Here is a 48134-nt window from a genome sequence, read left to right as displayed (position 1 = left end):
CGAGAAGCCGCCGAAGCCCTTCTTCTCGGCCAGCTCGCGCACCGCCGCGTAGGAGCCCGCGAATCCGATGGCCGCGATCAGCGCAGCCCCGGCGATGACCACACCGATCAGGATGCGGTGGGTACGAGTCAACTGCGCCGTCTGCGTCGCGGACACCCGCGGTCCCTCCCGGCCTCGGCGACATGACGCGCCTAGGGTGGCACACCTGTTCGCCGGCCGCCCCCGCAGGTGCCCCCGGCCGGGCCGGGGGCAGTCAGGGACGCGGTGCGGTCAGCGGGTTCGTCAGCTGTTCGCCTTGATGACGGCGGTGACCGCTTCCTTGGCGGCGGCCTGGGCCTTCTTCAGCAGGTCGTCGGACTTCGGGGTGTCGCCGCCGGCGAGGCCCGCGCCGTTGTAGTTGAGGGTCACCACGATGTTGGCCGTGCGGGCGATCACCGTCGTGTTCTTGAAGTCGTTGTCGTCCTTCTTCAGGTCGTAGGTGACCGAGGTCGCCTCGTCGCCGGTACCGGACGACTGGACCGTCTTGACCTTCTTGGCGCCCTCGGCCGTCTTCGCGCCGGCGACCTGCTTGCCGTAGAACTCCCGGGCGCGCTGCTCGCCGGAGCCGAGCGACGCCTCGGAGTCGTAGCGCTGGTAGCCGATGTCCAGCCAGCGGAACTGGGTGCCGTCGACGCCCTGGGCGTCCGAGCTGTTCCAGGCGCAGGTGCCGTGCGCGGAGTTGTCGTTGGACTTGCCCCGCTCCCCGGACTCGTCCTTCGCCTTGGGAAGCAGCTTCTTGACGGTGTCCTTGGAGAACGCCTCGCACGGGTTCGGCAGCTTCTTGTACTTCGCGGCCGCGACGGTCGGCGACGGGCTGCCCGCCTTGCCGGAGGTGTCGGAGGAGGCGGAGTCGCCGGAGCCCTCGGAGTCCGAGCCGGAGCAGCCGGCGACGAGCATCACCGGTACTGCGGCGCAGGCGAGAAGGCTGGCGAGTCGCTTGGCTGAACGGTGCATGGTTCCTTCGCTGTTCGTCGTCGTGAAGTCGGCGTGGCGCGACCGTGGGGGTCGCCCGTGGCGGCGAGTCCTGCCGCACACGCAGGGCAGGGCTAGACGGCACGGTACGCGGCGGAACGGGATGGGTGGCCGATTCGTGTCGTTTGCGACATCGGGCAAAGGCGATTCACCCGCCACTAAAGGGCAAATGGTCCTATTCGGACTTCAGGGACTATTCGTTGAACCGCTCGACCAGCTCGCCGGCCAGCGAACGGGCCCTGTCCTGCAATTCCTGGCTCTCGGGCAACATCGACTTGTCGGTGGACCACTGGTCGTACCCGATCGTCACAATCACATTCGACGTGCGGAAGACCACAGTCACATCTCGGTGCAGGCCGGAGTCCGCGGTGATCAGTTTGTCGTTGAGGAACGCCGCGTCGCCGAGGTCGTCCAGCACGCGCGGGGCGGTGGAGCTGTCCGGGGCCGTGCTCGCGTCGGAGGACGCCGAGGGGTCGGCGGACGACTTGCCGCCGTCGTCGGGGGTCTTGCCCGCCGCGCCCTTGCCTGCGCCGGTCCCCTTGGCCGTTCCGGCGCCCTTGTCCGTCCCGGCTCCCTTGCTGTTCGTCGCGGACGGGGACGCGGGCGGGGAGCTGGGGGCGTCCGGGCCGGTGTCGCCGGACGGGATGTCCGCGGCCAGCTCCTTGTCCGCGTAGATCTCCTGCGCCTTGTCCTCGTCGCTGACGGCGGCGTCGTAGGAGACCACCCGCTGGATGTCCAGGCTCAGATGACGGGTGCCCGCGGCGGTCTCGCGCTTCCAGCGGCAGCCGACACGGCGGTCGGTGTCATACGTGATGTCCGCCTCGCCGTCGTAGATCTTCTCCGCTTCGGTCTGCGAGGGCTGCCGGCCGTCGCCGGGCAGCATGCCCCGGAGCGTGCCGCGGGCGGGCAGCCCGCAGGCCTCCGGGAGGGTCTGATAGCGGCCGGGCTCCGCGGCCTGGCTCGACGAGCTGGCGCCGCCGGCCTTGGCGTCGGCGGCGTCGTCATCGGTGCTGGAGCCGCCGGTGCAGCCGGCGAGGCCGACGGTCAGGGCCGCTGCGGCCACCAGTGCGGCGCCGGGTACGAACGACTTGCGTGGCATCGTTCGCGGCTCCTTCCCTGCGAAATGCGGTTGCCGCCGGGCGGCGGGCGATGGACACAATGTGTACCGCACGTCTTGCCGCGCACGCCGGTCCACCGTCCCACATCGGATGAGTTGTCCGTCTTTTGCGTTTTCTGTTTTTTCGGGGGAATGAGGGAGTCATGTCGTACACCGAGGTGCCCGGTGCACAGGTGCCGATCCGGATGTGGGCGGACCCGTCCACGGTCGAGGGTGTCGCCATGCAGCAGCTGCGCAATGTCGCCACGCTGCCGTGGATCAAGGGCCTCGCCGTGATGCCGGACGTGCACTACGGCAAGGGGGCCACCGTCGGCTCGGTGATCGCGATGCACGGTGCGGTCTGCCCGGCGGCGGTCGGCGTCGACATCGGCTGCGGGATGAGCGCGGTGAAGACCTCCCTCACCGCCGAGGACCTCCCGGGAGATCTCTCCCGGCTCCGCTCCAAGATCGAGGAGGCCATCCCGGTCGGCCGCGCGATGCACGACAGCCCGGTCGAGCCGGGCCGGATGCACGGATTCCCTTCGGCCGGCTGGGACGACTTCTGGGCGCGGTTCGACGGAGTCGCCTCGGCGGTCAAGTTCCGTGAGGAGCGGGCCGTCAAGCAGATGGGCTCGCTGGGCGGCGGCAACCACTTCATCGAGTTCTGCCTGGACGAGGCGGGCGCGGTGTGGCTGATGCTGCACTCCGGCTCCCGGAACATCGGCAAGGAGCTGGCCGACTTCCACATCGGGCAGGCGCAGAAGCTGCCGCACAACCAGGGGCTCGTCGACCGCGACCTGGCCGTCTTCGTCTCGGACACCCCGCAGATGGCGGCGTACCGCAACGACCTGTTCTGGGCGCAGGAGTACGCCAAGAACAACCGCGCGATCATGATGGCGCTCTTCCAGGACGTCGTCCGCAAGGAGTTCAAGAAGGCGCGTCCGACGTTCGAGGCGGTGATCTCCTGCCATCACAACTACGTGGCGGAGGAGCGGTACGACGGGATGGACCTGCTGGTGACCCGTAAGGGCGCGATCCGGGCGGGCAGCGGTGAGTTCGGCATCATTCCGGGCTCCATGGGCACCGGTTCGTACATCGTGAAGGGTCTCGGCAACTCCGCGTCCTTCAACTCCGCCTCGCACGGCGCCGGTCGGAAGATGAGCCGGAACGCCGCGAAGAAGCGCTTCTCCACGCGGGATCTGGAGGAGCAGACGCAGGGCGTGGAGTGCCGTAAGGACGTCGGTGTGGTGGACGAGATCCCTGGTGCGTACAAGCCGATCGAGAAGGTCATCGATCAGCAGCGGGACCTGGTGGAGGTCGTCGCCAAGCTCAAGCAGCTGGTGTGTGTGAAGGGCTGAGCCGGTGGGCGGGGCCGTCCGTGGACGGTCGCGCTGCCGACGCGGCAAGGAGCCGGGACGCCCGAGGAGGGTGTCCCGGCTCCTTGCCGTGCGGGGGGCGGTGCGGGCGGGGCGCCGCACCGAGGTGTCATGTGGTGCGGTGCACCTTGGAGTTGGAAGCCTGGGCGCGCGGGCGGACCACCAGCAGGTCGATGTTGACGTGCGAGGGGCGGGTGATCGCCCAGGTGATGGTGTCGGCGACATCGTCGGCGCTGAGCGGTTCCGCGACGCCTTCGTAGACCTTGGCGGCCTTGGCCTCGTCGCCGCGGAAGCGGGTGGTGGCGAACTCGTCGGTCTTGACCATGCCGGGGGCGACCTCGATGACCCGTACGGGCTGTCCGCACAGCTCCAGGCGGAGCGTCTCGGCGAGGACGTGCGCGCCGTGCTTGGCGGCCACGTAGCCGCCGCCGCCCTCGTAGGTGGCGAGGCCGGCGGTGGACGACAGCACCACGACGGTGCCGTCGCCCGAGGCCGTCAGCGCGGGCAGCAGCGCCTGGGTGGTGTGGAGTACGCCGAGGACGTTGACCTCGTACATCGCGCGCCAGTCGGCGGGGTCGCCGGTGGCGACGGGCTCCGCGCCGAGGGCTCCGCCAGCGTTGTTGACCAGGACGTCGCAGCGGTCGAGGCCGGCCGCGAAGGCGTCGACCGCGGCGCGGTCGGTGACATCGAGGGCGTACGCCTCGGCGTGCGGCAGCTCGGCGGCGAGTGCCTCGATGCGGTCCTTGCGGCGGGCGGTCAGCACCACGCGGTAGCCGGCATCGGCCAGCGCTCGCGCGGTCGCGGCGCCGATGCCGCTGCTGGCTCCGGTGACGACGGCGGTACGGGCGTCAGCGGTACGGGCGTCGGCGGTCATGGCGCTCTCCTCGGGCCTGTGGCGTGTGGTGCGCGCCGCTTCGGGTGCAAAACGGCGGCTGCGGTCTGCCGGATCGCGGTCCGCGGGTGGTGGCCGCGGTGCCCGGCCAGGATATGCAGCCGTGGTCAGCGGCCTCGCGGGGCATACATGATCACGGCCATGCCCGCCAGGCAGATCAGGGCGCCGATGACGTCCCAGCGGTCGGGGCGGTAGCCGTCCGCGACCATGCCCCACGCCAGTGAGCCGGCCACGAACACGCCGCCGTACGCGGCGAGGATCCGGCCGAACTCGGCGTCCGGCTGGAGCGTGGCGGCAAAGCCGTACACGCCGAGGGCGATCACTCCGGCGCCGATCCAGAGCCAGCCCCTGTGCTCGCGGACTCCTTGCCAGACCAGCCAGGCACCGCCGATCTCGAAGAGGGCGGCCAGCACGAACAGCAGGACGGAGCGGGCGGTCAGCATGGGGACAGCGTAAGGACGCGTCAGGGACGTCGGGATACGTGTGCGGGGCGGGTGTCAGTGGGGTGTGAGAGCTTCGGGGCATGCTCATCGAACGTGCTTACGTGGACCTTCCGCAGGGGGAGGGGACGCCGGAGGACGGCTGGCCCTGGACGGTGCCGTGTGTGCGGCAGCTGGTCGAGGAGGGGCTGCCGTTCCGGGCGCCTGTGACGTTCCTCGTGGGGGAGAACGGCTCGGGGAAGTCGACGCTCGCGGAGGCGCTTGCGGAGGCGTTCGGAGTGGATTCCTACGGCGGTTCGGCCGGGTACAAGTACGCGAGCTCGCGGGAGCCGTCGGTGCTCGGCCGGGCTATGCGGTTCGACCCGACGGCGGTCGGGCGCCGGATGGTGCGTGGGCCGCGCACCCGTAGGCGCGGCTTCTTCCTTCGGGCGGAGACGGCTCTGGAGGCGCTGAGCCGGGAGCGGCTGTCGCAGGCCCCTGGCGACATGAGTCACGGCGAGGGCTTCCTGATGGCCTTCCGGGAGAAGTTCGCCCAGCCGGGGCTGTATGTGATGGACGAGCCGGAGGCCGCGCTGTCCTTCACCTCCTGCCTTGAACTGGTCGGGTTGATGAGCGACTTGGGGAGTGGTGGTGCGCAGATCATCTGCGCCACGCACTCCCCGCTGCTGACGGCGCTGCCCGGCGCCGCGATCGTCGAGGTCGGTGACCACGGCATGCGGCAGGCGCAGTGGGCGGAGCTGGGTCTCGTCGATCACTGGCGCCGCTACCTCAAGGACCCGCAGGCGTATCTACGGCATGTGCTCCCGCGGTGAGGCCGCCGGGCGCCTGGGTGGCTTCGGGAGCCGGGACGCCACCGGTCCAGTGGCTGAGGGCGTCACGGAGTGCTGAGGCGCGCTCGGCGGGGGCGGCGGAGTCGTCGGCCCAGGCGATATAGCCGTCGGGGCGGACCAGGAGCGCCGTGCGCCGAGCGCCCTCCCAGGAGGTGTGCAGGAAGCGGTCATCGGGCTGGCCGGTGGTTTCGCCGGCCGGGGTGATGAGGACGAACCTGCCCTGGCGCAGGAGTGCGTGGAGGCGGCGGCCGTCGGCCAGGCGGAGGTCGGGGGCGCGGCGGCCGGTGAGCGGGTGGGCGCCGGGCGGGGCAGCGTAGTGGATGCCGATGCCGGAGAGGTTGAGCATCGCGCGCCGGGAGAGCGGCCGAAGGCGGTTGAGGAGTTGGGCCACGAGGGCGCGGGCCGCGCGCCCCGGCGGGGTGTGCAGCAAAGCGAGCCGCACGATGGCGCCGCTGCTGCGCAGGACCTGCTTGCCCACCGGGTGACGCTCGGCGTGGTAGCTGTCCAGCAGGCTGTCGGGGGCGCGACCGCGCAGTACCGCGGCGAGCTTCCAGCCGAGGTTGGCGGCGTCCTGCAGCCCGGTGTTCATACCCTGGCCGCCGGCGGGGGAGTGCACATGGGCGGCGTCGCCTGCGAGGAAGACGCGGCCCACGCGGTAGTCCGGCACCTGGCGTTCGTCGCTGTGGAAGCGGGAGATCCAGCGGGCGTCGTGCATGCCGTAGTCGCTGCCGAGGGCGAGCCGGGTGACGGTGCGGACCTCGTCGAGGTCGGCCGGTACGGAGTCGTCGGCCTGGCGGTGGCGGTTCCAGCCGATGACGCGGTACCAGCCGTCGCCGAAGGAGCCGATCAGGGCCAGGGCGTCACTGGTGGCGTTGACGGTGAAGGGGGAGTCGGGCTCCTGCGCGAGGCGAACGTCGGCGAGGACGAGGGAGCGGATGGCGGACCGCCCGGGGAAGGGCAGGCCCAGGGCCTCACGGATGGTGCTGCGGACGCCGTCGGTGCCGACCAGATACGCGGCGCGGGTGCTGCGGACGCCCCGAGGGTCACGGACGCGGGCCGTCACGCCGCCGGCGTCCTGCTCCAGACCCAGCACCTCGCTGTCGTACCGGAAGGTGACGCCTGCCCGGCGGGCGCGCCGCTCCAGCAGCCGCTCCACCTCGAACTGCGGGGTGACCAGCACGAACGGGAAGCGGGACGGGAGCGCCGTCGGGTCGAGGGTGGCACCGCCGAAGAGGCGGAGCCCGGTGAGCGGGTGGCCGCCGGCGACCAGCTCGTCGGCGAGTCCGCGGGCGTCGAGCTGCTCCAGGGTGCGGGCGTGCACGACCAGGGCGCGGGTGAGGTTGCTGATCGTGTCGGCGCGCCGCTCCAGGAGGGTGACGCGCAGACCGGCCTCGGCGAGATCCCCGGCCAGCAGCAGGCCCGTCGGGCCTGCCCCCACGACGAGGACATCGGGGGCAGGGGCATCGGCCCCGCCACCGGGCGGGCGCACAGGGGAGATGCCCGGGCCGGTGACCGCGCCCGTGTCCTGACCGGTGTCCGGATCGGTGTCCGGATCAGTGCGCGTGACGCTGCTCGGGTCGGTGGTGCCGGGTTCGCGGTGGGTGTCCGACATGGCTGCCCCTCCTGTGCCAACAGGTGTTGGTCAACGCTTGTTGGCAAGCGTAGAGCGCCCGCTTCTGGCGTGTCAACGAGCGTTGGCCTACATTTGTGGGCATGGCCGAACCCGCACCGCCCGCCGAGGCCGCGCCCGCGCCCGCACCCGCGCCCGGGGAACCCACCTCAGGGGCCCCCGCCCGCCCCCGCCGCTCCGAGGTCACCCGCGCCGCGATCCTCGCCGCCGCGAAGGACCGCTTCGCCGCCGACGGCTACGAGCGCGCCACCATCCGCGCCATCGCGCGCGAGGCCGGCATCGACCCGTCGATGGTGATGCGCTACTACGGCAACAAGGAGGGCCTGTTCGCGGCCGCTTCGGAGATCGAGGTGCGCGCCCCCGACCTCACCGGAGTGCCGCATGACGAACTCGGCGCCCGGCTCGTACGCCACTTCCTGGAGCGCTGGGAGGGCGACGAGACGCTGACCGGCATGCTGCGCGTCGGTGTCACCAACGAGGCGGGCGCCGACCGGGTGCGCGGCGTGTTCGCCGGCCAGGTGCGCCCGGTGCTCGCCGCCGTGTGTCCGGTTCCCGAGGAGGCCCCGGCCCGTGCCGCGCTGATCGCCTCGCAGATCCTCGGGATGGCGCTGTGCCGCTATGTGCTGCACTTCCCGCCGGCCGTCGGTCTCAGCCACGACGAGGTCGTCGCCTGGCTGGCGCCCACGATCCAGCGCTATCTGACGGCCGAGAGCCCGGACGGGCCGGAGCCCTCCTGACGGTCGGGTGCGGTGTCCGAGGGGCGGGCGTCCGAGGGGCGGGCGTCAGCGGGCGTAGGCCGTGGGAGGGACGCCGACGGTCGCGGTGACATCGCGGACGAGATGCGCCTGGTCGCTGTAGCCCAGCTCGGCGGCGAGCGCGGGCCAGTCGACCTCCGCGTCGGACGCGGCGCGCTCCAGGGCCTCGTGGACGCGGTAGCGCAGCAGCACCCACTTGGGGCTGACCCCGACGTATCCGGCGAACAGCCGCTGCAAGGCCCGTACGGACATGCCCTCGGCCCGCGCGAAGTCCGCGACGCGGCGGATCGAGCGGTCCGCGCGGATCCGGCCGGCCAGCCCCATCGCGAGTTCGGTCTGTTCCAGGAGCCGCGGTTCGGTGTGCAGCAGCGAGGTCAGCACGGTGTCGAGCGCGGCCACCCGGTCGTCCTCCGCATCGGGTCCGAGCACTGCCCGCGCGGCTTCCGCCGCGGCGGTCCCGCGCCCGCCTTCCGTGGTCCCGTCGGCGGGGGAGGCGGCCGCAGCAGGGTCCTCCTCGGTCTCGAAGAGCACCTCGAGCGGCAGCCGGCGCCCGGTCCAGTCCGTGGCCGGCCGCGACGGGGCGAACGGGCGGAAGCCACCCGGCCGGAACTGCACCCCGCACACCCGGCCGCGCCCCGTCAGCTTCTTGGAGAACAGCTCCAGCCCGACGCCCGCGACCTCGCCGAATCCGGGGCGGTCCGCATAGCGCTGGAAGACGAGGTTCACGCACGGGTGCGGGACGACATGGGTGGCGTACGGCTCGGCCAGATCCCAGTCGATCAGCCAGTAGTGCTCCACGTACGGGCGCAGCGCGGCGGCGGGGGTGCGGCGGCGGAACTGCACCCGGGTGAAGAGTTCCGGGGCGTCGACGATGCCCCGGGTATCGCGCCGTGGAGCGGCCATGCAAGAAATCCTAGGCGCGACCCCGCGGGTGCGACGGCTGCCGCTGTCGCGTTTTTTCAAGCCGTCCCCTGCGCCCGGTCGTAGCGTCGACGGCATGACGGACATCACAGGCATGACGGACGAAGAGCGGCGCACCTCCGGGCGGGAAGAGCGTCCCGCCCCGATCAGCGAGCTGCTCGACGCGGCGGCGGAGGCGGCGCTTCCGGTGCTGCGCGCGGTCGCCGACGACCGGCTGGGGCAGCGGACACCCTGCACCGAGTACGACGTGCGCTCGCTGATCAACCACCTCTTCCAGGTGGTGGTCGCCTTCCAGACACTGGCAGGCAAGAAGGAGGTGGACTTCGGACACACGCCCGACCGGCTCGCCGAGTTCGGTGCGCGCTGGCCCGATCGCTTCGCCGAGGAGAGCGCCCGGCTGGTCGAGGCCTGGTCGGCACCGGGCGCGGAGGAGGGCCTCACCGGCGGGATGAACCTCCCCGCGCGGACGGTCGGCCGGATGGCGCTGCTGGATCTGACGGTGCACGCCTGGGACATCGCCCGGGCGATCGGCCGGCCGTACACGCCGGCGCCCGGATGTGTGCCCGAGCTGCGGGAACTGGCCGCAGAGATGGGGCCGACGGCCCGGAAGATGCAGGTCTTCGGTGAGCCGGTCGCGGTGCCGGCGGGTGCGTCCGAGTTCGACGAGCTGCTGGCGGCCACCGGCCGCGACCCGGGGTGGACCGGCTGAGGCGCGTCCTCGGGGAGGTGCGCCGACCGCTTCCGGCCCGGTGACGGCGTCGCCGTTTCCGGCCGAGCGGTGCAGGGGCCTTCCCGCCGTTTCCGGCCCTGCGACCTGCCGGCTTCCCCGCCGCCTCCGACGGCGTCCCGCCCCGGGCGCGTCGCGGTCCTTCGGGACGCCCCGCGGACACGGCAGGGACATGGCCCGATTGCACCCGTCCCGCCCACCACCGCTGCCTAGGGTGTGGACCGAGACGGGAGGCCCGCACATGCATCAGCCCGGCCCGAACGCCCGGCAGCCGAAGTCCGCGACACGGTCGAAGCCCGCGACCGCACCGGGACGCCAGCCCGGGGACCCGGCATCGGCGGGGCCGCCGCCCGGTCAGGACCCGCTCCCCCAAGCGCTGATCGACTTCTACGGGCTGGCGCCGCTGCCCCGCGAGGGCGGGCGGTTCCGGCGTACCTGGGCGGGGCCGGAGCGTGCCGACGGGCGGCCCGAGGGATCGGCGATCGTCATGCTGCTGACCTCGGAACCGGACGATTTCTCCGCTCTGCACCGGCTGCCGGCCGACGAGATCTGGCACTTCTACCGCGGCGATCCGCTCACCCTCCTCCTGCTGTCCGAGACGGGCCCGGACGGCGCGCGGGGCGACGGCCGGGGAGTCGGTGGCGGCGCCAGGTCAGTGGTGCTGGGCCCGGACGTACTCGGCGGGCAGCACGTCCAGTTCACGGTGCCGGCCGGCACCTGGATGGGCGCCGCGGTCGCCGAAGGAGGGGCCTGGACGCTCTTCGGCTGCACCATGGCGCCCGGCTTCACCTTCGCGGACTACGAGCACGGGGACGCCGCCGAACTGGCCGCGCGCTTTCCCCAGGAGGCAGCGCGGATCGCCGCGCTGAGCCGCCCATGACAGGACAGCCCGACACGCCCGACACTCCGCCCACCGGCACGCCCGGCCCCGCCGATGCCGCGGCCGCCCGCCGGACGCTCCCCGACCTCACGGGCCAGGTCGTCCTCGTCACGGGGGCGGGCGGTGGGATCGGCGGCGGCATCGCCTTTCGGTTCGCCGCCGCGGGTGCCGCGGTGGTGGCGCATTTCCGTACGCGGGGCGAGGCCGCGCGGGCGCTCGTGGCGCGCATCGTGGAGAGCGGCGGCAGCGCGCTGGCGCTGGGCGCCGACCTGGCGGAGGAGGCGGAGTGCCACCGCCTGGTGCGGTCGGCCGCCGACTGGCGTGGCCGGCTGACCGCGCTGGTGAACAACGCGGGGGTGCAGCCGGTCCAGGCGCTGGAGGGGATGTCCCTCGCGGACTGGCGGGCGGTGGCCGATACCAATGTGCACAGCGTCTTCGCCTGCACCCAGGCCGCTGCCGCCGTCATGCGGGAGGGCGGCGGCGGGTCGGTGACCCATGTCGCCTCCATCGAGGCGGACCGCCCGGCACCCTTGCACGCCCACTACAGCGCGTCGAAGGCCGCGGTGGTGATGCACGCGCGCTCCGCGGCGCTGGAGTACGGGGCGTACGGCATCCGCGTCAACAGCGTCTCGCCGGGCCTGATCGCGCGTCCCGGTATCGAGGCCGACTGGCCGGAGGGCGTGCGGCGCTGGCAGGACGCGGCACCGGCGCGCCGGTTGGGGCGGCCCGAGGACATCGGCGACGCCTGCGTCTTTCTCGCCTCGCCGATGGCTTCCTGGATCACCGGTCACGATCTTGTCGTCGACGGCGGTGTCTCGGCCCGCCCCACCTGGTGAGCGAAGGCCCGCCCGGGCCCCGGACGCGGCACCGTACGGCTCGCGCACGGGCTCGGGGGCCACGCCTCTCGGCCCGCCGCCGCACCGGGGCGGTGGCTCAGGGCCAGACCAGGCAGTACGCCTCGTGCCCCGCTTCGTGCAGCCGGTGGCTGAAGTCCTGCCACTCGTGGAGGAGCTGGTAGACGGTGAAGGCGTCCTGCGGGCCGCCGCGGTCGGGGACGGTGGACCAGATGAAGGCCGCCGCGCCGACGGACTCCTCGCCGACCCCGCGCAGCGGGTCGACGACCGTCATGGGGAGTTTGACGACGGCGTAGTCGGGGTGGAGGACGACGAGTTCGAGCGGCGGAACCTTGTGGAGCGGTATGCCCTCTATACCGGTGAGGACCATGGCGGCCATCGTCTCGGGCTTGATCTTCGTGAACATGCCGCCCATGCCGAGTTCATCGCCGCCGAGTTCCTCAGGACGCATGGAAATCGGCACCCGGGCCGCAGTCGCGCCGTTCGGCGCGCCGAAGTATTTGTACGTCACCCCCATGCGGCCGCCTCTGTTTTCCCCACCCTGGATGCCCTCGGTGTCCTCACGCCGGTGGCGACCGCGCTGGGCGCGCTCGGGACCCCGGTCGTCGGTCCCCTCGCCCAGTCCGCCACCGCGATGCATATCTCCACCCGACCACTCGCAGCCACAGCCGCGCAACCCGATCATCGTCTCAGAGACCTCCCCAGTAAGCGGCGTGTGAAACGCCCGGCCGCACGCCCCTGCGCGCCTCTGAGACCATTGCTTGCGTGACTTACTCGTACGACGGCCCAGTTTCGCAGATGCGAGGGGGCTGACGCCCGGTAGAGAGCAAGAGGAATCAAAAAGGGACCGAGTGGGAACCCAGCGGCGCCTACAGGTGGTACGCGAGGGGATTCCCGCACCGTTGTCAGCCGGGCCGCGTCCGAGTGCCGCCGCCCTCCCTCCGTTAATGCAGGTCAGGATCACAGTGTCTTTTCCGTATGAAGCCCCTGTTTCGCAGTCGCTGTTCGACCGCGCGTCCGCGGTGACGCCCGGCGGCGTCAACTCTCCGGTGCGGGCTTTCCGCGCCGTGGGTGGTACGCCCCGGTTCATGGTGTCCGGTACCGGTCCGTACCTCACCGACGCCGACGGTCGCGAGTACGTCGACCTCGTGTGCTCGTGGGGACCGATGATCCTCGGCCACTCGCATCCCGCGGTGATCGCCGCGGTCCAGGAGGCGGTCGCCCGCGGCACGTCCTTCGGTACGCCCGGCGAGGGCGAGGTCGAACTCGCCGAGGAGATCGTGGCGCGGATCGCCCCGGTCGAGGAGGTGCGACTGGTCTCCAGCGGCACCGAGGCGACCATGTCGGCGATCCGTCTCGCGCGCGGCTTCACCGGCCGGGCGAAGGTGATCAAGTTCGCGGGCTGCTACCACGGGCACGTGGACGCGCTGCTGGCAGCTGCCGGCTCGGGCGTGGCGACTTTCGGCCTGCCCGACACCCCGGGGGTGACCGGTGCGCAGGCCGGCGACACGATCGTGCTGCCGTACAACGACATCGACGCCGTCCGTGCCGCGTTCGCCGCGCACCCGGGGGAGATCGCCTGTGTGATCACCGAGGCCTCGCCCGGCAACATGGGCGTGGTCCCGCCGCTGCCCGGTTTCAACCAGGGGCTGAAGGACACGTGCGCGGAGCACGGCGCGCTCTACATCTCCGACGAGGTGATGACGGGCTTCCGCGTCAGCAAGGCCGGCTGGTACGGCATCGACGGGGTGCGCCCCGACCTGATGACCTTCGGCAAGGTCATGGGCGGTGGCTTCCCGGCGGCGGCGTTCGGCGGGCGTGCCGACGTGATGGCGCATCTCGCGCCGGCCGGCCCCGTCTACCAGGCGGGCACCCTGTCCGGGAACCCGGTCGCCACCGCCGCCGGCGTCGCGCAGCTGCGGCTGCTGGACGACGCCGCGTACGAGAGCGTCGACGCGGTCTCCGCCGAGGTGCGCGGGCTGGTCACCGCGGCGCTGGCGAAGGAGGGCGTCGCGCACCGGCTGCAGGTCGCGGGCAACATGTTCTCGGTCTTCTTCACGGACGCCGAGGTCACCGACTACGACGCGGCCAAGACGCAGGAGGCGTTCCGCTTCACCGCCTTCTTCCACTCGATGCTGTCGCAGGGGGTCTACCTTCCGCCGTCCGCCTTCGAGTCGTGGTTCGTCTCCACCGCGCACGATGCCGCCGCCGTCGAGCGGATCGCGGCGGCGCTGCCGGCCGCCGCGCGGGCCGCGGCCGAGGCGACGGCCTGACCGAGCGCGTTCCGACGGCGTGCCGACGGCGGTGCGGCCGTGGACGTGTCGTGTGACGTGCCAGGGTCCGGCCGGGGGACCGGCCGGGCCGGCGACTGCATGCAGAGGACTGAATGAATGGGTGACATGAGCAGCGAAGACATCACCGTCGTGCACCTGATGCGGCACGGCGAGGTGCACAACCCCGAGGGTGTTCTCTACGGGCGCCGGGCCGGCTATCACCTCTCCGACCTCGGCCGGAAGATGGCCGACCAGGTGGCGGAGCATCTCGCGGAGCGGGACATCACGCATGTCGTCGCCTCCCCGCTGGAGCGCGCGCAGGAGACGGCGGTGCCGATCGCCGGGGCGCACGGGCTGGAACTGGCCACCGACGAGCGGCTCATCGAGGCGGCCAACGTCTTCGAGGGGAAGACCTTCGGGGTCGGCGACGGCGCGCTGAAGAAGCCCGGCAACTGGAAGCACCTGACGAATCCGTTCCGGCCGTCCTGGGGCGAGCCGTACATCGAGCAGGTGGTCCGGATGATGGCGGCGCTCGCCACGGCGCGGGACGCGGCCCGCGGGCACGAGGCGGTGGCGGTCAGCCATCAGCTGCCGATCTGGATCGTGCGCAGCTTCGCCGAGCGGCGCCGGCTGTGGCACGACCCGCGGAAGCGGCAGTGCACCCTCGCCTCGCTGACGTCCTTCACCTTCCACGGTGACCGGATCATTTCGGTCGGCTACAGCGAGCCCGCGCGCGACCTGGTTCCGTCCCACCTGCTGGCCGGCGCCAAACCCGCCAAGGGGAAGTCCAAGGCTTTCGGGGCCTGACTGCCCATCAATTGGCGGTACGTCAACAACAGGCAAAATGACAAACATGAGCGATTAATTCGGAACCGTCGTGCCCGGCATGCCCTCTTCCCCGATGTCCGTTTATATGGATATTGAGTTCGGCGAGCACGGATGGGGACGACGGTATGCACTCGATCAGTCGACGGGGCCTGCTGGGCACGGTGGTCGGGGCGGCTGCGGCGATGGGGGTCGGCGGCTGTTCCCTGGGCTCGGACGACGCCGCGGACAAACAGCGGGTGAAGAATTCGGTACAGGCCAGGTCGAGGCCCATCGGTGACGGCTCGACCGCGAATTCCGGACCTCAGCCCCATCAGCCGAAGAAGCCCGAGCGGCTGGAGCCGGGTCAGACGCCGCCGCAGTTCGTCGTCTTCTCGTGGGACGGAGCGGGAGAGGTCGGCAACGGCCTCTTCCCGCGTTTTCTCCGGCTTGCGAGGGACCATGGCGCGGCCATGACGTTCTTCCTCTCCGGGCTGTATCTCCTGCCGGAGTCGAAGAAGCACCTCTACCGCCCGCCGAACAACCGCACCGGCGCCTCCGACATCGGCTACCTCACCGATGAGCACATCAAGGAGACGCTGAAGAACGTACGCGCGGCATGGCTGGACGGCCACGAGATCGGCACCCACTTCAACGGCCACTTCTGCTCGGGCTCCGGGACGGTCGCGCAGTGGACGCCGGAGCAGTGGCGCTCCGAGATCGACCAGGCGATGGATTTCGTCACCAAGTGGCGTACGAACACCGGCTTCAGTGACGTGGAGCCGCTGCCGTTCGACTACCGCAAGGAATTGGTGGGCGGCCGCACGCCCTGTCTCCTCGGCCAGGAGAATCTGCTGCCGACGGCCAAGGATCTCGGCTGGCGCTATGACGCGAGTTCGCCCGGCGGACTCCAGATGTGGCCCAAGAGGAAGCAGGGAATCTGGGACTATCCGCTCCAGCAGATTCCCTTTCCGGGTCACTCGTTCGAGGTCCTCTCGATGGACTACAACATCCTCGCCAACCAGTCGAAGAACTCGACAAAGGCACCCTCGTCCAACTACCCGGGGTGGCGACAGCAGGCCACCGACGCCTATATCTCGGGATTCCAGCGGGCGTACCAGACCAATCGCGCACCGTTTTTCATCGGGAATCACTTCGAGCAGTGGAACGGCGGCATCTATATGGATGCCGTCGAGGAAGCGCTCAAGCACATCGCGAACGAGCAGAACAAGGATGTGCGCCTGGTGTCCTTCCGGCAGTTCACCGACTGGCTCGACGTCCAGGACCCGCAGGTCCTGAACAAGCTCCAGGGGATGGGCGTCGGCGAGCGTCCTGCCGGCGGCTGGCGCACGTTCCTCTCCGCGGCCTGAAGTCCGCCCGGCCGGGGCGCCCACGGGCTCGCAGGGGCCCGTGACATGCCGATTCGCGTGGCGTGCGACGGTGTGAGGGGGGCGCGGAAGATCCGGAAATGGCCCATGCGAAACTTTTCACATGAGTGCTTGCCGCGCCCCACGCCGCCTCACGAGCCGACGCCGCATCACCCTGCTCGCCGCAGGGGCCGCGGCCGCTTCGCTGACGCTGAGCGCCTGCGGCGACGGCGCCTCCGGCGGCTCGGCGCAGACCCGCTTCGTCCAGGGCAAGAACGGCGTCGACACGGTGCCGAAGGGCGAACGGCAGCCCGCCCCGGCCCTCTCCGGTGAGACCACCACCGGAAAGCAGCTCGACGTCGCGGACTACAAGGGCAAGGTCGTCATCCTCAACGTCTGGGGATCGTGGTGCGGGCCGTGCATCGCCGAGGCGCCGAACTTCACGAAGGTCGCCAAGGACACCGAGGGCAAGGGCGTGCAGTTCATCGGGATCAACACCCGTGACTCGGAGAAGTCGCAGGCGACGAGCTTCGAGGAACAGCACGACGTGCCCTACCCGAGCCTGTTCGACCCGACGGGCAAGCTGATGCTGCGATTCCCCAAGGGCAGCCTCAACCCGCAGTCCATCCCCTCCACGATCGCCATCGACCGTCAGGGCAAGGTCGCCGCGCGTTCGATCGGCCCGCTCGCGGAGGACGATCTGCGCAAGATGATCGAACCGCTGATCGCCGAGAAGTGATCGCGTGATCGAGCTCGCCGCCGAGGCCGCGCAGAACCAGACCGTCCTGACCGGCGCCCTGCTGGCCGCCGTACCCGTCGCACTGCTCGGCGGGCTGGTCTCCTTCTTCTCGCCCTGCGTCCTGCCGCTGGTGCCCGGCTATATGTCGTATGTCACGGGCGTCACCGGTACGGACCTCGCCGAGGCCCGACGCGGCCGGATGCTGGCCGGGGCCTCGCTCTTCGTCCTCGGCTTCACCGCCGTCTTCGTCTCCGGCGGCGCCCTCTTCGGCTTCTTCGGCCAGACCCTCCAGGAGTACAAGGACGTCATCTCGCGGGTCCTGGGCGCGCTGATGATCCTGCTCGGCCTGGCGTTCGCGGGCATCCTCAAGCGTTTCGGGCAGCGGGAGCTGCGGTTCCACAAGAAGCCCGCCATGGGACTGCTGGGCGCGCCGGTGCTCGGGGTGCTGTTCGGCGTCGGCTGGACGCCGTGCCTCGGCCCCACTCTCACCGCCGTCAACACCCTCTCGATCTACCAGGCCAGCGCGGCCCGCGGCGCCCTGCTGACCGTGGTGTACTGCCTGGGCCTGGGCCTGCCGTTCATCTTCGTGGCGCTGGCCTTCCGCCGGGCGCTCGGCGCGTTCGGCTGGGTCAAGCGCCACTACCTGTGGGTCATGCGGGCCGGCGGCGGCATGATGGTCGCGCTCGGCATCCTCCTCGTCACCGGCGTCTGGGACAGCCTGATGTCCGAGCTCCAGGGCTGGACGCAAAGCTTCACCGTTGGGATCTGATTGATGTCCACCAAGACCGACACGCCCCGCGACCCGGGCGGCGGCCCGGACCCCGGCGCGCAGGCCGCCGCGGACGCGGGCACGGATCTCGGCGCGGCCGGATCCCAGCTCTCCACCGCCCCCACGGAGGACGTCAGCTTTCCCTCGCTCGGCCCGGTCGGCTGGGCGCGGTGGTTCTGGCGGCAGCTCACCTCGATGCGGGTGGCGCTGCTGCTGCTCTTCCTGCTGTCGATCGGCGCGATCCCCGGTTCGCTGATTCCGCAGACCAGCATCGACCCGGTGAAGGTCGACCAGTTCAAGGCCGAGCACGACACCCTGGGCGCGCTCTACGACAAGCTGGGGATGTTCCACGTCTACAGCTCGGTGTGGTTCTCGGCGATCTACCTGCTGCTGTTCATCTCCCTCATCGGCTGCATCGTGCCGCGCAGCTGGCAGTTCGTCGGGCAGCTGCGCAGCCGTCCGCCGGCCGCCCCGCGCCGGCTCACCCGGCTGCCCGCGTACACCACGTGGCGCACCGACGCCGACCCCGAGGAGGTGCTCGGCGCGGCGCAGCGGCTGATGCGCAAGCGGCGGTTCCGGGCGCACCGGGCGGGTACGGCGGTGGCCGCGGAGAAGGGTTATCTGCGCGAGACCGGCAATCTGCTCTTCCACCTCGCGCTGATCGTGATGCTGGTGGCGTTCGCCGTCGGCAGCCTCTGGAAGTCCGAGGGCGGCAAGCTGATCACCGAGGGGGACGGCTTCTCCAACAGCCTCACCCAGTACGACGATTTCAAGTCCGGTGCGTTCTTCGACACCGACACCATGGAGCCGTTCGGCTTCTCGCTCGACAAGTTCGAGGCGACCTACGAGCGCTCCGGCCCGCAGAAGGGCACCCCGCGCGTCTTCCGCGCCCATGTGCGGTACTTCTCCGGCGCGGACGGCAAGGAGCACAAGACCGCGATCGAGGTGAACACCCCGCTCGACATCGCGGGCTCGAAGGTCTACCTGCTCTCGCACGGCTACTCCCCGGCGGTCACCGTCAAGGACGGCCGCGGCAAGGTCGTCTACAAGGGCGCGGTGCCCTTCCTCCCGCAGGACCCCAAGAACTTCACCTCCACCGGTGTGGTGAAGGTGCCGGGCGCGCAGACCAAGGACGGCAAGCGCAACCAGCTCGGCTTCCAGGGCTTCTTCGTGCCGACGTTCGGCGGCAAGGGCTCCGGCTCGATGTTCTCCCAGTTCCCGGCGCTGGACTATCCGGTGCTGACGCTGACCGCCTACCACGGCGACCTGGGCGTCGACTCCGGACTGCCGCAGAACGTCTACCAGCTGCAGAAGAAGAACCTGAAGCAGTACAAGGTCAACGGCGCCCCGTTCGCCAAGATGATGCTGCCCGGCGAGACCATGAAGCTGCCGGGCGGTGACGGCAGCATCGAGTTCACCGGCATCAAGAGCTGGGCCAGCTTCAAGATCACTCACCAGCCGGGCAACGGCCTCGCGCTGGGCGGCGCGGTGGCGGCCCTGGTGGGCCTGGCAGGTTCGCTGTTCATCCAGCGGCGCCGGGTGTGGATCCGGGTGGAGCGGGTCGAGGAGAACGGCGTGGGCGTCACCGTCGTCGAGATGGCCGGCCTCGGCCGCAGCGAGTCGCCCCGGCTCCCAGAAGAGCTGGGCGATCTCGCCGAGGCGCTGGCCCCGCACGCCCCCGTCGCGCCGGACGGGCCCGACGCGTCCGGGACAGGTGCCGGATCCGGCACCGGCCCCGCATCCGAAGACCCGGCGGAGCCCACCGACTCCACCGACCCTGCTGACCCCTCTGAAGGAGCGCGCGCGTGAACATCGCTGCCGCAGCCAACGAGACGCTGGCGCACAACAGCAATCTGCTGGTCTATTCGGCGATGGCGGTCTACACCCTCGCCTTCCTCGCGCACCTCGCCGAGTGGGTGTTCGGCAGCCGCAGCAAGGTCGGCCGCACCGCGGCGGCGCTGACCGCGCAGGTCAGGACGCCCGCCGCGGCGAGCACCACGGCGCACAAGGGCGGCACGGCCGTACTGGAGCGCCCGAAGGTCATCACCAAGAGTGCCGCCGGCAGCCGCGACGTCCCCGACGGGCCGGGCGCCGCGGGCGGCACGGAGAAGGGCGACCTCTACGGCCGGATCGCCATCTCGCTGACCGTCCTGGCCTGGGCGATCCACGTGGCCGGTGTGGTCGCCCGCGCCCTGTCCGTGGAGCGTGCCCCCTGGGGCAACATGTACGAGTTCTCCACCACGTTCGCCGCGGTCGCGGTGGGCGCGTACCTGATCCTGCTCGCGCTCAAGAAGAACGTCCGGTGGATCGGGCTGCCGCTGATCACCACGGTCCTGCTGGACCTCGGCCTGGCCGTCTCGGTGCTCTACACCGCCAGCGACCAGCTGGTGCCCGCGCTGCACTCCTACTGGCTGTGGATCCACGTCAGCTGCGCGATCATCTCCGGCGCGGTGCTCTACCTCGGCGCCGTCGCCACCCTGCTCTTCCTCTTCCGCGACCGCCACGAGGCCAAGCTCGCCGACCCGGCGGGCCCGCAGCCCGGCGCCTTCGCCACGTCGGTGCTGGAGCGGCTGCCGTCGGCGGCCTCGCTGGACAAGTTCGCCTACCGGGTCAACGCCACCGTCTTCCCGCTGTGGACGTTCACCATCATCGCGGGCGCCATCTGGGCCGAGGCCGCGTGGGGCCGCTACTGGGGCTGGGACCCCAAGGAGGTCTGGTCCTTCATCACCTGGGTCGCCTACGCCTGCTACCTGCACGCCCGGGCCACCGCGGGCTGGAAGGGCCGCAAGGCCGCCTGGCTCGGTCTGGTCGCCTTCCTCTGCTACCTCTTCAACTACTACGGCGTGAACATCTTCGTCACCGGCCTGCACTCCTACGCGGGAGTCTGAAGGCCCGCCGCCGCCCGTCGGGGTTGCTCCGACCGGCGGCGCACGCCGCGCGCTGCTCTGCGCATCACGGTGCCGTACGCGATCGTGGGCTCATGGAGAGTCCGATCCCGTACGGCACCGTCGTTTCCGGCGGGGAGACGCAGTCCCTTTCCTTCGCACTGCGTTTTCCCCAGCCTGTGGAGGAAGTCTGGGCGGCGGTCGCCACCCCCGGAGGGCTGGCCTGCTGGCTCGCCGCCGCCGCGCCCTTCGGCAGCGTCAGGGCGGCGCGATCACCTTGCGCTGGCTGGACCCGGACGAGCACGGCGCCGCGACCGTCGCCCCGGGCCGCGTCACCGGGTGGGGCCCGAGCCGGCTCGCCGAGTACACGGTCGACGCGCACGGCCGGATCCGGTTCGAGCTGATCGCGGCTCCCGGCCGGGCCGCGGACGGCGCACCCGGCACCCGGCTGCGCTTCACCAACGAACTGGTCGCGCCCTACAGCGCGGCCCTGCGCCATCTGGCCGGCTGGCACCAGCACTTCGAGTTCCTGGCCGAGGCGCTGGCCGGCCGGTCCGCGGACTGGCGGGCGTGGAACCTCGAACGCTGGCGCGCGCTGCACGGCGCGTACGAGCGCGCCCGCTGAGCACCTGCCCGGCAGTCCTTCAGCGGCGTTTGCGGTCGCCGTGTTCCTGGACCGGTGGCTGCTGGCCTCCCCCCGGCAGCATCGGCTTGGGCAGCCGTGTCAGGTCCTGCTGTGCGGCGGCCAGCTGCTCGGCGGTGTCCCGTGGCAGGGGCGGGGGGAGGGGCGCCGGGCGGCCGAAGCCGAACGCCGACGTCAGGTCCCCGAAGGTCTCGCGCCGCCAGTCGCTGATGTTGGGCTCCTGCACGCCGGTCCAGCGCTCCAGGAACTGCAGTACGGAGGTGTGGTCGAAGGCGTCGCCGGCCGCCCAGCCGCCCACCGTCCAGGGCGAGACGATCAGGCAGGGGACGCGGAACCCGCCGCCGATCGGCAGACCCCGGACGAACTCGTCCGGTGTCCCGGGGGGCGGCACCGGCGGCGGCACATGGTCGAACAGGCCGTCGTTCTCGTCGTAATTGAGGATGAGGACGGTCTTGCGCCACACCTTCGGGTTGGCGGCGATGGCCTCGATCTTCCGCGCGACGTAGGCGGCGCCGGCGGCCGGCAGGTACTCCGGGTGCTCGGACTGCGGGCCGGTGGGGATCAGCCAGGAGACGGCCGGCAGCCGGTCGAGGCGGGCGTCGTCCTCGAAGGTGCCGGCCGGCTGCGATCGCATCCCGCGCTCGAACAGCGGATCGCCGGGCCCGGCCTCCCGGAAGCGCTGGAACTGCTCCAGCAGATTGCAGCCGTAGTCGTCCTCCTCCTGGTAGACCCGCCAGCTCACACCGGCCTCCTGGAGCCGCTCGGCGTATGTCTTCCAGCGGTAGGGCTGGGGCGCGGTGTTGTTGAGGACCGGGCCGCCCAGGGTGCCGCCCGGGTCGAGGGTGCCGGTCATCCAGTAGAGCCGGTTGGGCCAGGTCGGGCCGAAGACCGAGCAGAAGTAGTTGTCGCAGAGGGTGAAGGTCTCGGCGAGTGCGAACTGGAAGGGGATGTCCTCGCGGGTGTGGTAGCCCATCACGTACGGACCGTTCAGCCCGTCGGCCTTGCGGTGCGCGGGCAGCCAGCGGTCCATCTTCCCGTCGTTCCACGCCTCGTGCTGCACGGACCAGGCGTGGCTGGTGGACGGGATGGCCTGGGCGCTGGAGGTGCGGGTGTCGAGGCGGAACGGCAGCAGATAGCCGTCCGGGTGCTCCGCGTCCGGCTGGTGGAAGACGGACCGGCCGCTCGCCAGGGTGAGCGCGTCGGGATCGGCGAAGCCGCGGACACCGCGCAGGGTGCCGAAGTAGTGGTCGAACGAGCGGTTCTCCTGCATGAGCAGGACGACATGCTCGATGTCGTGCAGCGAGCCGTGCGGTGGGGGTCCGGCGGCGACGGCCTTTCGGACACTGGGCGGCAGCAGTGACAGCGCGGCGGCGCCACCGATCGCGCCGGCCGCGGAGCCGAGGAGTCTGCGTCGGGTCATAGCGGGCATATGGGCCACTCTCCCTGAGACGCGTGAACCCGGGGCGCACCCTGTTGACGGCGCCGGAGGCCTGGATTGCCCGCGGCAGGGGGATAGCTGAGCGGTGCATCAATGTGCCGTGCGAAGGCGCCAGTTGACCGGCGGCGAGCGCGCGCGGACCGGGCGACACGCGGGCCCGCGGGGGCCCGCCGACACGGCGCGCACCCGCCTTCTGGCGCCGTGTCAGGACACGCGGTCGAGGCCCGGAGTTCCCTCGGGTGCAGGGTAGGGCTGCTCCACCGGAAGCAGCGCGGCCGCCCGCGCCGTCCCGCCGGAGCGGACCAGTGCGTGGATCTCGTGCGCCAGCGGTGTCACGTCGGTGATGCCGACCGTCCACTCGTCGGCGTAACGGCGCGACGCCTCACCGGCGAGGCCCAGCTGCAGCGAGCGGTACGGCAGCTGCTGAAGCCGCAGATCGCGCTCCGGATCCCACTGCACCCGCACCGGCGACGTCTTCAACCGCTGCTGCCAGGCGGCGCGGTCGGGGTGAACGGCGGCGTCGTGGTGCGACAGGCAGGCGTGGCGCAGCGCCCAGTCGAAGCCGGCCCGGTCGATCTCGACGGCGAGCACCGTCTCCTGGTCGGCCTTGGTGCCCCAGCCGCAGCGGTACATCATCCACAGGAACGACGGCTTGATCCACGTCATCCGCTCCCGCTTCCAGGCGGCCGGGAAGCGGCCCTGCCGTGCGGCGGGGAGGCCGAGCGCCGGCGCGTACGCCTGGTAGACGGTGACGGTCCGTGCGGTGTGCAGCGCCCGGATACGGCGCCGCGGCTCGGCCGGAAGCGGCGGGCGCGGAGTGCGGGGCCGGGACGTGCGGAGTGGTGCTCATGGGGCGTCATCGTCGCGGACGCCGCGGTCGGGCGGCCAGTGAATTTCCCCGCGGAGCAGGCCGGTTGCCGTCCCCGGGGCGGGCGGCTCACTCGTCGCCGATGTCCTCGTTCCACAGCGCCGGGTGGGCCCCGATGAAGTCACGCATCATCGCCGCGCACCCGGGGTCGTCCAGCAGGACGATCCGTACGCCGTGCCGGGCCAGCCAGTCGTGCCCGCCGTGGAAGGTCCTGGCCTCGCCGATCACCACCCGGGAGATGCCGAACTGGCGCACCAGTCCGCTGCAGTACCAGCAGGGGGAGAGTGTGGTGACCATCGTCGTGCCGCGGTAGCTGCGCTGCCGGCCTGCCGCGCGGAAGGCGGCGGTCTCCGCGTGCATCGACGGGTCGTCGTCCTGGACGCGGCGGTTGCGGCCGCGGCCGAGCAGGGTGCCGTCCGGCCCGTAGAGCGCCGCGCCGATCGGGATGCCGCCCTCGTCCAGCCCGGCGCGCGCCTCGGCGACCGCGGTCTCCAGCATGGCGCGGGCCCGCTCCTGCAGATGGTCCGGGTGCCCGAACGGGTCGGAGTGGCCCGCGGTGCCGTGCAGCCGGAACTCGTCGCGGTCCTGTGCCCAGTCCTGATCCCGTGCCTGGTCCATGCCGGTCACTCTCCTCGCTCGGGGCCGACCCGGCAACGTGCGAACGGGCGAAGTACGGCCGTGACCGGCGGTGCGGCGGCCGGCGCACCCGCTCCGGGCCCGGGAGCCACGAGCTCCGGGAGCGTGTCAGCCCTTGCCGGGCGGCGGCGTGTCGTCGGGTCCCGGCGCGCCGTCGCGGGGGCCGTCCTCCTTGCGGCGCAGCTCCTCCTCGCGGCGGCGCAGGTCGGCCTCCCAGTCCTTGAGCAGCGCGTCATCCTTGGAGTTCCGGTCGTTGCCGCCCTTGGAGTGCTCGTCCCCGAGGGACTTGAGGAACTCCGGGTTGTCGTCCGGCGCGACCCACCGGGCGCGGCGGCCGCGGAGCCGGTCGGCGGGGGCGCCGCCGTCCGCCGGCGCATGCCTGACCTTGCCGGCGACCAGCCAGGCGACCGGCCCGATGAGCACCTCGCCGAACAGCAGGATGATGATCACCCAGACCACCTTGGGCAGCCCGCGCACCTGTGATTCCGGCGTGTTGAGGCAGTCGATGAAGGCGTAGATCCACAGTGCCAGCACCAGAAGGAACGGCAGATACCTGAGCATTGCGGAACGGGCCCCCTGCGAGCGGCGGCGGGCCCGCGGCGGGGCCCGGTGACCCGTACAGGGTAGTGCGTACCGGATACTGGGACGCATGGCTTATGACGATCTTCGCTCGTTCCTGCGCGCGCTCGACAGGGAAGGCGACCTCAAGCGCATCAAGGCCGAGGTCGACCCGTATCTCGAAGTCGGCGAGATCGTGGACCGGGTGCAGAAGGCCGGCGGCCCCGCGCTGCTCTTCGAGAACGTCAAGGGTTCGGCGATGCCGCTGGCCATGAACGTCTACGGCACCGACCGCCGGCTGCTGAAGGCCCTGGACCTCAAGGCGTACAGCGACATCAGCGACAAGATCGGCGGGCTGCTCAAGCCGGAGCTGCCGCAGGGCTTCGTCGGGGTGCGGGAGGCGTTCGGCAAGCTCGCCGGGATGACGCACGTGCCGCCGAAGAAGGTGAAGAGCGAGAGCGCCCCCGCCCAGGAGGTCGTGCTCACCGGCGACGACGTCGACCTCGACGCGCTGCCCGCGCTCTTCACCTGGCCGGAGGACGGCGGCTCCTTCTTCAACCTGGGGCTGACGCACACCAAGCACCCGGAGACGGGCGTACGCAACCTCGGCCTGTACCGCCTCCAGCGCCACGACAAGCGCACCATCGGCATGCACTGGCAGATCCACAAGGACAGCCGCAACCACTACCAGGTCGCGGCCAAGCGCGGTGAGCGACTGCCGGTCGCCATCGCCTTCGGCTGCCCGCCGTCCGTGACCTATGCCTCGACCGCCCCGCTGCCCGGCGATATCGACGAGTACCTCTTCGCGGGCTTCGTCCAGGGCAAGCGGATCGAGATGGTCGACTGCAAGACCGTGCCGCTGCAGGTCCCGGCGAACGCCGAGGTGGTGCTGGAGGGCTGGCTGGAGCCGGGCGAGATGCTGCCCGAGGGGCCGTTCGGCGACCACACCGGCTTCTACACGCCGCAGGAGCCGTTCCCGGCGCTGACCATCGACTGCGTCACGATGCGCAAGCGGCCGCTGCTGCAGTCGATCGTGGTGGGCCGGCCGCCGACCGAGGACGGGCCGCTGGGGCGGGCCACCGAACGGTTCTTCCTCCCGCTCCTCAAGATCATCGTGCCGGACATCGTGGACTACCACCTGCCGGAGTCCGGCGGCTTCCACAACTGCGCCATCGTCTCGATCGACAAGAAGTACCCCAAGCACGCCCAGAAGGTGATGCACGCCATCTGGGGCGCCCACATGATGTCGCTGACCAAGCTGATCGTCGTGGTCGACGCCGACTGCGATGTGCACAACCTCCACGAGGTCTCCTGGCGGGCGCTGGGCAACACCGACTACGCCCGCGACCTGACCGTCGTCGAGGGCCCCGTCGACCACCTCGACCACGCCTCGTACCAGCAGTTCTGGGGTGGCAAGGCGGGCATCGACGCGACGAGGAAGTTGCCCGAGGAGGGGTACACGCGGGACGGCGGCTGGCCGGAGATGGTCGAGTCCGACCCGCGCACGGCGGCGAAGGTCGACCGCCGGTGGAAGGAGTACGGCCTGTGACCAGCGCCGCCGCCGCAGTCCCGCAGCCGGGCAGGACCAGGTCCTTCCTCCGGCTGGTGATGATCGAGCACTCGGTCTTCGCGCTGCCGTTCGCCTATATCGCCGCGCTCACCGCGATGTTCCAGTGGGACCGGAACATCCACTGGGGCCGCCTGCTGCTCGTCACCGTCGCGATGGTCGGGCTGCGGACGTTCGCGATGGCCGCCAACCGCATCATCGACCGCGAGATCGACGCACGGAACCCGCGCACCGCAGGCCGTGAGCTGGTCACCGGCGCGGTGACGGTGAGGTCGGCGTGGACCGGTGCGCTGATCGCCGTCGTCGTCTTCCTGGGCGCGGCCGCGCTGCTCAACCCGCTGTGTCTGGCGCTGGCGCCGGTCGCGGTGATCCCGATGGTGGTCTATCCGTACGGCAAGCGGTTCACGCACTTCCCGCACGCGATCCTGGGGCTGGCCCAGGCGATGGGGCCGGTCGGCGCGTGGATCGCGATCAGCGGCACCTGGTCGTGGGACGCGGTCATCCTCGGTCTCGCGGTCGGTGTCTGGATCGGCGGCTTCGACCTGATCTTCGGCTGCCAGGACGTGCAGGCCGACCGGGCGCACGGCGTGAAGTCGGTGCCGGCCCGCTTCGGGATCCCGGCGGCGCTCCACGGCGCCCGCGCCTGCCACGCCGTCACCACCGGCCTGCTGGTCTGGTACGCGTTCGCCACCGGCGCGGGGGTCTGCTTCTGGGTCGGTCTGGTGATCGTGGCCGCGGCGTTCCTCTACGAGCACACGATCGTCCGCCCGCACGACCTGTCCCGGCTCAACCGGGCGTTCTTCACGGTCAACGGCTTCATCGGCATCGCGCTGTTCGCCTGCGCGTTGCTGGATCTGCTGGTGCGCGGCCTGTCGGTCTGACGGGCCGTGAGCGGCGGGAGCGGGGGTCGGGCCGTGGGCCCGGCCCCCGTTCGCCGTGCGGCCCGGGTCGTCAGCCCTTGCTGATCGGCCAGGCGATCAGCCGCGGGTAGGTCCACAGCTCGCCGCGGGTCGCCTTCACGGTGGCGATGATGGCGCAGACGATGGCGGCGATGCCGTTGGCCGCCATGATCCCGATGACGGTCAGCAGCGGGACGGCGAGCCCGGCGCTTGCGCGCTGGGCCTCGTCCGCTGCGACCGAGAAGATGATGCCGCTCGCGACGTACAGCACCACGCCGATGACCGTCATGATGGCCTGGGTGATGCCGAGGTTCAGCGCCTGGGTGGCGTGGTGGCGGACGTAGGGGTCGTGCTGGTGGCGGTCGTTGCCCCGGATCGTCATGGGGGCGATCCAGCCGGTGACGGCGCCGATCCCGCAGCACATCGCCGAGCCCACCGTGATCGTCAGCAGCGCGCCCAGATGGGCCCACATCGCGGGGCTCGTCGACGGCGAGGGCGGCTGGGGGCCGTAGCCGGGGCCGTATGCGGGCCCGGTGGGGTACCCGGGCGCCGGAGGAGGCACGGCCGCACCCGGGTAGCCGTAGCCGCCGGGCGGTACGCCGGTGTCCCACCCCGGCTGCGCGCCGTACGGCTGCTGCGGTCCGCCCGCCTGGGGCCCGTAGCCGGACTGGTGGTAATCGGACATCTCTGCTCACCCCGTGATCGCTGCGTGCTGCCGCGTCGTGGCCGTGCATCGGCAGGCCCCGCGGCTCGTGCCCGCTGAGACTACGGGACCTGACGGACCGTGGCCCCTGCCGGGACGGGGCGACTGCGCTCCCGGAAGGCGAAGGCCGCCAGCACTCCGCCGAGCAGCCCGAAGAGGTGCCCCTGCCAGCTGATGCCGCTGTCGGTGGGCAGCGCGCCCCAGACGATGGAGCCGTAGACGGCGGCGACGACCACGCCGATGCCGATGTCGAGGAGCTTGCGGTCGATGAAGCCGCGCACCACGAGGTAGCCGAAGAGGCCGAAGACCACGCCGGAGGCGCCGGCGGTGTTGCTCAGCGGCGGCGCGGTCAGCCATACGCCCAGGCCGGAGGCGAGGATGATCAGCAGGACCACAGCGAGGAAGCGGCGCACCCCGCTGCGCAGCGCGGCGACGAAGCCGAGCAGCAGCAGCGGCAGGGTGTTGGCGCCGAGGTGCCCGAAGCCGAAGTGCAGGAAGGCGGACGGGAGCACATCGACCAGTTCTGCGGGCTCGCGCGGCTGGATCCCGAAGGAGTCCAGGGCGTTCCCGGTGGCGACGTCGACGCCCTCCAGCAGCCAGAGCAGTGCCACCCAGCCCAGCATCAGGCAGATGGCGGGCTTCGCGCGTCGTGTCATCTCCCGGCCCTCTCTTCTCTCCCGGCGGGCCGCCCGGTGGCGGCTTCGCGGGGTGCATCGTTAAGAACGGCCGTGAAGGGGTCCGTGGTTCCGCCGGATAGGCTCGATGCGTGGAGCCGCCGCACAACAACACCAGTCAGCAGGCCCCCGGCCGACGCCGCCCGTGGGTCGTGGGGATCTCCGGCGCGTCCGGGACGCCGTACGCGGCGGCCGTGCTGCGCGGGCTGCTCGCCGCCGGGGAGGCGGTGGATCTCATCGTCAGCCGGGCGTCGCGGCTGACGTTGCTGGACGAGACCACGATCGCGTTCCGGGACGCCCATTGGCGTACCGACCTGCGGCAGTGGCTGGCCCGTGGGGCCGACGGGAAGCCGGACACCTTCCCGGTGACCGAGGCGTCGCTGGCGGATGTCCGCCATTGGGCGGCCGGAGACCTGGCGGCCGGGCCGTCGTCGGGTTCGTATCCGGTGAAGGGGATGCTGATCGTCCCGGCGAGCACGGCGTGTGTGGCCGGGGTGGCGCTGGGACTGTCGAAGGATCTGCTGCAGCGGGTGGCGAGCGTGACGCTCAAGGAGCGGCGTCGGCTGGTGGTCGCGGTGCGGGAGACCCCGCTGAACGGACCGACGCTGAAGCAGCTGGTGACGCTGGACGAGGCGGGCGCCGTGGTGCTGCCCGCCTCTCCGGCGTTCTACGCGGGGGCGACGCACATCCAGGATCTGGTGGACTTCGTCGCCGGCCGGGTGCTCGATGCGGCCGAAGTGCCGCACGGGTTGTACCGGCGTTGGGAGGGGGAGCTCGGGGGTGGCTCCAAGGAGGAGGCCCCGGACGCTTCCTAGCGCTTCTTGGCTGCGGCGGCGCGGCCGAAGCGGCGCCGGGCCCGCGGGGCCGCGGGCTGGTGGGCACGGGAACGATTGGCCTGGTCCTGCAGCTCGCGCATGCGGGCGTAGGCCATCTCGATCGAGTACACGGTGACAACTCCTGTGAGATCGTCTGTGATCGTTTGAAAGATTTACAGGGTCCGAGGCCCTGTATGCCTTAGATTCTACATGCAGAACTCGAAAATGCGTAAAGATTGGAAGGCTTGAGGGCATGGACGCGGTGGATAGGCAGCTCATCCAGGCACTTCGCGAGAACGGCAGGGCCTCCTATGCGGAGCTCGGCCGGCTCGTCGGCCTCTCCGGGCCCAGCGTCACGGACCGGATCAACCGCCTCGAAGCGGCCGGTGTGATCACCGGGTACCGCGCGACGGTCGACGCCGCGTCCCTCGGGCTCGGCGTCACCGCGCTCGTCGGCATCTCACTGTCGGACGCGGCCGACCACGAGGACGTCGCGCGCCGGCTGCGCGACCTCGCCGAGATCGAGGACTGCTGGTTCATCGCCGGTGACGACTCCTACATGCTCAAGGTGCGGGTGGGCGACGTCGACGGCCTGGAGCGCACCATCCGGCGGCTGTCCGGCACCAAGGGCGTCTCCCGCACCCGCACCACGATCGTGCTCTCCACCAAGTGGGAGAACCGCGTCGGCGAGCTGCCCGAAGAGGCCGAATAACCCCGGCGGCACGACCCGCACACCGGGCGGACGGAGCGGGGCCAGGGGGCTCCGTCCGCCCCGGCATGCAGGGAGTAGGCTCGGCGAAGCTCGTTTTGGCACAGAAATGCCAGAGATACGGCAGAGATACGGCAGATACGGCAGAGGTACGGCCGAGACACTGGGAGGCGACCGGATGGCTGCGTCGATGGATGTGGGCCTCAAGCGCGAGCTGGAGGCGAAGGTCCACGCCGGGGAGCGGCTGACCCGCGAGGACGGTATCGCCCTCTACGAGTCCGACGACCTGGCATGGCTGGGCGGTCTCGCCCACGAGGTGCGCACGCGTAAGAACGGCGACGTCGTGCACTTCAACGTCAACCGTCACCTCAACATGACGAACGTGTGCACCGCGTCCTGCGCCTACTGCTCCTTCCAGCGCAAGCCGGGCGAGAAGGACGCGTACACGATGCGCATCGAGGAGGCCGTCCGCCTCGCCAAGGCGATGGAGGGCGAGAACCTCACCGAGCTGCACATCGTCAACGGCCTGCACCCGACGCTGCCGTGGCGCTACTACCCCCGCTCGCTCAAGGCCCTCAAGGAAGCCCTCCCGCAGGTCTCCCTCAAGGCGTTCACCGCCACCGAGATCCACCACTTCGAGACCATCTCCGGGCTCGACGCGAGTGAGATCCTCGACGAGCTGATCGACGCCGGCCTGGAATCGCTGACCGGCGGCGGCGCCGAGATCTTCGACTGGGAGGTGCGCCAGCACATCGTCGACCACGCCACCCACTGGGAGGACTGGTCGCGTATCCACCGCCTGGCACACCAGAAGGGGCTCAAGACCCCGAGCACCATGCTGTACGGGCACATCGAGGAGCCGCGCCACCGCGTGGACCACGTGCTGCGGCTGCGTGAGCTCCAGGACGAGACCGGCGGCTTCCAGGTCTTCATCCCGCTGCGCTACCAGCACGACTTCGTGGACATGCAGGACGGCAAGGTCCGCAACCGCCTGCAGGCCCGCACCACGATGGCGAGCGGCGCCGAGGCGCTGAAGACCTTCGCGGTCTCCCGCCTGCTCTTCGACAACGTCCCGCACGTCAAGGTCTTCTGGGTGATGCACGGTCTGCAGACCACCCAGCTCGCCCTCCAGCACGGCGCCGACGACATGGACGGCTCGGTCGTCGAGTACAAGATCACGCACGACGCGGACAACTTCGGTACGCCGAACAAGCTCACCCGCGACGACCTGCTCGACCTGATCCGCGACGCCGGCTTCCGCCCCGTCGAGCGCAACACCCGCTACGAGGCCATCCGGGAGTACCCGGGACCGGACCCCGAGCGCCGCGAATCGCCGCAGCCGATGCGCCTGTGACCAGGCCGATGTCCGCTCTGTGAACCTTTCGGAACACGGTCGGCGGGGAGAGTTAGGGTCCGGGTCATGAGCGTGCGCTTCGACCTGGACCCTTCTGTCACCCCCGAACTGCGGGACGGGATCTGCGCGCTCTGGGCGGACGTCTCCAATGCCGGCGGCGCGGTGGGCTTCGTACCGCCGGTCACCCGCGAGGACATACGCCCCGACCTGCTCAAGCATCTGACGGCGATGGCCCAGGGGCGCGAGCGGCTGGTGGTGGGCCGCGACGAGGACGGCCGGGTACTGGCGACGGCGTTCCTCACGCTCAACTCCCACCGCCTGATGCGGCACTGGCTGTGGGTCTACACCGTGATGGTCCACCCCTCCCTCCAGGGACAGGGCGCCGGCCGCGCGCTCATGACCGCGGTCGCGGACTCCGCCCGCGGCATCGACGGCATCACCGCCCTGCGCCTCACCTGCCGCGGCGGCACGGGCGTCCGCCGCTTCTACGAAGCCTGCGGCTACAAGGAGGTCGGCCGCGTCCCCGGCGCCATCAAGGTCGCCGACGGCGACTTCCGGGACGACATCACCATGTGGCTCGAACTGGCCTGAGGCTTGGGCCAGGGCTCTTCCGGGCCGGGACGGGGGCCGGGAAGATCGCTTCCGGGGCTGTGCTTGACTGGACGGAGACCCTTTCGGTTGCCGTTGAGAAGAAGGTCCCGTCCGTGAGTAGCCCCAAGTTCGCCACGCTCCGCTACACCGCCCTTCGCATCGGCCTGTTCATCGCCTCGTTCGCCGTCGTCTGGGTGCTGGCCTACTTCCGGATCATTCCGCTCGGCATCGGCAGGGCCAACACCGTGTGGCTGCTGCTGCTCGCCATCGTGATCTCCGCGCCGCTCAGCTTCGTGCTGCTGCGCAAGCAGCGGGACGCGATGTCCGAGCAGATCGTGACCAAGGTCGACCGCCAGCGCGACCGGCTCGCGGCCAACCGCAGCCAGGAGGACGGGCTGCTGTAGTCCCGCCCCGGTCCTGACGGCATCCCCCTGAGGCAGCCGGCAGAACCCGGGTAAGACACCTCACACACGACAGGCGCCCGGCCGTGGAGTTCCGCTCCACGGCCGGGCGCCTGCCCCGTTCTGCCCGAAATTCTCCGGCGGGGCCCGCCGTGACCCAAAGATCTTCTTTGGGTTCCTCAAAGTTGAAGTGTTAACGTACGCGATGTGAAGACTGCAGCAGCGCATCCGTTCCCCACGAGCATCCCGCTCGTGGCGCGCCTGCATGTCGATCTTTGCCGCTGTGTTTCCGCGGCCTGTTGTCGCCGTTGACCAGATCGCAGCGGCCGGAGATCCTACGGACCTCCTGGCGCCCATCGCCGAATCCCGAAGTCTCGATTCGTACCCGGAGTGTGTCCGTTGTCCACGTCTGCCGAGACCTCTGCAGCGCCAGAGGCCCCCAAGACCCCCAAGTCCTCCCGAATACCGAAGATCCCGTTCTGGGCGCAGATCCTGGCCGGTCTCGCCCTGGGCGTACTGCTCGGCTGGATAGCCAAGAGCGGTGACGTCGGCTGGCTGACGTCCACGCTCCAGCACATCGGCGACCTCTTCGTCCAGCTGCTCAAGCTGGCCGTCGCCCCCCTGGTCTTCTTCGCGATCCTGGTGTCCATCACCAATCTGCGGCAGGTCAACAACGCCGCCCGGCTCGCCACCCGCACCCTGCTGTGGTTCATGGCGACCTCGCTGATCGCCGTCGCGATCGGCCTGGCCATCGGCCTGCTGACCAACCCCGGCGCCGGCACCGGCCTGACCCCCAAGGACGGCAAGGCCCCCGAGGAGGCCGGCTCCTGGATCGACTTCCTGACCGGCATCGTCCCCACCGACATCATCACGCCGTTCACCGAGCTCAACGTCCTGCAGATCGTCTTCATGGCCGCCGTCGCCGGTATCGCGGCGCTCCAGCTCGGCGAGAAGGCGCAGCCGGTCCTCAACATCAGCCGCTCCGTCCTGGAACTGCTCCAGAAGGCCTTGTGGTGGGTCATCCGCCTCGCCCCGATCGGCACCGTCGGCCTCATCGGCCACGCCATCGCGACGTACGGCTGGAACCTCATCGGCAAGTACGCGACCTTCACCGTCGACATCTACGTCGGCTGCGCCCTGGTGCTGTTCGGCGTCTACCCGCTGCTGCTCGCGACGGTCGCCAAGGTCAACCCGGTGCAGTTCTTCAAGGGCGCCTGGCCCGCGATCCAGCTGGCCTTCGTCTCCCGCTCCTCGGTCGGCACCATGCCGGTCACCCAGAAGGTCACCGAGCGCCTCGGCGTGCCGAAGGAGTACGCCTCCTTCGCGGTGCCGTTCGGCTCGACGACGAAGATGGACGGCTGCGCCTCGATCTACCCGGCGATCGCCGCCATCTTCATCGCCCAGATCTTCGATGTGCAGCTGGGCGTCGGTGAGTACATCCTGATCGCCTTCGTGTCGGTCATCGGCTCCGCCGCCACCGCGGGTCTGACCGGTGCGACGGTCATGCTGACGCTGACCCTCTCCACGCTGGGCCTGCCCCTGGAGGGCGTCGGCCTGCTGATGGCGATCGACCCGATCCTGGACATGATGCGCACGGCCACCAACGTGGCCGGGCAGGCGGTCATCCCGATCCTGGTCTCCGCCAAGGAGAAGATCCTGGACCGCGACGCCTACGCCACCGCGGCCGGCACCGGCCTCGACGGCGACGCCGAACCGGAGCAGGCGGCCACCGCCGTGCCGGCCACGGCCGGCGTGAGCTGACCCGGTAGACACCCCACGGCGCCCCCGCAGCCCCTACGGCTGCGGGGGCGCCGTCGTGCTGCCGGGGAGCAGGGCCAGGTCCGCCGCTCCCGTGTGCGCCAGGATCGCTTCGGCCAGCGGGCCCTGGACGGCCGGCGGCAGCGCATGCCCCATGCCCGCAATCTCGACCAGGTGGGCGCCCCTGACGCACTGCGCGAGGTGCTGGGCATGGGGCGGCGGGAAGACCGGTTCGGCGGGGGCGCATACGACGAGGGTGGGCACCTCGTTCTCGGCGAGCCGGTCCGTACGGAGCATTCCGCCGTCGTCCGCCCGGCCGTGCGCGGTGTTGGTCCTGTGGTGCCCCGTGTGCGCGATGACCCGTTCCTCCAAGGCGCGGAAGTATTCGGCGTCAAAGGGGAGTTGATCGCCGGCGAGCACCCGCCAGTGGGCGATCCGCCGCTCGATCTCCGCCGCCGGGCCGTGATCCTCGACCGGGCGGGCCCACATCTCCAGCACCTCGGGCGCGATGCCGGGGAGCTCGCCGGCCGGGACCGTGCCGCCGTCGGGCCGGGTGTAGGGGGCGGTGCTGAGGGCGAGGGTGCCGAGGAGGGTGGCGCTGAGCACCCGGTCGGGGTGGTCGGCGAGCACCATCTGGGCCAGCATGCCGCCCAAGGACATGCCGACGACGTGTGCCTGTGCGATCCCCAGCCCGTCCAGGACCCTGATCGCGTCCTCGGCGAGGTCCGCGATCCGGTAGGGCCGTTGGTCGAACGCCCAGGTCGAGCGGCCGGTGTCGCGGTGGTCGTAGCGAATGACCCGGTGCCGTGCGGCCAGCGCGTCGACCAGCGGCTCCGGCCAGCCGACCCCACTGGCCTGGGCGCCCATGATCAGCAGGAGCGGGGGTGCGTCGGGGGCGCCGCGCTGCTCGGTCCACAGCCGGACGCCGGGGGCGGCGTCGATGAACTGCTGCATGGCCTGTCCTCCGGAAGGTGGGTCAACGCGACGAGACGTATCGTCTCGCCATCGCCTCGTCACGTCAAGACCGAGGGTCGGGGAGCGCGGAGATCGTAAACTTACTTGGCAGTAATGGGGCGGGACGGAAGGACATTCAGGGTGGGAGCTGTGAAGAGCAAGCGGATGCCGCGGGCGGTGCGGGAGCGGCAGATGCTGGACGCCGCGGTGCTGACCTTCGCGCGGCGCGGCTACCGCGCGGCCTCCATGGATGAGATCGCCGAGGTCGCCGGGGTCTCCAAGCCGCTCGTCTACCTCTACCTGAACTCCAAGGAAGAGCTGTTCAGCGCCGTCATCAAGCGGGAGTCCGACGCGCTGGTGGACGCCGTCGTCGCCGCCGTCGAGCCGGACGGGCCGGCCGACCGCCGGCTGTGGAGCGGGCTGCAGGGGTTCTTCGCCCACACCGCCGCGCATCCGGACGGCTGGGCGGTCCTGCATCAGCAGGCCCGCACCCACGGCGAGCCGTTCGCGCGCGAGGTCGCCGCGATGCGCGCCCGGATCGTCGACTTCGTGACCGGCCTGATCGGTGCGACGGCGAAGGAGGCCGGCTGCGCGGGCGAGTTGGCCGACCGGGAGGTGGCCGCCCTCGCCCACGCGCTGATCGGCGCGGCCGAATCCCTCGCAGAATGGGCCAACGGCCCCACCGGCGAGGGGGCCACGGGTGAGCTTCCCCGCCCGACCGCCAAGGAGACGGCGGCCACGCTGATGAACTTCGCCTGGGCGGGACTCGGCCGTCTGAGGGCCGGCGAACGCTGGACGCCGGGGGGCTGAGGGCGCCTGCCCCTCGGTCCGCCCTGACGCCCTACGGCGTGCGGACCTCCCCGCTGAGGTGGAGCCGACGCCGGTCGGGCGGGCCGCCGTGCAGACGGAACGCGGTGCCCCGGCCGTCGTCGCTCGGCCCTTGGGCGTACGAGACGGTCGCGGGCAGCAGTACCGGAGCGCGGAACTCGGCGCCGATGCGGAGAGTTGCGGCGCCGGAAGGGACGGCTTCCGCCGCGCAGCGGGCGAAGGTCCACATGCCGTGGGCGATGGCGCGCGGGAAGCCCAGCAGCCGGGCGGTGAGCGGGTGCAGATGGATCGGGTTGTAGTCGCCGGAGACGCCGGCGTGACGGCGGCCGAGGTCCGCGGCGAGCTGCCATTCGGCGCGTACGGGGAGGTCGGCGGAGGTGTCGGCGGGTGCGTCCGGGGCGTTGCCGGAAGTGGGGTCGGCCCGGTCGGCGGCTGCCCGGTGGCGGGCCAGATAGCTGCTGCGGTCGGACCAGACCAGCCGCCCGTCGCGACGGGCCTCGGTGGTCATCACGACTTCGGTGCCACGCCGGTGGGTACGCAACTCCGCTGCGTAAACGGCGAGTTCGAGCCGATCCTTGAGGTGCAGCGGGGCCCGCTGGTCGATCGTGATGCCGGTGTGCACCAGCCCGAGCAGCGGCAGCGGGAAGGCGCGGGCGCTCATCAGGCGGGCGGCGAGCGGGAAGCCGAGGATGTGCGGGTAGGTGACGGGCAGCGGTCCGGTCGCCGGGAAGCCGCAGAGCCGGGCGTACGCCGCGACGGCCGCCGGGTCGATCCGGGCGGCGGGCAGGACCAGGCGGGTCGCCGGCAGCGCGGAGTCCGGGTGCGGGCGCTTGCCGATGCCGGTCAGGACGCCCTTGCCGAGGGCGGGCATCAGGCGCGGCGCACGGCGCAGCGGCACGGTGTCGGCCGTGGCCGGCGCGGCGGGGCGGGGCGCGTCGCTCATCAGGCACCCAGCAGGCTCTGCCCGCACACGCGGACGATCTGGCCGTTGACCCCGGAGGAGGCCGGGCTCGCGAGCCAGCTGATGGTCTCTGCGACGTCGACGGGCCGGCCGCCCTGGCCGAGCGAGCTCATCCGGCGGCCCGCCTCGCGGATGAACAGTGGCACCGCCGCGGTCATCCTGGTCTCGATGAAGCCGGGCGCGACCGCGTTGACGGTGACGCCGTGCCGGTCGGCGGCCCGTGGCGCCAGCGAGCGGACCAGGCCGATGACACCGGCCTTGCTCGCCGCGTAGTTGGTCTGCCCGGTGTTGCCCGCGATGCCGGCGATGGAGGCGGTGCCGATGACGCGGCCGGTGTCCCGGCGCAGGGCACCCGCAGCCAGCAGGTGGTCGGTGGTGCGCAGTACCGCGCCGAGGTTGACGTCCAGGACCGAACTCCAGCGGTCGCCGGGCATGTTGGCGAGTCGCCGGTCCCGGGTGATCCCGGCGTTGTGGACGAGGATGTCCAGGCCGTCGGCGGGGAGCGCGGCGGCGATCCGCTCGCCCGCGTCGGACGCGGTGATGTCGAGAGGCAGGGCGCTGCCGCCGAGCTGGCCGGCCACCTCCGCCAGATCGGTCTCGGCCTGCGGGACATCGAGGCAGATGACCTGGGCGCCGTCGCGGGCCAGCGTCCCGGCGACGGCGGCGCCGATGCCGCGGGCGGCACCGGTGACCAGCGCGGTGCGGCCGGCGAGCGGGCGCGTCCAGTCGTCCGGTGCGGTGTGCCGGGACGCGCCGATCTCGATGACCTGGCCGCTGACGAACGCGGACCGCGGGGAGAGCAGGAAGCGCAGGGTGGATTCGGCGGGGTCGGCCGACCCCGGTGCCAGCCGCAGGAGTTGAGCGGTTCGCCCCTTGCCCAGTTCCTTGCCCAGGGAACGGACGAAGCCCTCCAGCGCCTGCTGGGCGGCGGCCTGATGGTGGTCCAGCGGGTCGGGCACGGCGCCCAGGACGATGACGCGTGCGTGGTCGTCGAGGTCCCGTACGACGGGGTGCAGAGCGGCGTGCACCTCGCCGAGGGCGGCCACGTCGGTGACCCCCGTCGCGTCCAGGACGACGCCGGAGTGGCGGGTGCCCGGGGCGCGGTCGGTGTGCACCGTCAGGCCGGTACGGGCGAGGACGGCGGCCGGGTCGGTGGTGGACCTGCCTGCGGTCAGGTGGAGTACCGGCCCGTCCAGGCCGGGGTGTTCGGCGCTCCAGCGGCGCAGCGGCGTGGGCTGCGGCAGGCCGAGTCGGCGGGCGAGGAATCGGCCGGGGCGGGAATTGGTGAGACGAAGGTAGTGATCGGGCATTGGCCAACTCCTGGTCCTCGCGTAAATTTACTTCGAAGTAAGGTTACTGTCGGGTCAGGAGTTGGTCGAGGATGCGGAACCGGGATCGGTCAACCGGCGGCACCATCCGGCGGGTTGCCGTCATCGGGGGCAGCCGGATCCCGTTCGCGCGGGCGGACGGCCCCTACGCCGCCGCGTCGAACCAGGGCATGCTCACCGCGGCGCTCAACGGCCTGGTCGAGCGGTACGGCCTGGCCGGCGAGCAGGTCGGCGAGTTCGTCGCGGGCGCCGTGCTCAAGCACAGCCGCGACTTCAATCTCGCCCGCGAGACCCTGCTCGGCTCCCGGCTGGACGCCCGTACACCCGCCTACGACATCCAACAGGCGTGCGGCACCGGGCTCCAGGCCGTCATCGCGGTCGCCAACAAGATCGCGCTGAGCCAGCTGGAATGCGGCATCGCCGGGGGCACGGACACCGCGAGCGATGCCCCGCTGGGCATCAACGACGCGCTGCGCAAGATCCTGCTGGCCGCCCGGCGCGCGACATCGACGGGCGACCGGCTCCGCCAGATCGCCCGTATCCGGCCGCGGCACCTGCTGCCCGAGATCCCGCGCAACGCCGAGCCGCGCACCGGCCTCTCGATGGGCGAGCACGCCGCCCGCACCGCGAAGGAGTGGGGCATCGAGCGTGCCCCGCAGGACCAACTGGCCGCCACCAGCCACCAGCGGCTGTCCGACGCGTACGACCGCGGCTTCCTCGACGACCTCGTGGTGCCCTTCCAGGGCCTGGTGCGCGACCACCAGCTGCGCCCGGACTCGACGGTGGAGAAACTCGCCACGCTCAAGCCGGTGTTCGGCACCGGCCTGGACGGCGCCACGATGACGGCGGGCAACTCGACGCCGCTCACCGACGGCGCGGCGACCGTCCTGCTGGCGAGCGAGGAGTGGGCCCGTGAGCGCGGGCTGCGGCCCCTGGCCTATCTGACCGCGTACGAGACCGGCGCGGTGGACTTCGTCGACGGCGACGAGGGGCTGCTGATGGCTCCCGCGTACGCGGTGCCGCGGATGCTGGAGCGGGCCGGCCTGGGCATCGAGGACTTCGACCTGATCGAGATCCACGAGGCGTTCGCCTCGCAGGTCCTCGCCACCCTGGCCGCCTGGGAGAAGCAGGGGCTCGCGCCGGTTGACCGGGCCCGCCTCAACGTCGCCGGCTCCTCGCTCGCCACCGGCCACCCCTTCGCGGCCACCGGCCCCCGCATCGTCGCCACCCTCGCCAAGCTGCTCGACGAACACGGCCCGGCGCGGGACGGCGGTCCCGTCCGCGGGCTGGTGTCGATCTGCGCGGCCGGCGGGCTGGGGGTGACGGCGATCCTGGAGCGGGCCGAGGAGGAGTGACGACACCTGCCTTTCACCGGCCCTGTCGGCCGACACCCCGAGAGCCCGCTCAGCCAGAACCGACCCGTAGGCCGGGAGAGCGCCCCCACCGCGCCCGCCTCGCGACGAACGCACCGTGCCCGCAAGAACAGCCGTGCCGTGCCGTCGTCCGCTCCGTCAGTGCGGGAGCCCCCGGCGGCCGGCTCCACTTCGTCCGAGAGATGAGGAGCCGCTCGTGTTCAGCCAGGACAGCCAGGACAGCACAGCCCCCCGATCAGCCACCGGCCCGGCCCCTGGTGGCGGCCCCGCCGAGCCGGAGAAGACCGTCGTCGACGGCGTCGTGCGCGAGGTGTCGGTGCCCGCGCTGGTGCCGCCGGTGCCCACCGGTTCGCTCGGCGACCTCCCCTTCGCGAACGCCACCGAGGCCCCCGGCGACATCGTGCTGGCCCGCAAGCAACCCAGCGGCGCCTGGCGGGACATCAGCGCCGCCGAGTTCGCCGCCGAGGTCCGCGCGGTCGCCAAGGGCCTGATAGCCCACGGCCTGCGGCCCGGCGACCGGCTCGCGATCATGGCCCGTACGACCTACGAGTGGACCCTCGTCGACTTCGCCGCCTGGGCCGCCGGCCTGGTCACCGTCCCCCTCTACCCCACCTCCTCCGCCCACCAGGCGCAGTGGATCCTGCATGACTCCGGCGCCACGGCCTGCGTCGTGGAAAGCGTCGAGGAGGCCCGGCTGATCAGCGGGATCCGCGGTGAGCTGCCCGGCCTGGCGCACCTGTGGCAGTGCGACGCCGGCGCCGTCGCTCAACTGGTCTCGGCGGGGCGCGCGCTGCCGGACGCGGAGGTCGAGCAGCGGCTTGCCGCGGTCGGCCCGGACGCCCTCGCCACCCTCATCTACACCTCGGGCACCACCGGCCGTCCCAAGGGCTGTGTGCTCACCCACGCCAACTTCTTCGCCGAGGTCGACAACGCCGTCGCGCTGCTGCACCCGGTGTTCACGTCCGTCAGCGACGAGCCCGCCTCGACGCTGCTGTTCCTGCCGCTGTCGCACGTCTTCGGCCGCATGGTCGCCATCGGCTGTCTGCGGGCCCGGGTCCGCCTGGGCCACGCGCCCAGCATCCAGACCGACGAACTGCTCGGCGATCTGGCCACCTTCCGGCCCACGTTCCTGCTGGCCATTCCCTATGTCCTGGAGAAGGTCTACAACACCGGGCGGGCCACCGCGGAGAAGATGGGCCGGGCCGCCTCCTTCGACCGGGCCGCGCGGATCGCCCGTTCCTACGGCGAGGCGGTCGAGGCCCGGGAGCACGGCACCGGCCCCGGCCCGGGTATCGGCCTCAAGACGGCCAGAAAGCTCTACGACCCCCTGGTCTACCGCCGCATCCGGGACGCCCTCGGGGGCAAGGTCCGCCACGCCATCTGCGGCGGTTCCCCCCTGGGGCACCGGCTCGCCGCCTTCTACTCCGGAGCCGGCATCGAGATCTTCGAGGGCTACGGGCTGACCGAGACCACCGCGGCGGCGACCGTCACCCCGCCGCTGCGCCCCCGGATCGGGACGGTCGGACGGCCGCTGCCGGGCACCGCGGTACGGATCGCCGAGGACGGTGAGGTGCTGCTGCGCGGTGGTCAGGTCTTCGCCGGCTACTGGGACGCGGAGCTGGGCGCGGCCAGGCCGGCGACCGACCGCGGCTGGTTCGCGACCGGCGACCTCGGCGCGCTCGACGCGGACGGATACCTCACCATCACCGGCCGCAAGAAGGAGATCCTCGTGACGACGGGCGGCAAGAACGTCGCCCCTGCGCCACTGGAGGACCGGCTGCGCGCGCATCCGCTGGTCGGCCAGTGCATGGTGGTCGGCGACAACCGCTCGTACATCACGGCGCTGCTCACCCTGGAGCCGGACGGGCTCGCGCACTGGCAGCAGATGCACAAGAAGCGGGACGTGCCACTCGTCGAGCTGGTGCGCGACGAGCGGCTGCTTGCCGACCTCCAGCACGCCGTGGACGACGCCAACAAGCTCGTCTCGCGCGCGGAGTCGATCCGCCGGTTCGCCGTGCTGCCGGTGGACTTCACCGAGCAAACCGGGCATCTGACCCCCTCCTTGAAGCTCCGGCGGGCCGCCGTCGCCCGCGACTTCGCCAAAGAGATCGAGGGGTTGTACCAAAGGACCTGACCCCGCTCTGGAGTCCACGCCCCGGGCGCGTCAGACTGGAACCCCGTGTCACCTCTGTGGGGGAGGTGGCACGGGGTCTTTTTCGCTGCCCGCTCTCGCCGCGGATTCGCCACGGGCGTCACTGCGGCCGGCATCCGGGGGCGCCCCGGGCCCTTCGGCTGTGTCCCGCACCCCGCCGAAGGGGGAAGCGGAGCCGCGCCACGCCCGGCCGCGCACACCGAAATCGCCACGCGGTATTCATATCTTCGATGGCGTCCGATTCCGCTCCGGCAAAGAAGAGGCCGGCGTCCGCCGAAGGGTTCCCTGGCGCGCTCGTGCGTCATTCCGTTTGTCGACAAAAGGCAGGAGCCCCTCTCCCCACCGAAGTGGAGGAGCGGGGCTCCTTGGGTACTGCTTAAGTCGACCTAAAGGTCGGACCGGGCAACTCAGACCGGCGTAACGTTCTCCGCCTGCGGGCCCTTCGGACCCTGCGTGACGTCGAAGTTCACCTGCTGGTTCTCCTCCAGGGAGCGGAAACCAGAGGCGTTGATCGCCGAGTAGTGGACGAAGACATCCGGGCCGCCGCCGTCCTGGGCGATGAAGCCGAAGCCCTTTTCAGCGTTGAACCACTTGACGGTTCCGGTAGCCATAAGCCCTCCTTGGGCCAAAGGGTTGCCCTGCTCCAGAACCTGCAAACAAGTCTGAAAACTACAAAAGCCTGCGGGTCACATGCTCCGCAGGCTCTGTACTGCAAGGGAAACCAAACTGCAACTTGCGCTGAGCGTAGCATGCAGCGCTCGTGAGGTGGAAGAGCCAAAGATCACGTTTAGCCGACACCGTCGCCGGCCATAGGTCGCCCCGCCGCTCCGTGGCCCGTCCGACAGGTCTAGCCTCCGCATGTGGACAATTCAACCTTCACAGACGGACCCGCGGAAGCCGCAGCCGATCACCGTCGGAGCCGGCCGCGGGTGGGCCACATCCAGTTCCTGAACTGCCTGCCCCTGTACTGGGGCCTCGCCCGCACGGGCACCCTGCTCGATCTGGACCTGACCAAGGACACGCCGGAGAAGCTCAGCGAGCAGCTGGTCCGCGGGGACCTCGACATCGCACCGATCACCCTCGTCGAATTCCTGCGCGCCGCCGACGACCTGGTGGCCTTCCCCGACCTCGCGGTCGGCTGCGACGGCCCGGTGATGTCCTGCGTGATCGTGTCGCAGAAGCCGCTCGACCAGCTGGACGGTGCGAGAGTCGCCCTCGGGTCGACCTCGCGCACCTCCGTCCGCCTGGCCCAGCTGCTGCTCGCCGAGAAGGTCGGCGTCCGGCCGGACTACTACACCTGCCCGCCGGACCTGGGTCTGATGATGCAGGAGGCCGACGCGGCCGTGCTGATCGGTGACGCCGCGCTGCGCGCCAACCTGCACGACGGTCCGCGGCTCGGCCTGGAGGTCCATGACCTCGGTCAGATGTGGAAGGAGTGGACCGGGCTGCCGTTCGTCTTCGCCGTCTGGGCCGCCCGGCGCGACTACCTGGAGCGTGAGCCCGTCGTCGTGCGCAAGGTGCACGAGGCGTTCCTGGCCTCCCGCGACCTGTCGCTCGAGGAGGTCGGCAAGGTCGCCGAGCAGGCGGCCCGCTGGGAGACCTTCGACGAGCCGGTGCTGGAGCGCTACTTCACGACGCTGGACTTCCGGTTCGGCCCCGACCAGTTGCGCGGCGTCACCGAATTCGCCCGCCGGGTCGGCCCGACGACCGGCTTCCCGGCCGACGTGAAGGTGGATCTGCTGGGGGCCCAGGGCGTGTCCTAGGTCCTGGCGGCGCGCGGCTCGACCGATGCCGAAGCGACGCACAGTTTTCGGTGGCCCGGCACGGGCCGGGTTCTAAGCTGTGGGGGCCGTCGCGAGGGGGAGGCAACGCCATGGAGCCGCTGGCAGAGGACGACCCACGGGTCCTGGGTGGGTACCGGCTGCTGGGCCGGCTCGGCGCGGGCGGGATGGGCCGGGTCTATCTCGGGCGCAGCGCGGGCGGGCGCACCGTCGCGGTGAAGGTCGTGCACGCGCACTTCGCCACCGACGACCAGTTCAGGGCGCGCTTCCGGCGGGAGATCGAATCGGCGCGGCGGGTCGGTGGCGCCTGGACCGCCCCGGTGCTGGACGCCGATCCGGACGCCGCCGTCCCGTGGATCGCCACCGGCTACGTCGCGGGTCCCTCGCTCGCGCAGGCCGTCGCCGACGTCGGGCCTCTGGCCGAGCACTCCGTACGCGCCCTGGGCGCCGGGCTCGCCGAGGCGCTGGCCGCGGTGCACGCGCTCGGGCTGGTGCACCGGGACGTCAAACCGTCCAATGTGCTGCTCACCCTGGACGGCCCGCTGCTGATCGACTTCGGGATCGCGCGGGCCACCGAGGGCACCGCCTCGCTGACGTCGACCGGGGTCTCCGTCGGCTCGCCCGGCTACATGGCGCCCGAGCAGATCCTCGGCAAGGGCACGTCGGGCGCCGCGGACGTCTTCTCGCTCGGCGCGGTGCTGGCGTACGCGGCGACCGGCGCCGGGCCGTTCTCCGGCGACTCCTCGGCCGCGCTGCTCTACAAGATCGTTCACGAGGAGCCGGAACTCGGCGGCCCGCTCACCGGCGAGCTGCGCGAGCTGGTGGCCGGCTGTCTTGCCAAGGACCCGGCGGCCCGGCCCGCGCCGCACGACCTCGCGGCCCGCCTCGCGGGCGCGGGCGGTGCCGCGGGCCTGGTGCGGACCGGCTGGCTGCCCGCCGCCCTGGTCGAGCGGGTCAGCAGGCAGGTGGTGGAGCTGCTGAACCTCGATACGGGCGAGGGCGGCGCTGGCCCGGCGACGGGTGGCGGACAGGCGACGGAGGCGGGTGCGGCGTCCTGGACCGGCGCGCACGCCCCGGCACCTGCCCCGCTCGGGGGCGCGTTCGGTCCGCCCGACCCGTCATACGGCGCGGCGTCCGGGCTGGTGCCGTTCGACGCGCAGGCGCAGCTGCCGGCGGCGGACGGGCCGGTGGCGCAGGGGCACGACGTGTCCGGGGAGCCGGTGGCGCAGAAGCCGCATGCCGGGCAGGGTGCCGGCCCGCCTGCGGGAGGCGGACCGGGTCCCTCGGCGGACGCCTCGGGGCCGGTGGGCACCTCGGCGCCCACGCCGGGGCCCGCCACCGAAATCCCCGCGTTCTCCGCCCAGGCGCCCGGTTCGCCGCCGTACGCCTCCTGGCCGGTGGCCGGCGGGCAACCGGACGCCTCGGGGCCCCGGGCGACCGGCCACGGCCCCGCCCCTGGCCAGGCCGAGCTGCCGACTGCCGGGCCGGGCACGGCGTCGGCGACCTCAGCCGGCTCCAAGGAGCGGCGCATCGCACTGACCGCGGCCGTCGGGGGCAGGAACCGGCCGCGCCGGGTGAGCTGCTCGCTCGTGCTGTCGGTGGCCGGGGCACTGGCCGCCGCGACGACCGCGGTGTTCGTCTTCCAGCTCCTCCCCGGAGACCACGGCGGCGACGACACCAGCGCGCGACCGCCCTCGGACACCGGGCGGACGCCTTCCCGCGGGCCCGGCGACCCGGGGAGCGGAGGGGCGCGGCCCACCGTCGCCAAGGGCTTCCTCGGCACCTGGAAGGGCAGCGTCCGGATGGCGAACGGCTTCCCGAACGGCACGATGACCAGCGTCGTCAAGGCCGGCGGCAAGGGCGACTACGTGATCCACACGACGTACGACGTGGCAGGGGTGCTGCGCTGCGAGGCCAAGTCGAAGCTGGTCGCTTCGACCGGCACGCGGCTGCGGCTCACCGAACGCCCCGACGGCAAGCAGGGGCCCGGCTGCACCGGCACCACGTCCGAGGTCACCTACACCCTCGGCAAGGACGGCACCCTCTCCTTCGTCTCCGCGGACGACGCGGGAGGCAACCCGCGGGCGACGCTCACCAAGGGCGGCGGCTGACCGCAGGGGCGGCCCGCGCCCGCTCGCCGGAGCCACCCGCCACCCGCCGCCCCGGGCGGCCCGGCCGCCAACGAGGCCGTCAGACCCCTGGCGTAGGCTGGTTCGGTCGTTATGCCCGCCTCCGAAAGGGACGCCCCGGTGACCGAGAACGCCGACCTCCAGTCCGTGCTCGACCGCGCCGCGCAGGGCGGCCGCATCACTCCGGAGGAAGCGCTCGACCTGTACCGCTCCGCACCGCTGCACGCGTTGGGCAAGGCCGCCGACGCGGTGCGCCGCCGGCGCTACGCGGGCACCGAGCACATCGCGACGTACATCATCGAGCGCAACATCAACTACACCAACGTCTGCGTGACGGCCTGCAAGTTCTGCGCCTTCTACGCCGCGCCCAAGGACACCGCCAAGGGCTGGACCCGCGACCTCGACGACATCCTGCGCCGCTGCGCGGAGACCGTCGAACTGGGCGGCACCCAGGTCATGTTCCAGGGCGGCCACCACCCCGACTACGGCGTCGAGTACTACGAAGAGCACTTCTCCGCCATCAAGAAGGCGTACCCGCAGCTGGTCATCCACTCCCTCGGCGCCTCCGAGATCGAGCACATGGCCAGGATCTCCAAGGTGACGCCCGAGGAGGCCATCCGCCGGATCCACGCGGCCGGGCTCGACTCCTTCGCCGGCGCCGGTGCCGAGCTGCTGCCGGCCCGCCCGCGCAAGGCCATCGCGCCGCTGAAGGAGTCCGGCGAGCGCTGGCTGGAGATCATGGAGACGGCGCACGGCCTCGGCGTGGAGTCGACGTCCACGATGCTCATGGGCACCGGCGAGACCAACGCCGAGCGCATCGAGCACCTGCGGATGATCCGCGATGTCCAGGACCGTACGGGCGGCTTCCGCGCCTTCATCCCGTACACCTACCAGCCGGAGAACAACCACCTGAAGGGCCAGACGCAGGCCACCCTCTTCGAGTACCTGCGCATGATCGCCATCGCCCGGCTCTTCCTCGACAACGTCGCGCACATCCAGGGCTCCTGGCTGACCACCGGCAAGGAGGTCGGCCAGCTCTCCCTGCACTACGGCGCCGACGACCTCGGTTCGATCATGCTGGAGGAGAACGTCGTCTCCTCGGCCGGTGCCAAGCACCGCTCCAACCGCATGGAGATCATCGACCTGATCCGCTCGGCGGGCCGCGTCCCGGCGCAGCGCGCCACCACCTACGAGCACCTCGTCGTGCACGACGACCCGGCCGACGACCCGGTCGACGACAAGGTCGTCTCGCATTTCTCCTCGACCGCCATCGAGGGCGGCACCGCCCACCCCGAGCTGAAGCTCGTCGAGGCCAACTGAGCGGCGTGCGGCAGGAGTTGAGGGCGGGCTGAGCCGGTCGTGCTGACGATCCACGCCGCCGAAGCGGTGTTCGCGCGCGGCGCCCGGTGCGAGGCGGTGGCCGTCGACGGCGGTCTGATCGTGGGTTTGGGCACGGCGGCGGAGCTGACCGCGGCCCGGCCGCAGGCCCGGGTGCGCCGCTGGCCGGGCCTGCTGACCCCCGGCCTGCTCAACCCCTGGGCCGCCGCGCTGCTCGAAGCGGCCTACCACCCCGACCCGCGCGAGGCCGACGCGCTGGGCACCGCACCACTCACCGGTGACGCGCTGGCCGCGCTGGGGATGGACGACGCGCGCTGGGGCGCGAGCGCCAGGCGCGGACTCCAGCGGATGCTCCAGCACGGCACGACCGCCGTGGCCGGGCCGTTCCGGCGGCCGGCGGTGCGCAGCGCCGTGACCCGCTCCGGCCTGCGGGTGCGCGAGCCGGAGACGGTCGACGAGCCGACGCTGGGGCGTGCGGGTGCGCCCACCCTGGACCCGTTCGAGGTCCTGCCGCCGGGTGCGCTCCTGGACGGCGAGCTGACCGTCGGCGGCCCGGCCGACTTCGCGGTGTTCGACGTCCCGGTCGGCGAAGGGCCCGAGCTGCCCGACCGAGTCCTGCGGCAGTGGGGCGCGGGCAGCTGTGTGGCCACCGTGCTGGCCGGCCGCCTGGTGTTCCGGCGGCGCTGAGCGGACGCCTCGGCCCCGCCCCGAGGGCCGTGCCACCGCGCCGCGCGGCCCGCCGACGCCGCGCCGCGGGACCGTCGCGCGGGGCGCCCGGCCGCGACGCCGGGCGGGCCGCTGCCGGGTGCGGCGGGGCACGGTGGACAATGGCCGGGTGACCCGAGCATCCCTGGACAAGCAGCCGCACGAAGTCGCCGCGATGTTCGACGGCGTGGCGGCGCGCTACGACCTGACCAATGACGTGCTGTCCCTGGGCCAGGCACGCCTGTGGCGCAAGGAGGTCGACCGCGCGGTCGCCGCCCGGCCCGCCGAGCGGGTCCTCGACCTCGCGGCCGGTACCGGCACCTCCTCGCTCCCGTTCGCCAGGACCGGCGCCTACGTCGTGCCGTGCGACTTCTCGGTCGGCATGCTGCGGGAGGGAAAGAAGCGGCACCCGTGGCTGCCGTTCACCGCGGGCGACGGCACCCGCCTGCCGTTCGCGGACGGGGTGTTCGACGCCGTCACCATCTCCTTCGGGCTGCGCAACATCCAGGACACCGACGTCGCGCTGGCCGAGCTGTACCGCGTCACCAAGCCCGGCGGCCGGGTGGTCATCTGCGAGTTCAGCGAGCCGACCTGGGCACCGTTCCGCACCGTCTACACCGAGTACCTCATGCGGGCACTGCCGCCGGTGGCCCGCGCGGTCAGCAGCAACCCCGACGCGTACGTCTATCTCGCCGAGTCCATCCGCACCTGGCCCAACCAGC

Annotated in this window: 49 protein-coding genes (1 of these 49 cut by a window edge); 30 read left to right on the top strand and 19 right to left on the bottom strand. The window is 71.6% G+C overall.

Annotated features, from left to right (window positions below):
* From ACGFZW_RS11425 to ACGFZW_RS11415, 3 genes are all read right to left on the bottom strand, one after another.
* A partial coding sequence (locus tag ACGFZW_RS11425; RefSeq protein ID WP_393892857.1) for a DUF2637 domain-containing protein occupies positions 1-156 on the bottom strand: 156 nt, incomplete at its 3' end.
* A 126-nt stretch (positions 157-282) separates the two neighbouring features.
* On the bottom strand, positions 283-993 hold the full coding sequence (locus tag ACGFZW_RS11420; protein WP_393892811.1) for a DUF3558 family protein: 711 nt from the start codon (positions 991-993) through the stop codon (positions 283-285).
* Positions 994-1204: 211 nt separating this feature from the next.
* Complete coding sequence (locus ACGFZW_RS11415) at positions 1205-2110, bottom strand: hypothetical protein (RefSeq protein WP_393892810.1); 906 nt, start codon at positions 2108-2110, stop codon at positions 1205-1207.
* 161 nt (positions 2111-2271) lie between these two features.
* Here ACGFZW_RS11415 and ACGFZW_RS11410 point away from each other — a divergent pair, with 161 nt between their 5' ends.
* Complete coding sequence (locus ACGFZW_RS11410; protein ID WP_393892809.1) at positions 2272-3465, top strand: RtcB family protein; 1194 nt, start codon at positions 2272-2274, stop codon at positions 3463-3465.
* A gap of 127 nt (positions 3466-3592) precedes the next feature.
* Here the strand turns inward: ACGFZW_RS11410 and ACGFZW_RS11405 are convergent, their stop codons facing one another.
* Positions 3593-4357, bottom strand: coding sequence for an SDR family NAD(P)-dependent oxidoreductase (locus ACGFZW_RS11405; protein ID WP_393892808.1), 765 nt, complete (start codon positions 4355-4357; stop codon positions 3593-3595).
* Between the two features lie 125 nt (positions 4358-4482).
* Complete coding sequence (locus ACGFZW_RS11400; RefSeq protein ID WP_393892807.1) at positions 4483-4818, bottom strand: YnfA family protein; 336 nt, start codon at positions 4816-4818, stop codon at positions 4483-4485.
* A gap of 80 nt (positions 4819-4898) precedes the next feature.
* Here ACGFZW_RS11400 and ACGFZW_RS11395 point away from each other — a divergent pair, with 80 nt between their 5' ends.
* The gene (locus ACGFZW_RS11395) at positions 4899-5627 is read left to right on the top strand and encodes an AAA family ATPase (RefSeq protein ID WP_393892806.1); all 729 of its coding nucleotides are present in this window, start codon (positions 4899-4901) and stop codon (positions 5625-5627) included.
* On the opposite strand, the gene ACGFZW_RS11390 is transcribed toward ACGFZW_RS11395, so the two are convergent.
* Positions 5584-7257 carry an FAD-dependent monooxygenase gene (locus ACGFZW_RS11390; RefSeq protein ID WP_393892805.1) on the bottom strand — a complete coding sequence of 558 codons (1674 nt, stop codon included), beginning with the start codon at positions 7255-7257 and terminating at the stop codon, positions 5584-5586. The genes ACGFZW_RS11395 and ACGFZW_RS11390 overlap by 44 nt on opposite strands.
* A gap of 101 nt (positions 7258-7358) precedes the next feature.
* Here ACGFZW_RS11390 and ACGFZW_RS11385 point away from each other — a divergent pair, with 101 nt between their 5' ends.
* Positions 7359-8012 carry a TetR family transcriptional regulator gene (locus tag ACGFZW_RS11385; protein ID WP_393892804.1) on the top strand — a complete coding sequence of 218 codons (654 nt, stop codon included), beginning with the start codon at positions 7359-7361 and terminating at the stop codon, positions 8010-8012.
* A gap of 45 nt (positions 8013-8057) precedes the next feature.
* Here the strand turns inward: ACGFZW_RS11385 and ACGFZW_RS11380 are convergent, their stop codons facing one another.
* Positions 8058-8933, bottom strand: a complete 876-nt coding sequence (locus ACGFZW_RS11380) for a DUF6597 domain-containing transcriptional factor (RefSeq protein WP_393892803.1) — start codon at positions 8931-8933, stop codon at positions 8058-8060.
* A gap of 94 nt (positions 8934-9027) precedes the next feature.
* Between ACGFZW_RS11380 and ACGFZW_RS11375 the strand changes: the two genes are divergently transcribed.
* From ACGFZW_RS11375 to ACGFZW_RS11365, 3 genes are all read left to right on the top strand, one after another.
* Positions 9028-9660, top strand: a complete 633-nt coding sequence (locus ACGFZW_RS11375; RefSeq protein WP_393892802.1) for a TIGR03086 family metal-binding protein — start codon at positions 9028-9030, stop codon at positions 9658-9660.
* Between the two features lie 259 nt (positions 9661-9919).
* Positions 9920-10558 (top strand): cupin domain-containing protein, encoded by a 639-nt coding sequence (locus tag ACGFZW_RS11370; RefSeq protein WP_393892801.1) that lies wholly within the window; start codon positions 9920-9922, stop codon positions 10556-10558.
* Entirely contained in the window at positions 10555-11394 is an 840-nt protein-coding gene (locus ACGFZW_RS11365) for an SDR family NAD(P)-dependent oxidoreductase (protein ID WP_393892800.1), read from the top strand. The genes ACGFZW_RS11370 and ACGFZW_RS11365 overlap by 4 nt, the downstream gene beginning before the upstream one ends.
* Positions 11395-11491: 97 nt before the next feature.
* Here ACGFZW_RS11365 and ACGFZW_RS11360 read toward each other — a convergent pair whose 3' ends face one another.
* Complete coding sequence (locus ACGFZW_RS11360; protein ID WP_393892856.1) at positions 11492-12052, bottom strand: hypothetical protein; 561 nt, start codon at positions 12050-12052, stop codon at positions 11492-11494.
* A 307-nt stretch (positions 12053-12359) separates the two neighbouring features.
* On the opposite strand from ACGFZW_RS11360, the gene hemL reads away from it, so the two are divergent.
* The 8 genes from hemL (at position 12360) to ACGFZW_RS11320 (ending at position 20874) form a co-directional block, all read left to right on the top strand.
* Entirely contained in the window at positions 12360-13685 is a 1326-nt protein-coding gene (gene hemL / locus ACGFZW_RS11355; RefSeq protein WP_393892799.1) for a glutamate-1-semialdehyde 2,1-aminomutase, read from the top strand.
* A gap of 126 nt (positions 13686-13811) precedes the next feature.
* A complete protein-coding gene (locus tag ACGFZW_RS11350) occupies positions 13812-14492 on the top strand; it encodes a histidine phosphatase family protein (RefSeq protein WP_393892798.1) in 681 nt (226 codons plus the stop codon).
* 146 nt (positions 14493-14638) lie between these two features.
* Positions 14639-15859, top strand: coding sequence for a hypothetical protein (locus ACGFZW_RS11345; RefSeq protein WP_393892797.1), 1221 nt, complete (start codon positions 14639-14641; stop codon positions 15857-15859).
* A 121-nt stretch (positions 15860-15980) separates the two neighbouring features.
* Entirely contained in the window at positions 15981-16595 is a 615-nt protein-coding gene (locus ACGFZW_RS11340; RefSeq protein WP_393892796.1) for a TlpA family protein disulfide reductase, read from the top strand.
* A 7-nt stretch (positions 16596-16602) separates the two neighbouring features.
* Positions 16603-17364, top strand: a complete 762-nt coding sequence (locus ACGFZW_RS11335; RefSeq protein ID WP_393892855.1) for a cytochrome c biogenesis CcdA family protein — start codon at positions 16603-16605, stop codon at positions 17362-17364.
* A gap of 3 nt (positions 17365-17367) precedes the next feature.
* Entirely contained in the window at positions 17368-19173 is a 1806-nt protein-coding gene (locus ACGFZW_RS11330; protein ID WP_393892795.1) for a cytochrome c biogenesis protein ResB, read from the top strand.
* Entirely contained in the window at positions 19170-20252 is a 1083-nt protein-coding gene (ccsB, locus tag ACGFZW_RS11325) for a c-type cytochrome biogenesis protein CcsB (protein ID WP_393892794.1), read from the top strand. Before ACGFZW_RS11330 ends, ccsB begins: the two co-directional genes overlap by 4 nt.
* A gap of 274 nt (positions 20253-20526) precedes the next feature.
* The gene (locus ACGFZW_RS11320) at positions 20527-20874 is read left to right on the top strand and encodes a hypothetical protein (RefSeq protein WP_393892793.1); all 348 of its coding nucleotides are present in this window, start codon (positions 20527-20529) and stop codon (positions 20872-20874) included.
* 19 nt (positions 20875-20893) lie between these two features.
* Here the strand turns inward: ACGFZW_RS11320 and ACGFZW_RS11315 are convergent, their stop codons facing one another.
* The 4 genes from ACGFZW_RS11315 to ACGFZW_RS11300 form a co-directional block, all read right to left on the bottom strand.
* The gene (locus ACGFZW_RS11315; protein WP_393892792.1) at positions 20894-22321 is read right to left on the bottom strand and encodes an alkaline phosphatase family protein; all 1428 of its coding nucleotides are present in this window, start codon (positions 22319-22321) and stop codon (positions 20894-20896) included.
* A gap of 213 nt (positions 22322-22534) precedes the next feature.
* Positions 22535-23110, bottom strand: a complete 576-nt coding sequence (locus ACGFZW_RS11310; protein WP_393892854.1) for a DUF4291 domain-containing protein — start codon at positions 23108-23110, stop codon at positions 22535-22537.
* A 157-nt stretch (positions 23111-23267) separates the two neighbouring features.
* Positions 23268-23696: a nucleoside deaminase gene (locus ACGFZW_RS11305; protein WP_393892853.1), complete on the bottom strand. Its 429-nt coding sequence runs from the start codon at positions 23694-23696 to the stop codon at positions 23268-23270.
* A 246-nt stretch (positions 23697-23942) separates the two neighbouring features.
* Complete coding sequence (locus tag ACGFZW_RS11300) at positions 23943-24395, bottom strand: PLD nuclease N-terminal domain-containing protein (RefSeq protein WP_393892791.1); 453 nt, start codon at positions 24393-24395, stop codon at positions 23943-23945.
* Between the two features lie 88 nt (positions 24396-24483).
* On the opposite strand from ACGFZW_RS11300, the gene ACGFZW_RS11295 reads away from it, so the two are divergent.
* Complete coding sequence (locus tag ACGFZW_RS11295; protein WP_393892790.1) at positions 24484-25941, top strand: menaquinone biosynthesis decarboxylase; 1458 nt, start codon at positions 24484-24486, stop codon at positions 25939-25941.
* A complete protein-coding gene (mqnP, locus tag ACGFZW_RS11290; RefSeq protein ID WP_393892789.1) occupies positions 25938-26840 on the top strand; it encodes a menaquinone biosynthesis prenyltransferase MqnP in 903 nt (300 codons plus the stop codon). The genes ACGFZW_RS11295 and mqnP overlap by 4 nt, the downstream gene beginning before the upstream one ends.
* A gap of 70 nt (positions 26841-26910) precedes the next feature.
* On the opposite strand, the gene ACGFZW_RS11285 is transcribed toward mqnP, so the two are convergent.
* Together ACGFZW_RS11285 and ACGFZW_RS11280 are read right to left on the bottom strand one after the other, a co-directional pair.
* A complete protein-coding gene (locus ACGFZW_RS11285) occupies positions 26911-27543 on the bottom strand; it encodes a DUF4870 domain-containing protein (protein ID WP_393892788.1) in 633 nt (210 codons plus the stop codon).
* Positions 27544-27623: 80 nt separating this feature from the next.
* Positions 27624-28217 carry a rhomboid family intramembrane serine protease gene (locus tag ACGFZW_RS11280; protein ID WP_393892787.1) on the bottom strand — a complete coding sequence of 198 codons (594 nt, stop codon included), beginning with the start codon at positions 28215-28217 and terminating at the stop codon, positions 27624-27626.
* 110 nt (positions 28218-28327) lie between these two features.
* Here ACGFZW_RS11280 and ACGFZW_RS11275 point away from each other — a divergent pair, with 110 nt between their 5' ends.
* The gene (locus ACGFZW_RS11275) at positions 28328-29050 is read left to right on the top strand and encodes a UbiX family flavin prenyltransferase (protein WP_393892786.1); all 723 of its coding nucleotides are present in this window, start codon (positions 28328-28330) and stop codon (positions 29048-29050) included.
* On the opposite strand, the gene ACGFZW_RS11270 is transcribed toward ACGFZW_RS11275, so the two are convergent.
* Positions 29047-29181: a hypothetical protein gene (locus tag ACGFZW_RS11270; RefSeq protein ID WP_393892785.1), complete on the bottom strand. Its 135-nt coding sequence runs from the start codon at positions 29179-29181 to the stop codon at positions 29047-29049. The genes ACGFZW_RS11275 and ACGFZW_RS11270 overlap by 4 nt on opposite strands.
* Positions 29182-29303: 122 nt before the next feature.
* On the opposite strand from ACGFZW_RS11270, the gene ACGFZW_RS11265 reads away from it, so the two are divergent.
* From ACGFZW_RS11265 to ACGFZW_RS11245, 5 genes are all read left to right on the top strand, one after another.
* On the top strand, positions 29304-29762 hold the full coding sequence (locus ACGFZW_RS11265) for an Lrp/AsnC family transcriptional regulator (protein WP_006604791.1): 459 nt from the start codon (positions 29304-29306) through the stop codon (positions 29760-29762).
* Between the two features lie 187 nt (positions 29763-29949).
* Positions 29950-31113, top strand: coding sequence for an aminofutalosine synthase MqnE (gene mqnE, locus ACGFZW_RS11260; protein ID WP_393892852.1), 1164 nt, complete (start codon positions 29950-29952; stop codon positions 31111-31113).
* A gap of 66 nt (positions 31114-31179) precedes the next feature.
* Positions 31180-31704, top strand: coding sequence for a GNAT family N-acetyltransferase (locus tag ACGFZW_RS11255; RefSeq protein ID WP_393892784.1), 525 nt, complete (start codon positions 31180-31182; stop codon positions 31702-31704).
* A gap of 113 nt (positions 31705-31817) precedes the next feature.
* Positions 31818-32108, top strand: coding sequence for a DUF4229 domain-containing protein (locus tag ACGFZW_RS11250; protein WP_393892783.1), 291 nt, complete (start codon positions 31818-31820; stop codon positions 32106-32108).
* Between the two features lie 396 nt (positions 32109-32504).
* On the top strand, positions 32505-33866 hold the full coding sequence (locus ACGFZW_RS11245) for a dicarboxylate/amino acid:cation symporter (protein ID WP_393892782.1): 1362 nt from the start codon (positions 32505-32507) through the stop codon (positions 33864-33866).
* Between the two features lie 33 nt (positions 33867-33899).
* Here ACGFZW_RS11245 and ACGFZW_RS11240 read toward each other — a convergent pair whose 3' ends face one another.
* Positions 33900-34817: an alpha/beta fold hydrolase gene (locus ACGFZW_RS11240; RefSeq protein WP_393892781.1), complete on the bottom strand. Its 918-nt coding sequence runs from the start codon at positions 34815-34817 to the stop codon at positions 33900-33902.
* 141 nt (positions 34818-34958) lie between these two features.
* Between ACGFZW_RS11240 and ACGFZW_RS11235 the strand changes: the two genes are divergently transcribed.
* Complete coding sequence (locus ACGFZW_RS11235; RefSeq protein WP_393892780.1) at positions 34959-35627, top strand: TetR/AcrR family transcriptional regulator; 669 nt, start codon at positions 34959-34961, stop codon at positions 35625-35627.
* A gap of 31 nt (positions 35628-35658) precedes the next feature.
* Here the strand turns inward: ACGFZW_RS11235 and ACGFZW_RS11230 are convergent, their stop codons facing one another.
* On the bottom strand, positions 35659-36588 hold the full coding sequence (locus ACGFZW_RS11230; RefSeq protein WP_393892779.1) for a MaoC family dehydratase: 930 nt from the start codon (positions 36586-36588) through the stop codon (positions 35659-35661).
* Positions 36588-37916: a 3-oxoacyl-ACP reductase gene (locus ACGFZW_RS11225; RefSeq protein ID WP_393892778.1), complete on the bottom strand. Its 1329-nt coding sequence runs from the start codon at positions 37914-37916 to the stop codon at positions 36588-36590. The genes ACGFZW_RS11230 and ACGFZW_RS11225 overlap by 1 nt, the downstream gene beginning before the upstream one ends.
* A gap of 71 nt (positions 37917-37987) precedes the next feature.
* On the opposite strand from ACGFZW_RS11225, the gene ACGFZW_RS11220 reads away from it, so the two are divergent.
* Together ACGFZW_RS11220 and ACGFZW_RS11215 are read left to right on the top strand one after the other, a co-directional pair.
* Complete coding sequence (locus ACGFZW_RS11220; protein ID WP_393892777.1) at positions 37988-39289, top strand: acetyl-CoA C-acetyltransferase; 1302 nt, start codon at positions 37988-37990, stop codon at positions 39287-39289.
* A gap of 214 nt (positions 39290-39503) precedes the next feature.
* Positions 39504-41441: an AMP-dependent synthetase/ligase gene (locus tag ACGFZW_RS11215; protein WP_393892776.1), complete on the top strand. Its 1938-nt coding sequence runs from the start codon at positions 39504-39506 to the stop codon at positions 41439-41441.
* A 425-nt stretch (positions 41442-41866) separates the two neighbouring features.
* On the opposite strand, the gene ACGFZW_RS11210 is transcribed toward ACGFZW_RS11215, so the two are convergent.
* On the bottom strand, positions 41867-42070 hold the full coding sequence (locus ACGFZW_RS11210; protein ID WP_003984261.1) for a cold-shock protein: 204 nt from the start codon (positions 42068-42070) through the stop codon (positions 41867-41869).
* Between the two features lie 249 nt (positions 42071-42319).
* Between ACGFZW_RS11210 and ACGFZW_RS11205 the strand changes: the two genes are divergently transcribed.
* From ACGFZW_RS11205 to ACGFZW_RS11185, 5 genes are all read left to right on the top strand, one after another.
* Positions 42320-43222, top strand: a complete 903-nt coding sequence (locus ACGFZW_RS11205; RefSeq protein WP_393892775.1) for a menaquinone biosynthetic enzyme MqnA/MqnD family protein — start codon at positions 42320-42322, stop codon at positions 43220-43222.
* Between the two features lie 110 nt (positions 43223-43332).
* Positions 43333-45351, top strand: a complete 2019-nt coding sequence (locus ACGFZW_RS11200; protein ID WP_393892774.1) for a protein kinase — start codon at positions 43333-43335, stop codon at positions 45349-45351.
* A gap of 138 nt (positions 45352-45489) precedes the next feature.
* Positions 45490-46689: a cyclic dehypoxanthinyl futalosine synthase gene (gene mqnC / locus ACGFZW_RS11195; RefSeq protein WP_393892773.1), complete on the top strand. Its 1200-nt coding sequence runs from the start codon at positions 45490-45492 to the stop codon at positions 46687-46689.
* 39 nt (positions 46690-46728) lie between these two features.
* Positions 46729-47394, top strand: a complete 666-nt coding sequence (locus ACGFZW_RS11190; RefSeq protein ID WP_393892772.1) for a hypothetical protein — start codon at positions 46729-46731, stop codon at positions 47392-47394.
* Positions 47395-47542: 148 nt separating this feature from the next.
* Positions 47543-48134: the 5' portion of a demethylmenaquinone methyltransferase gene (locus ACGFZW_RS11185; protein ID WP_393892771.1), read on the top strand. It continues 107 nt past the right edge of the window; 592 of the gene's 699 nt are visible here — the first part of the coding sequence; the start codon lies at positions 47543-47545; the stop codon falls past the right edge of the window.

Source organism: Streptomyces sp. NPDC048248 (assembly GCF_043201875.1).
GTDB lineage: Bacteria > Actinomycetota > Actinomycetes > Streptomycetales > Streptomycetaceae > Streptomyces.
The sequence above is the reverse complement of the archived record's forward strand: the minus strand, read 5'-3'. Positions and strand labels throughout refer to the sequence as shown.

Bases quoted from the DNA above. Each gene is read 5' to 3' on its own strand.
- ACGFZW_RS11365 (WP_393892800.1), top strand. From the start codon at position 10,555: ATGACAGGACAGCCCGACACGCCCGACACTCCGCCCACCGGCACGCCC.
- ACGFZW_RS11315 (WP_393892792.1), bottom strand. From the start codon at position 22,321: ATGCCCGCTATGACCCGACGCAGACTCCTCGGCTCCGCGGCCGGCGCG.
- mqnE (WP_393892852.1), top strand. From the start codon at position 29,950: ATGGATGTGGGCCTCAAGCGCGAGCTGGAGGCGAAGGTCCACGCCGGG.
- ACGFZW_RS11420 (WP_393892811.1), bottom strand. From the start codon at position 993: ATGCACCGTTCAGCCAAGCGACTCGCCAGCCTTCTCGCCTGCGCCGCA.
- ACGFZW_RS11415 (WP_393892810.1), bottom strand. From the start codon at position 2,110: ATGCCACGCAAGTCGTTCGTACCCGGCGCCGCACTGGTGGCCGCAGCG.
- ACGFZW_RS11390 (WP_393892805.1), bottom strand. From the start codon at position 7,257: ATGTCGGACACCCACCGCGAACCCGGCACCACCGACCCGAGCAGCGTC.
- ACGFZW_RS11395 (WP_393892806.1), top strand. From the start codon at position 4,899: ATGCTCATCGAACGTGCTTACGTGGACCTTCCGCAGGGGGAGGGGACG.
- ACGFZW_RS11370 (WP_393892801.1), top strand. From the start codon at position 9,920: ATGCATCAGCCCGGCCCGAACGCCCGGCAGCCGAAGTCCGCGACACGG.
- ACGFZW_RS11210 (WP_003984261.1), bottom strand. From the start codon at position 42,070: ATGGCTACCGGAACCGTCAAGTGGTTCAACGCTGAAAAGGGCTTCGGC.
- ACGFZW_RS11400 (WP_393892807.1), bottom strand. From the start codon at position 4,818: ATGCTGACCGCCCGCTCCGTCCTGCTGTTCGTGCTGGCCGCCCTCTTC.
- hemL (WP_393892799.1), top strand. From the start codon at position 12,360: ATGCAGGTCAGGATCACAGTGTCTTTTCCGTATGAAGCCCCTGTTTCG.
- ACGFZW_RS11385 (WP_393892804.1), top strand. From the start codon at position 7,359: ATGGCCGAACCCGCACCGCCCGCCGAGGCCGCGCCCGCGCCCGCACCC.
- ACGFZW_RS11340 (WP_393892796.1), top strand. From the start codon at position 15,981: ATGAGTGCTTGCCGCGCCCCACGCCGCCTCACGAGCCGACGCCGCATC.
- ACGFZW_RS11295 (WP_393892790.1), top strand. From the start codon at position 24,484: ATGGCTTATGACGATCTTCGCTCGTTCCTGCGCGCGCTCGACAGGGAA.
- ACGFZW_RS11240 (WP_393892781.1), bottom strand. From the start codon at position 34,817: ATGCAGCAGTTCATCGACGCCGCCCCCGGCGTCCGGCTGTGGACCGAG.
- ACGFZW_RS11285 (WP_393892788.1), bottom strand. From the start codon at position 27,543: ATGTCCGATTACCACCAGTCCGGCTACGGGCCCCAGGCGGGCGGACCG.
- ACGFZW_RS11375 (WP_393892802.1), top strand. From the start codon at position 9,028: ATGACGGACATCACAGGCATGACGGACGAAGAGCGGCGCACCTCCGGG.
- ACGFZW_RS11350 (WP_393892798.1), top strand. From the start codon at position 13,812: ATGAGCAGCGAAGACATCACCGTCGTGCACCTGATGCGGCACGGCGAG.
- ACGFZW_RS11300 (WP_393892791.1), bottom strand. From the start codon at position 24,395: ATGCTCAGGTATCTGCCGTTCCTTCTGGTGCTGGCACTGTGGATCTAC.
- ACGFZW_RS11380 (WP_393892803.1), bottom strand. From the start codon at position 8,933: ATGGCCGCTCCACGGCGCGATACCCGGGGCATCGTCGACGCCCCGGAA.
- ACGFZW_RS11280 (WP_393892787.1), bottom strand. From the start codon at position 28,217: ATGACACGACGCGCGAAGCCCGCCATCTGCCTGATGCTGGGCTGGGTG.
- ACGFZW_RS11345 (WP_393892797.1), top strand. From the start codon at position 14,639: ATGCACTCGATCAGTCGACGGGGCCTGCTGGGCACGGTGGTCGGGGCG.
- ACGFZW_RS11265 (WP_006604791.1), top strand. From the start codon at position 29,304: ATGGACGCGGTGGATAGGCAGCTCATCCAGGCACTTCGCGAGAACGGC.
- ACGFZW_RS11220 (WP_393892777.1), top strand. From the start codon at position 37,988: ATGCGGAACCGGGATCGGTCAACCGGCGGCACCATCCGGCGGGTTGCC.
- ACGFZW_RS11230 (WP_393892779.1), bottom strand. From the start codon at position 36,588: ATGAGCGACGCGCCCCGCCCCGCCGCGCCGGCCACGGCCGACACCGTG.
- ACGFZW_RS11405 (WP_393892808.1), bottom strand. From the start codon at position 4,357: ATGACCGCCGACGCCCGTACCGCTGACGCCCGTACCGCCGTCGTCACC.
- ACGFZW_RS11200 (WP_393892774.1), top strand. From the start codon at position 43,333: ATGGAGCCGCTGGCAGAGGACGACCCACGGGTCCTGGGTGGGTACCGG.
- ACGFZW_RS11410 (WP_393892809.1), top strand. From the start codon at position 2,272: ATGTCGTACACCGAGGTGCCCGGTGCACAGGTGCCGATCCGGATGTGG.
- ACGFZW_RS11255 (WP_393892784.1), top strand. From the start codon at position 31,180: ATGAGCGTGCGCTTCGACCTGGACCCTTCTGTCACCCCCGAACTGCGG.
- ACGFZW_RS11305 (WP_393892853.1), bottom strand. From the start codon at position 23,696: ATGCTGGAGACCGCGGTCGCCGAGGCGCGCGCCGGGCTGGACGAGGGC.
- ACGFZW_RS11360 (WP_393892856.1), bottom strand. From the start codon at position 12,052: ATGCATCGCGGTGGCGGACTGGGCGAGGGGACCGACGACCGGGGTCCC.
- ACGFZW_RS11225 (WP_393892778.1), bottom strand. From the start codon at position 37,916: ATGCCCGATCACTACCTTCGTCTCACCAATTCCCGCCCCGGCCGATTC.
- ACGFZW_RS11330 (WP_393892795.1), top strand. From the start codon at position 17,368: ATGTCCACCAAGACCGACACGCCCCGCGACCCGGGCGGCGGCCCGGAC.